Below are 56,998 nucleotides of genomic sequence, written 5' to 3' on the forward strand. Positions count from 1 at the left end.
TCTGTGCGGGCACGCCGCCGCCTGCCGCACCCGCTTTCAGCCGCTCCATCACCAGCCGCTCATGCGCGGCATGCTGGTCGACGAGAACGAGGCCGTCCGCCGCCTCCGCAACGATATAGGTGGCGGCGACCTGGCCGCGGGCGACGCCTAGGGGAAAGTCGACAGGCGGCGGCGGTGCCTCCGCCGGCTCGGCACGGCCGAGCGGCGCGGGGCCGCCGGCAGGTGCGGCAGGCGCGGGCACGAAATCGACCGGGCGATCCCACACGCTGCCCTGCCCGCCGCCGGATGGCAGCGGCGCCCAGGCGGGCACCAGCGGCTCGACCTGCCAGCTACCGAGCGACACGCCGGCCGGGCGATTGGCCGAGCGGTGGCCGGCGGCGTCGAGCGCGGCGCGTAAGCCCCCCACGATCAGCCCTCGAACGAGGCCCGCATCGCGGAAGCGCACCTCCGTCTTGGCGGGGTGGACGTTCACGTCGACCTCCTCGCCCGGCAGGTCGATGAACAGGGCCAGCACGGGGTGGCGATCGCGCGCGAGCAGATCCTGATAGGCGCCGCGCACCGCGCCGACGAGCAGCCGGTCCCGCACCGGGCGGCCGTTGACGAAGAGGAACTGGTGATCGGCGACGCCGCGGCTGAAGGTGGGCAGGCCGGCGACGCCGCCGAGGCGCACCTCGCCCCGGACATGATCCACCGCCACGCTGTTGGCGGCGAGCTCCCGGTCGGTCAGCGCGGCGACGCGCGCGGGGCGGCTGTCCTGCGGGGTGACGTGGAGCGTGCGCCGGCCGTCATGTTCCAGCGTGAAGCCGATGTCCGGCCGCGCCATGGCGAGGCGCTTCACCACATCGACGCAGGCGCCATATTCCGCCCGTGGGCTGCGGAGGAACTTGCGGCGGGCGGGCACCCGCTCGAACAATGCCTCCACGCGGACGCGCGTGCCGGGGGGCAGCGCCGCCGGCCCTTCGGCGACGAGCACGCCATTGTCGATGCAGCGCGACCAGCCGTCCGCGCCCCGCACGCGGCTGTCGATGGTCAGCCGCGCGACGGAGGCGATGGAGGGCAGCGCCTCGCCGCGGAAGCCGAGCGTGGTGACGGATTCGATCGCCTCGTCGGGGAGCTTGGAGGTGGCGTGGCGTTCGCAGGCGAGCGCGATCTCGTCGGGCGCCATGCCGCAGCCGTCGTCCACCACTTCGATCGAGCGCGTTCCGCCCTCGCCCAGTCGCACGGCGATGCGGGTGGCGCCGGCGTCGATCGCGTTCTCAACCAGCTCTTTCACCGCGGCGGCGGGCCGTTCCACCACCTCTCCCGCAGCGATACGGTTGACCAGATGCTCGGGAAGCCGTCGTATTGACATGGGGGCCCCTCTAGCCCAAGCGCCGGCCTTCCGCGACCCGCCGAGACTCATCCAACTCCGTCCGGCGGGAGGGGGCCGCGGCAACGAACAGGTTTCTCCGGGCGGGACTTAAGGACGCATGGTCTTCCAACGCTGGTTCAAGTTCATGTCGCACGACATGGCGATCGACCTCGGCACGGCGAACACGGTCGTCTATGTGCGCGGCCGCGGCATCGTGCTGAACGAGCCGTCGGTCGTGGCCATCGAGACGGTGAGCGGCGTGAAGAAGGTGCGCGCCGTGGGCGACGACGCCAAGCTGATGGTGGGCAAGACGCCCGAGAGCATCCAGGCGATCCGCCCGATGCGCGACGGCGTTATCGCCGACATCGACGTCGCCGAGGACATGATCAAGCACTTCATCATGAAGGTGCACGGCCAGCGCCGCTTCCCACGCTGGCCCGAGATCGTGATCTGCGTGCCGTCGGGCTCGACCAAGGTGGAGCGGCGCGCGATCCGCGATGCCGCGTCCAATGCGGGCGCGAGCCAGGTGTGGCTGATCGAGGAGCCGATGGCCGCCGCGATCGGCGCCGACATGCCGGTGACCGAGCCGATCGGATCGATGGTGGTCGACATTGGCGGCGGCACCACCGAGGTCGCCGTGCTGTCGCTGCGCGGCCTCGCCTACACGACCAGCGTGCGCGTGGGCGGCGACAAGATGGACGAGGCGATCGCCTCCTACGTCCGCCGCAACCACAATCTGCTGATCGGCGAAGCCACGGCGGAGCGGATCAAGAAGGAAGTGGGCATCGCGCACATGCCCGCCGACGGCAAGGGCGTGACCATCCAGATCAAGGGGCGCGACCTCGTCAACGGCGTGCCCAAGGAAATCACGATCACGCAGGCGCAGATCGCCGAGGCGCTGAGCGAGCCCGTCTCCGCCATCGTCGAGGGCGTGCGCATCGCGCTGGAGAATACCGCGCCGGAACTGGCCGCCGACATCGTCGACCAGGGCATCGTGCTGACCGGCGGCGGCGCGCTGCTGCAGGGCATCGACAGCGTGCTGCGGGAAGAAACCGGCCTGCCCGTCACGGTAGCGGAGGATCCGCTGACCTGCGTGGCATTGGGCACCGGGCGCGCGCTGGAAGATCCGATCTTCCGCGGCGTGCTGCAGACCGCCTGATCTCCGGGGCAGCGAGGGAGGAGCGGCGATGCGTCCGCCGCGCCGCACATCGCCGGGCTTTTCGCGGCGGGCGCAATTCGGCCTGTTCGCCGCTTATGTGGCGGCGGTGGCGGGCGTGGTCATCGGCCTTGCGCTGGTGGTCGCCGCGCGCGTCGACCCACGCGGCTTCGCGCTGATCCGCGGCGCCGCGATCGACGCCATCGCTCCGCTCTCCGCCGCCGGCCGCTCCCTGGTGGAGCGCGTCTCCGGCATCGACGACGCGCTGTACGCTTATGTCGCGGCGGGCACGCAGAACCGGGCGCTCCGCGCCGAGAACATGCTGGCGCGCCGCCGCCTGATCGCGGCGCGCGGACTGGAGCGCGAGAATCGCCGCCTGCGCGCGCTGCTGCGGCTGGCCGAGCATACGCCCGACCGGGTGGCGACGGCGCGCATCGTCGGCTCGACCGCGAGCGGCAGCCACCGTCTCGCCACCCTGACCGCGGGCAGCCTCAACGGCGTGCGGCCGGGCCATCCGGTGCGCGCGCCGGAAGGGCTGGTCGGCCGCGTGCTGGAGACGGGCGCGACCGCCGCGCGCGTGCTGCTGCTGGCGGATACGGACAGCAGCGTGCCCGTGCTGATCGTCCGCAACGGCCAGCCGGCGCTCGCCAGCGGCCGCGGCGACGGGCGGCTGACGATCCGCCCGCTGGTGCCCGGCCCCGCCCCCTTCCGCCGCGGCGACGTGGCGCTGACCTCGGGCACTGGCGGCCTTTATCCGCCCGGCATTCCGGTGGCGGTGGTGGACAAGGTGGACCGCGACGGGGCGCTCGCCTGGCCGCTGGCGGACCCGGCACGGCTGGATTTCGTGATGGTCGAGCCGGCCTTCGCGCCGCCGCTGCCGCCCCCTGCCCCGCCGCTTGCGCCGCCAGCGGCTGCACCGCGCTGATGCCGCCCTCCGCCGATCTGCCGCGCGTGCCGCTGCGCACGCGGATGACGCCCGCCGCCAGCGTGCTCGCCGCATCCTTGCTGGCGGCGCTGCCGGTGATCGCGACCGCCGCGGTGCTGCCGCCGTTCGGCCTGCTGGCGCTGCTCGCTTGGCGGCTGCTGCGGCCGGAGCTGTGGCCCGTCTGGGCGGCGCTGCCCTTCGGCCTGTTCGACGATCTCGTCTCCGGCCAGCCGCTGGGCAGCGGCATGGCGAGCTGGACGTGCGTGTTCCTCGCCATCGACCGGCTGGATCGCCGCTTTCCGCAGCGCGGCTGGCGGTTCGACTGGTGGATTGCGGCCGCCGCCTCTATCTTCGTGCTGGTGGCGGGGATGCTCGCCGCTGCCCTGCCGCTGACCATGGTGCCCACCATCCTGCCCCAGATCGCGATCACCATCCTCGCTTTCCCCGCCGTGTCGCGCACGGTGGCGGCGCTGGACCGCTGGCGGCTGAAGCGGTGATCGGCCGGCGGCGGGCGCCGCGGCTGGTGACGGAGCAGGCGCAGGCCTTCACCTTCACCAGGCGGGCGATGGTGCTGGGCGGGACGCAGATCGCCTTTGGCGGGCTGCTGGCGGCGCGGATGGGCTGGCTCTCCATTGCGGAGAATGAGCGCTACAAGCTGCTGGCGGAGAGCAACCGCGTGCAGCTGATGCTGATCCCGCCGCGGCGCGGCTGGATCGTCGACCGGCACGGCAAGCCGATGGCGCTCAACCGGCCGGATTTCCGCGTCGACCTGATCCCCGACCAGCTGCACGACAAGGAGCGCGTGCTGGCCGCGCTGCAACGTCTGCTGGCACTGCCCGACGACGAGATGGACCGCGTGCGCGAGGATCTGGAGCGCGCCGCCGGATACCAGCCGGTGCCCGTCGCCGAGAACCTGCCTTATGAGCGCTATGCCGCGGTCAGCCTGCGCCAGCCGGAGCTGCCGGGCGTGGCACCGGCGCAGGGCTATTCCCGCTTCTATCCGGATGGTGCGGCGGTGGCGCACCTGACCGGCTATGTCGGTGCCGCCTCGGCCAAGGATTATGAGCGCGAGCGCAACCCGCTGCTGATCACCCCCGGCTTCAAGGTGGGCAAGGACGGGCTGGAGAAGGTGCTGGAACGGCCCTTGCGCGGCGCTCCAGGCGCACGGCGGGCGGAGGTGACCGCCCGCGGCAAGCTGGTGCGCGAGCTGGACACGCGGCCCGACACGTCGGGCAAGACGGTGCGGCTGACGGTAGATGCGGGGCTGCAATCCTATCTCGCGCGGCGGATGGGCACGGCCAGCGGATCGGGCACGGTGATCGACTGCGCCACCGGCGACATCCTCGCCATGGTGTCGATGCCCGCCTACGACCCCAACAGCTTCTCCGATGGCATCAGCCATGCCGAGTGGGACATGCTGTCGGCCAGCGACCACCTGCCACTGATGAACAAGACGCTGCAGGGCTTGTATCCGCCGGGCTCGACCGTCAAGCCGATGAACGCGCTGGCGCTGCTGGATGCGGGCGTGCGCGCGGACGAGCGCGTACTGTGCACCGGCCGCTACCGTCTCGGCCGCGGTTATTTCCATTGCCACAAGCGGGGCGGACACGGCGCGCTCGATATGGCGGGCGCGATCATGCAATCGTGCGACATCTATTTCTACACCATGGTGCGTCGCATCGGCATCGACCGGCTGGCGGCGATGATGCGGCGGCTGGGCCTCGGCGCCGAATTCGCGCTGCCCGTCGCCTCGCAGCGTTACGGCACGGTGCCCGACAGCGCGTGGAAGCGGCGCAAATATGATGCCGAGTGGACCATCGCCGACACGGTCAACGCCAGCATCGGCCAAGGCTATATCCTCGCCAATCCGCTGCAGCTGGCGGTGATGGCGGCGCGGCTTGCCTCAGGGCGCGCGCTGGCGCCGCGGCTGCTGGCGCACCGCCCCGTCGAGACGCCGTCGCTAGGCATCGATCCCGAGCATTTCGCCATCGTCCGCGCGGCGATGAGCGGCGTCGTCAATGGCGGCGGCACCGGCGCCTCGGCGCGGATGCAGGTGCCGGGCGTGCTGCTGGCGGGCAAGACGGGCACCGCGCAGGTGCGCCGCATCACGATGGCCGAGCGGCGTCGCGGCGTGCTGAGCGACTATGCGACGCCGTTTCGCCTGCGCGACCATTCGCTGTTCGTCGGCTTCGCGCCGGCACACGCACCGCGCTACGCCTGCTCGGTGGTGCTGGAGCATTCGGGCCACATCGTCACCGCCGCGCCGATCGCGCGCGACGCGCTGACATGGCTGTTCGACGCCAAGCGCGCGGAGACGACCTTGGCCGTGCTGGAAAAGGGCTGGGGCGGCGACATCCCGACCCGCATGCAGGCGGAGGCCGATGCCTGGCGCGCCGCGCGGGACGGCGCCGCCGCAGCGCCGGTGGCCGAGCGGCCGCGGTGATGCGCGACAGCCTCGTCCCCGCGCCGCTGGCGCAGCTGCCCTGGCGGGTGATCCTGCTGGTGCTGGCGATCGGCGGCTTCGGCCTGGTCGTGCTTTATTCGGCGGCGGGCGGGAGTGTCAGGCCGTGGGCGCTCAATCAGGGCATCCGCTTCGGCGTGTTCCTCGGCGGTGCCGTGGTGCTGGCGCGGGTGCCCGTCGCCTGGCTGAAAACGGCGGCCTTTCCCGTCTATCTCGGGCTGGTCGCGCTGCTGTTCGTTGTCGAGCTGTTCGGCTTCGTCGGCGGAGGCAGTCAGCGCTGGCTCGATCTCGGCTTCATCCGGCTGCAGCCGTCGGAGTTGATGAAGCCCGGCATCGTGCTGGTGCTCGCCCGCTTCTACGATCGCCTGCCGGCAGGCGAGATACGCGGCGTCAATGCGCTGTGGCCGGCGGCGGTGCTGATCGGCCTGCCCGCCGCGCTCGTCATGCTCCAGCCGGATCTCGGCACCGCGCTGATGATCTGCTTCGGCGGAGTGACGATCCTGTTCCTTGCCGGCTTGCCGCTCAGATTGTTCATCGGCGCGGCGGCGGCGGTGGCCGCGGCGGCGCCGATCGCGTTCGGCATGATGCACGAATATCAGCGCAACCGCGTGCTGATCTTCCTGTCACCCGAGAGCGACCCGCTCGGGCGCGGCTATCATATCAGCCAGTCCAAGATCGCGATCGGATCGGGCGGGCTGTTCGGCAAGGGCTTTCTCGGCGGCACGCAGAGCCATCTCGACTATCTGCCGGAGGGGCATACCGATTTCGTCTTCGCCACCATGGCCGAGGAATGGGGCCTGGCGGGCGGCATCGCCATCATCGTCGCCTATCTGCTTGTCGTGCTGTGGGGCCTGAACGTCGGCCTTTCCTCCAAGGGCAAGTTCGAGCGGCTGGCGGCGACGGGCCTATCGGCGACGATCTTCTTCTACGTCGCAATCAACCTGTCGATGGTGATGGGGATGGCGCCGGTGGTCGGCATTCCGCTGCCGCTCGTGTCGTTCGGCGGATCGGCGATGATGACGGTGCTGCTGTGTCTCGGCATGCTGATGGCGCTGGATCGCCAGGCGCGCGCCGCGCGATGAAAAAGCGCGAAACAAGGCTTGCGCCCCCCCGCCCCCACTGCTAATCGCGCGCCTCGCTTCCGGGGCAAGCCCCACCACGAAGCATGGACGCATAGCTCAGTTGGTAGAGCAGCTGACTCTTAATCAGCGGGTCCTAGGTTCGAGCCCTAGTGCGTCCACCATGTTTCCCAACGGCTTCGCAGCGATGCGGAGCCGTTGTGGTGTGGGGCTTCGCTGCTGTTCCCCTTCCCAGCGAACTCCCCGACAATCGAGGGTGCTCGCGCGCAAGTGACGCCGGTGGGCCGATACGGGTCTCTGCCGGGCCGGATTTGCAGACCTGAGTTAAGGGGCGTCAGCCGTTCGGCGTCCAGCGACAGCGTCCGGCCCGATCGAAGCCATCACCGAGGCCAGCCATTGGGGGTGCTGAGGCGGACGACGCGGGCGCCGCCGGCGATGGGCCCGCGCAATGCCACGTCCTGCCGCGTGTCGAGGTCGGCCACGCCTTGGCAAACGAGGCGGCCGCCTCGGCCGTCCGCGTCTCGCCGGGAAGGATGCGGATCGTGCCCGAGACAGGCCCGCCGTTGACACTGACGATCGGTCGCGCATCGTCATTGTCCGTCCGCGTATGCGCCAGATCCAAGCCGGTAATGTCGTGCGCCTCCGTAATATCCGCCCGATCGGCGCCGCGCTACGCGGCGAAGCCGGCGCCCGGCATGATCACGGCGTGAGGGCCGTCATTGCAATAGGTGACCCGCAGGTCGATGTGGTTGGCGCCCAGCCGGGTAGTCCACGAGCCGGACACAGTTGCGGCCAGCCCGTTCGCGCTCACCAGCACGCTTGGCCGATCGTAAACGTCCGGCTGGCCGCGGAGCAGGCCCGGCGCCGGTTCGAGCGGCCCGACGCTGCCGGGCTGACAGGCTGCCGTGAACGCGACGATGCCGATGAGGGCCACCCGGCGAGCGGGCTTGCACAGCAGTGTTCGACCGGCTCCTCCGCTCCGCGACTGCAGGGCGACGACGTTGCGCCATGGCGAGCCCGGGCGAACATAGACCGCGGTCAGCTCCGGATGGTCGTGCGCCATGACTGCGGCAGGGTCGCCGCTCAGCGTTTCCAGGCGGCGGGATGCGGCCTGGTGCGCGACGCCGCTCGCCGGCATCGGCGCCACGCTGGCCGTGACCGGCGCCTATGTGCTGGCCGAAGAACTGGCGCGTCACGACAGCATTGCGGCCGCGTTCGAGGCTTATGAACAGCAGATCCGGCCGATGGTCGAAGATGGGCAGGGCGTGCCGAAGCTGGCGCCGCGCCTGATGCATCCCAAGACCCGCCTCGGCATCCGCCTGCTGCACGGCACGCTGGGTCTCGCCAGCCTCGAGCCGGTCCGCAATCTTACCGCGAAGCTGGTGGTAGGGCCGGGCAAGGAGGTCGACCTGTCGCGCTACGATGCGGCCGCGTCGGCTCCGGCTCAGGGGCGCTGACGACAGCAAGGCTCGCTCACTTACGCACCCCGCTGCCGTTCCAGGCCTTAGCTGCGCCCCTACTTCGCCACCCGCCAATACACCTCAGGCGCGGCGGGCTGCACGTTCCGTATACATGTTGCGCAGCGTCGCCAGATCGGCCCGGCTCAGGCCCATCTCGTCCCGCAGCCAGCCGTCAGCGCCGCCCTTGTGCTGATCGAGCACCCGCAACGCCGCCTCGATGTAGGACCGGTCGGCCGACATATAGGCCTTCAACACGCCGGGCGGCATGCTCTTCCAGCCGGACGAGAGCTGGGCGCTCGAACGGACGACCTTGCGCGGATCGAAATAGCGGTTGGTGAGCAGGTAATCCTCGATGACAGCCTCGCGCGGGACACCGAGCGCGGTCAGCAGCAGCGCCGCCGCCACCCCGGTGCGATCCTTGCCCGCCGAGCAATTGAAGGCCAGCGGGGCGCGGCCTGCCAGCAGCTCTCCGAACATGCGGCGGTACTGGCCTTTGAACCGCGAGACGATTTGCGGATAGGTCGCCGCCATCATCGCACGCGCCTGCTCGGGCGTTTGCTGGGGCGAGGGCATGATACCCATCGAGTCCATCGCATAATCGTCGGCAAGGACGTTCGGCCGCTTCGCCGCGGGCCAGTCGGCAGGTTCGGCACTGCGTTCGTCGCTGGAGCGGAAATCGCAGACGGTGCGGATGCCGCGGCTCTGCAGATAGCTATAATCCGCAGGCGTCAGGAAGTGCATCGATCCCGAACGGAACAGCAGGCCCCATTTGGTGGTGCGCCCGTCGGCGGTGCGGTAGCCGCCGAGATCCCGGAAGTTCTGCCCGCCCTGCAGCGGCAGCACGCGCTGGTGCGGCGCGGACACTGCGACCGGCATGTCGCGCGCGATCAGCGGCGCGAAGGGCCCCGCCAGTGCGAGTAGCGAGGCGGCGAACAGTCCGGCCTTGATCTTTGGCGCCATCATCGTCCCTCTCCCCCTCACAACCGGATCCGCGCTTCGACACCGTAGGTCCGCGGCTCGTTATAGATGCCGTATGTGCCGAGCGCACCGCTGGTATTCCGCAGGAACACATAATCGTGGTCGAGCAGGTTGCGCGCCCACAAGGCGACCTCCAGCTGCGCACCCTGATTGCCCAGCTGGATCGCGGTCAGGCCGAGCCGTCCGTTGACCAGCTTCTGCCTGTCGCTCCTGGTCGGATCCGATGAGCTCGTCACCTGCCGGTCGGCGATGTTGGCGTCGAGGTGGATGAAGGCGCTCATGTCGCCCGCGATCGGCAGCGAATAGTCGATCGATCCGCTCGCGGCATTGCGCGGCGTGTAGATGGGGTAGACGGGGACCAGCGGATTGCCCGTGACGAACGGGTTTCGCGCCTCGGGCAGACGGACATAGGTGTAGGCGTAGCTGGCGTTCAGCGTCAGGCCGCGCACCGGCGCGATCGTGATGTCCGCCTCCACGCCCTTGATGCGGCCGTTGCCGTCGGCATTGACCGTCTCGATCGTCGTCCGGTTCACGCCGGCCTGGAGCGTGTTCAGATTGAAATCGATCTGCACATTCTTGTAGCGGCCGGTATAGGCCGCAGCGTTCAGCCGCACGCGCCGGTCGAGAAACTCGGTCTTGGCGCCGACCTCGAACACCGAGAGCGATTCCGGGCCGAACCCACGATAGGTGAGCGACCGGCTGTTAGCGCCGCCCGCCTTGTAGCCGGTGCTCCACTTGCCATAGACATGCACCGTTGGTGCGAGATCGACCGCGATGTTCACCATCGGATCGAAGCGGTCGCTCTTGACTCGGAACGGCACTTCACCGCGCACGCCGTTGACGACGGGCAGGGCGCCGTTGACCTTGGTCAGCTCACCCTTCTTCTTGTCGTGCGTGTAGCGGCCACCGAGCGTCAGGTGCAGGCGCTCTTCCCACACAGATGGCGTCCACGTCGCCTGACCGAAAGCGGCCGCGCTGTCCGTCTCCGCATTGCTCTCGCGATCGGGGAAGGGAGATTGGGCGACGCCGGGCGGCGGCAGCACGGTGTAAGCGGTCCCCGTCGCATTCCACCGCAAGGTGTTGGGCGACCAGGCGTTATCCTCCACCTTCTCGTGATAATAGAACAGACCGCCGACGAAATCGAGGCCGGGCAGATTACCGATCAGCTGCAGCTCCTGGCTCCACTGATGCTGATCGAAGTCCGCAAGGCTGTATCGCGCGAAATTGCCGTTCGGTGCAAAGACGGACAGCGCGACTGCGCCGTTATCATATTGGGACTGGTCGAGTTCGCGGTACGACGTGATCGAGCGGAGCTGGATCCGATCGCTCGCTTTCCATTCAAGATTGAGCAGGTGCCCGCTGGTATGCCCGATGCTTTCCTGTAACGGCACACCGATGTCGGCGGTCTTCACTCGATCCGGCCGGGGCGGCGACAGCGGCGCGGGGGTCAGCGATCCGCGTGCGAGCAACTGGACGAGGTACGGCGTGGTCCCGTCGCGCGAGCGGTCATATTCGTAGAGCGCGGTGAAATCGGGCGAAGGCTTCCACATGACCGCGGCGTGGCCGCCATAGCGCTCGTAATTGTTGAAGTCCTCCTCACCGGCCAGCGGATTGCCCACCGTGCCGCCGCGCTTCTGATACAGGCCGTCCAGCTTGATGCTGATGTTGTTGAACTCGGGCAGATCGAGATGGACGACACCTTCATAGCCATCGAAGTTGCTCAGGCCAGCGCGCGCATCCACCCTGAACTCGCCGCTCGGGCGCTTGGTGACGATGCTGACGGCGCCGCCTTCGGTATTGCGCCCGAACAAGGTGCCCTGCGGCCCCTTCAGCACCTCGATCCGCTCGACATCATAGAGCGCGGCGCCAAGCCCCTGCGCCCGGCCGAGATAGACGCCATCGACGTAGACGCCGGCCCCCTGCTCACGCGCGGGCTGGTTCGCATCGCCAAGCGCGCCGACGCCGCGGATGTTGACGACGAGAGCGGATTTGCGCGCGAAGAAGGGGGCGACGCGAAGCGACGGGATCGATCCGTCACCAAGATCGGTCAGCGTGAGGACGTGCCGGTTGATCAGGTCCTCGCTGCCCAGCACGTTGATCGCGATGGGTGTGCGCTGCAGATTGGTCTCCCGCTTCTGCGCGGTCACGACGATGTCGGTGAGGCCATCCGCCACAGGAGCTTCGGCCGCCTCCACGGCGGCATCCGGCACGGCGGCGCGCACCGGTTGGCTTACGGCCAGCGCAAAACACAGCACGGCCAGGCTCGCGCCCGGCCGACGATCGACCCGCACCATTTGATTCCCCCGATTTCTTGATCTGGTCTTGGGCGCGCTGCTAGAAAGAGCGTGTTGCCGACGCGTGACCGCCGGATGACGGTTCCGCTTCCTCAGCGTTCCCGCTCCTGACTGTCACCCGCATCAGAGCAGTGGCTTGCTGCACGAAGCCCTATTGGGGATTTACTCTCCGCGTCCTACTTCGACGGCCGGAAATCTTGCGTAAGCCCCGTCCCCTCGGGCCCGCCTCAGCTGTTCGCGGTCGAGGTGGGGGTGCCCGAGTGCGGTGCCTCGAACGTTGCCCAGTCGCTGCCGTTCGCCGGGCGCGGGGGCGGGCCGGCGATGCTTGCCGGTTCAGATACCGCACCGGTCCTGAGCCGGTGCATGTGCACCTTGGCGATCATGTTGGCGGAAATCGGGGCAGTGATGAACAGGAACAGCGAGATCAGCAGCTCGTGCGCGGTCCACGTGCCGAGCTTCGCCTGAAAGAAAACGACCGAGGCGACCAGCAGCGCGCCCAGCCCGAGCGTGGTCGCCTTGGTCGGCCCGTGCAGCCGCTCCATAGTCGAGCGCAGGCGGACGAGGCCCCAGCTGCCGATCAGCACGAAACCGCCGCCGAGGAGGAGCAGCGCGGCAATGAGCAGGTCGGCCAGCATGCTCACTCGACGATGTCCCCGCGCAGGATGAATTTGCAGTAGGCGATCGTGCTGACGAATCCGACCATCGCCAGCAGCAGCGCCGCTTCGAAATAGGTATCGTTGCCGCCGGCGATGCCGATCAGGACGATCAGCGCGATCGCGTTGATGACCATCGTGTCCAGCGCCATGATCCGATCACCGAGCGACGGCCCGCGCAGCAGCCGCCAGCCGTTGAACAGCAAGGCCAGGGCGACGCAGCCAAGCGCGAAGTGCAGCGCGACCCCGATCATGCGAAAATCCTCAGCAACCGCGCCTCGTACCGCGCCTTGATCCGCGCGACCTCCGCCGCCTCGTCCGCCACGTCCAGTGCGTGGACGAGGAGGTGGCGACCGTCAGCGGACACGTCGGAGGAGACGGTGCCGGGCGTCAGGCTGATCGTGCCTGCCAGCACCGTCACCGATTCCGGAGTGGTGAGGTCGATCGGCACGATCAGCCAGCGCGCGCGCAGATCGCGATTGCGGCGGAACAGGATCAACCACGCCACTTGAAAATTGGCGACGACGATGTCGTACAGCACGATGGCGCAATAGGCGGCAAACGCCCGGCCGAAGCGGACGCGGGGCCGATCGGGCCAGAAGGGTTGCGTAAATTTCGGGAGGGCCAAAGCGAACAGGCTGCCCAGCAGGATGCCGCCGGGCGTCACCTCGTTGGCCATGAGTACCCACACGACCAGCAGCATGGCGGACAGAGCGGGATGGGGCAGCAGCCGGGTCACCGCGCCGCCTCCGGTCCGAGCACGGCCGCAACGTAGCGCGACGGCGCGAAGACCTGCGCGGCAGCCGCCTGCGCCTGCTCCGTCGCCCAGCCCGCCGCGACGGTGTAGCCGCCGAGGAGGGCGAGCAGCACGGCTGGCGCGGCGAACTCGGCCGGTGAGCGCGCCGGACAGGCGATGGCGCTTGCCTCGGTGTCGGCACGCTTCCAGAAGATGAGACTGCCGCTGCGTGCGAGCCCCACGACGCCGATCAGGGTCGTGCCGAGGATCGTCCACCAGATCGCCGCCTGCCAGGCCGCATCGGCCGTGGCATGCAGGATCATGAGCTTGCCAACGAAGCCCGACAGCGGCGGCAAGCCCACGATCGCGATCGCCACGCCGAGGTACAGCAGCGCGGCAGAATCCTGCCCCGCAAAGCGCGGCGTCGGCATGATCGTATCGCCATATTGTCCCCGCCGTCGCAGCGTCGCATCGGCGATCAGGAACAGCGCGCCGCCAGCCAGCGTGGCGTGCCCGAGATAATAGAGGCCCGCCGCGATCGTTGCGGGAGTCCAGCACGATATCGCAAGCAGCAGCGTGCCGGTGGATCCGATGATCGCGAAGGCCGCCTGCTCACGCAGCGCGCGCGCCGCCAGAACGCCGGCGAAGCCCGCCAGCGTGGTGAGGATCGCGGCCGGCAACAGCCAGGGCGCCGGCACCCACGCTGCCGCGCCTGCGCCATTGCCGAACACCAGCGGCACGACACGGATCATCGCGTAGACGCCGACCTTCGTCATGATCGCGAACAGCGCGGCGACGACCGGCATCGTTGCGGCGTAGGTGCGCGGCAGCCAGAGGTGGAGCGGCACCACCGCCGCCTTCAACGCGAAAACCGTCAGCAGCAGCAGCCCGGCGACCCGGATCAGTGCCTGATCCTCACCACCGAGTGCGGCGACGCGCCGCGCAAGGTCCGCCATGTTCAGCGTGCCGGTGAGCGCGTAAAGCAGCCCCAGCGCCACAAGGAAGATCGCCGAGCCGACGATGTTGACGACGACGTAGGCGACGCCCGCCTTCATCCGCAGCGCCCCCTGCCCGTGCAGCATCAGCCCGTAGGAGGCGATCAGCAGCACCTCGAAGAAGACGAACAGGTTGAACAGGTCGCCCGTCAGGAACGCACCGTTCAGCCCGAGCATCTGGAAATGGAAGAGCGGATGGAAATGCCAGCCGCGCCGGTCCGCGCCGGTGACGATCGCGTGGCCCATGACCGCGCTGGCGAGAATGGCGGCGAGCACCAGCATCCCCGCCGCAAGCCGATCCAGCACGAGAACGATGCCGAACGGCGCGGGCCAGCCGCCGATCGGATAGGCGCGGATCATCTCGTCCTGCGCGACAGCGAAGAGCGCGAGCGCGGCGATCAGCATCGCCGCGCAACCGGCCAGCGAGATCGCCACTCCCGCCCACCGCCGCCGCCGCATTGCGAGCAGCGCCAGCGGAGCCGCGATGACGGGCGTGACGATGGGCGCGATCGCCAGATGGTCGAGCGCAGTCAAAGGATGCGGTCCTCGTCCAGCGCTGCATCGCCATCGACCTGATCGGTGCCGGATTCGAGGAAACTGCGCAGCGACAGGATCACGGTGAGCGCCGTCATGCCGAAGGTGATAACGATAGCCGTCAGCACCAGCGCCTGCGGCAGCGGGTCGGCATAGTCGGCCACGTCCTTGGCATAGAGCGGCGGCCGATCAACGATCAGCCGCCCGCTGGCGAATAGGAACAGGTTGATTGCGTAGGACAGCAGAGTGAGCCCCAGCACCACCTGGAAGGTCCTCGCCCGCAGCGCGAGGTAGACACCGCCTGCGACCAGCACGCCGATGGCGCTGGCGATCAGGAATTCCAGGCTCACGCCCCCTCCCCGTCCGACTGGCGCGCAGCGCGTTGCGCGACGTGGCTCAGCTGCGCCAGCGCCATCATCACCGCCCCCACGACGACAGCGGCGACGCCGAGATCGAACAACATGGCAGTCGCCAGCTCGAACTCGCCGATCAGCGGCAGGTGGAAATAGCCGAAGCTGCTCGACAGGAAGGGTGCGCCGAACAGCAGCGCGCCGAGTCCGGTCGCCGCCGCGATCAACACGCCCCAGGCGATCAGCGGATGCTCACCGATACGCCGCCGCTCGTCCGTCCAGTCGAACCCTGAGGCGAGATATTGCAGCAGGATCGCGATCGAGAAGACCAGCGCCGCGATGAAGCCGCCGCCCGGCTGATTGTGCCCGCGCAGGAAGATGTAGATGCCGACCAGCAGGGCAAGCGGCAGCAGCAGCCGCGTTGCCATGACGAACATCATCGGATGCCGCTCGGGCGAATGCGCCATATCCTCGCGCCATTCGCGCAGCCGGCGCCCGGCCGTGCCGCGGTCGGCAGGCTCGAGCAGCGCGAAGATGGCAAGCCCGGCGATGCCGAGCACGATGATCTCGCCAAGTGTGTCGAAGGCGCGGAAATCGACCAGGGTGACGTTGACGACGTTGGTGCCGCCCCCGCCCTTGTAGCTGTTCGCCCAATGATATGCCGAGATGCTCTCCACCGCCTCGCGCGTCATCATCGCCCAGGCCAGCCAGCCCGCACCGATTCCCGCGACCGCACCAACTGCAATGTCGCGGATGCGGCGCGGCATACTGGACAGCCGCGCCGGAGCATCGGGCAGCAGATGCAGCGCCAGTAGCAACAGGATGATCGTCACCACCTCCACCGCGATCTGGGTGAGCGCGAGGTCCGGCGCGGAGAGATGGACGAAGGCGAGGGCGACGACGAGGCCGATGACGCTGATGAAGACGAGCGCGAGGAAGCGCCGGCGCTGCGCCACGACCACGGCCAGCGTCGCCGCGATCAGCGCCACCCACGTGACCACCGCGGCAAGCGAGGCGGGTAGCGTCGGCCGCGAGCCTGCGTGAATGCCGCTGACGAGGGCGCCGTCGATCCCCAGCACCACCACCACCGCGAACAGCGCGAGCAGGTAGCGCTGCAGCGAAGGCCGGTGCACGATGCCGCTCGCCCGGCGAACGCCGCGCACGATCGCGTCCAGCGCGGCATCGAACAGCCGCTTGGCGTCCGGCGCCCGCCGCCGGGCAGCCCATGTCGCGACAAGCGGAAGCCGCCAGAGAAGGAGCGCACCGCAACCGAGCGCGATCGCGCTGAGGGCGAGCGCAGGATTGAGCCCATGCCACAATGCGAGATGCAGGTGCGGCGCCTGCCCCAGCGTCACCGCGCCCGCCGCCGCGGTCACGATCGGTTCGGCGAGCATCATCGGCAGGACGCCGAAGCCCAGCGCCGCCATGGCGAGCACAGCCGGCGGAAGGAGCATCGCGAGACCCGGATCGTGCGGCGCGGCCACCTCGCCGGTGCGGCGCTCCCCGAAGAACAACGCGACCGCCAGACGAAACGAGTAAGCGGCGGAGAGCAGCGCGCCGAGTGTCGCCAGCGCCGGCAGCAGCCACGACCCCGCGCCGAGCCGCGCGTGCAGGCTCTCCTCCAGCATCATTTCCTTCGAGAGGAAGCCGCCGAGCGGCGGCAGCCCGGCCATTGCCGCTGCGGCGAGCGTGCCCAGCGTGGCAGTGAGCGGCATCAACACCGCCAGACCGCCGAGCCGACGCAGATCGCGCGTGCCGGTCTCGTGATCGACATTCCCCGCGACCATGAACAAGGCGGCCTTGAACGCCGCATGGTTCAGCACGTGCAGCACCGCCGCGGCCGCTGCGCCGGGCGTGCCGAAGCCGAGCAGCATCATTATCATGCCCAGCTGGCTGATCGTCGAATAAGCTAGGATCGCCTTCAGATCGTGCCGGAACAGCGCGACCGCCGCACCGAACACCATCGTGACGAGCCCGGTGATAGCGACGAGCGCCGCCCAAAGCTCACTGCCCGCCAGCACCGGCCAGAGCCGCGCCAGCAGAAACACGCCCGCCTTCACCATCGTCGCCGAATGGAGATAGGCGCTGACCGGCGTCGGCGCGGCCATGGCGTGCGGAAGCCAGAAGTGGAACGGAAACTGCGCCGATTTGGTGAAGGCGCCGAGCAGCACCAGAACGAGGATCGCCGGATAGAGCGGGGAGGCACGCACCACGTCACCACGCGCCAGGATGTCAGCCAGTTCGTAGGAGCCGGCGGCCTGCCCGAGCAGCAGCATCCCCGCGATCAGCGCCAGCCCGCCGCCGCCGGTCACCGCCAAGGCCATGCGCGCGCCCTGGCGTGCATCCGCGCGGTCGCGCCAGAAACCGATCAGCAGGAAGGATGACAGGCTGGTCAGCTCCCAGAACACCAGCATCAGCAGGATATTGGCGGACAATGCGATGCCGACCATCGCGCCCTGAAACAGCATCAGGAACGAGAGAAATCGCCCGGTTCGCTCCGCTGAGGCGAGATACCCGGCCGCGTAAATCACCACCAGCAGACCGATGCCGAGGATCAGACCGGCGAACAGCAGCCCGAGCGGATCGAGCCAGAGACTGAAGTCCAGCCCGAGCGCCGGCACCCACGCGATCCGCACGGCAGGCCGGGCACCTGCGAGCACCGCAGGCGCAAGGGTGAGCAGCAGCGCCAGCCCCGCCGCGCTCGCCCCGCCTGCAATGGCGACGTGCACACGACGCGGTGCCGAGGCGCCTGTCCCCAGCACCAGTGCGGCCACGAACGGCAGACATGTGAGGAGCAGCAGGGCCACCCGATTTCTTCTCCTTGCCCGGCAGATGCCCTTTGCATCTCAAGCCGCATGGGGCAACCAACCGACGACATCGGGCGGTTCCGCAGGCCCGCTCAGCGCACGAGAGAATGGATCGCACTGCAATCCTTCGCCGCGATCGCATCCGCTCCGGACACGTGCAGCCGCCGCCAGCGCCCGTCTTCAGCGCAGCCCGGCGGACGTATCGCGCCAGCGTTCCAATTGTGTCAGCACATCGGTTGCGATCTGGGCCTCCGTCTGCCCGGTCAGATCGCGCGCCCGAGGTTCCGCGTCGCTTCGTGCGACCATCGACCACGTCAGGCTCCGCCGCGCCTCCGGTGCCTCCAGCGCCGTATAAGCGGCGAGTGGCCGGGATCGCGCCATCAGACGGTAGGTGAAGTGCCGCTCGGGCGCGATTTCCACCGTCAGCGCCGCCTCGTCGGCCGTGCCGGTCACTCGGCTGGTCGCGAAGCCCTGGGCTTCGAGCTCCGCCCGTACGGAATGCAGCGCGGGCACGCCGCGATCCGCAATCTGCCGCAGGACGTCGCCCCTTGCGGTCGGCCGGAACAGCCGACGCAGCCGTTCACCGATGGCCGTCTCCGGATCTTCCTCAATGGGGACGCCCGCCAGATCGGCACCCGTCTGCCGGACGAGGCCATATGCCAGAAGCAGCATGATGAAACAGAACGGCAGGGCCGCCAGCAACGTCGCCGCCTGCAACGCGCCGAGGCCGCCGGCAAGCAACAGCAACGCCGCCGTCACGCCGAGCAGGATGCACCAGTACATGCGCTGCCACCTGGGCGTCTCCTCCGCACCACCGGAGGCGAGCGTGTCGATGACGAGCGCGCCCGAATCCGCCGAGGTGATGAAGAACACCGCGACGAGCAGGACCGCCAGCGCCGTGGGTGAAGCCCGCACCGGGCAGGTAGGACAGGAACTTGAACAGCGCGGTCGAAAGGTTCGCCTGCACCGCATCGGCGATGCCGCCCGACGCCGCGCCGAGATCGAGCGCGATGGCGGTGTTGCCGAACACCGTCATCCACAGGAAGGTGAAGGCGGTGGGCACGAACAGCACGCCGATCACGAACTCGCGGATCGTCCGGCCACGCGAGATGCGGGCAATGAACATGCCGACGAAGGGTGACCAGGCGATCCACCACGCCCAGTAGAACAGCGTCCAGTCCGCCATCCACGCCCGTGGCTCGTAGGCGTAGAGCGTGAAGGTGCGCATGACGAAATGGTCGAGGTAGAGCCCGAAGTTCTGAACCAGCGCACGGAGCAGGAAGAGCGTCGGCCCCACCGCCATGACGAACAGCATCAGCAGCACCGCAACGGTCAGGTTCAGCTCGGAGAGCCGCCGGATACCCCGGTCCGCGCCGCTTAGAACGGACAGGGTCGCCGCCCCCATGACCAGCGCGATGACGATGATCTTGGCAATGGTCGTATCGGGCAGACCGTAATTGTAGTTCAGGCCCGCGGTCATCTGCGACACGCCGAAGCCGAGCGAGGTGGCGACGCCGAAGACCGTGCCGCACACCGCGAAGATGTCGATCGCATCGCCCGCGACGCCGTTGATGCGCTTGCCCAGGATCGGCGACAGACCCGAGCGCAGCGTCAGCGGCAGTTCCTTGCGGTAGGTGAAGTAGCCGAGGCTGAGGCCGACCAGCGCGTAGATCGCCCAGGCGTGGACACCGTAGTGATGGAACGTGATCGCCATCGCCTCGCGCGCCGCGGAGATCGTCCCGCTCTCTGCCTCAGGCGGCGAGATGTAGTGCTGGATGGGCTCGGCAACGGCGAAATACATGAGGCCGATGCCCATGCCCGCGGCGAACAGCATCGCCAGCCACGACAGATACGGGAAATCGGGCTCCGCATCGTCGGGCCCGAGCTTCAGCTTGCCCGCCGGTCCGAAGCCCAGCGCCAGCACGACGACGAGGAAAACCGCCACGGACGCGATGTAGAACAAGCCGAACGTTTCGATCGCCCAGGATTGCGCTGCCCGAAAGGCTGCATCGGCGGTGCCGGGCGCCAGCAGCGTACCGAACAGCAATGCCGCGACCACCGCGGATGCACCGAAAAATACGCGCGGGTTCATCCTCGTCTTCAATGCTACTCCCTTCGTGTTTACGCGGCTTTGGCGACAGCCGCCGATCATCTGCCGCCTATCACGAAGGAGCTCTGTGAGCACCCCGCTCCCGAGCAGACGCCTTCAGCAATCCAGTGAGGCGGCAACAGCGTGCGAGAGATCGACGATCTGCCGCGCGTTGGCGCCATCAAGGTGCGCCGCGGCCAGTTCGCGCAGATCGTCGATTTGTCCGCGCAGGCACGCCCGCTGCGCCTCGGTCCGGCACATCGACGCAAGATCGCCCAGCGCCACCAGCATGTGCGCTGCGGCGATGCGGTCCGCACTCCCATATCGAACGAGCGCGCCGAAACCGCGGCGGATCAGCGTCTCGAAAGTCGGCGGCGGCGCGATCAACCGCAGTGCACCGGCATTGTCGAAGCGAAAGGCGCTCGGCCGCTCGCGCCCGGCGAGCTCGACATAGGCCGCGAGCAGCCAATCGAGGCAACTCTTGGCCGTGAACGGATTGCCAACCCCGGAAGCGCCAGCGGCAGCGCGGCCGCGGCCATGAGCGACGGCATAAAGCAGTAGCTCTCGTGAAGAGCCGACATGAGGTTCACCAATCAGGCCTTCAGAAATGCTCCTCTTGTCCCCGGGGGGTTGCCGCGGCGGCGTCCACGCCCACCGTGGCCTGGCTGCTCACAAACTCGTCGGTGCCAGACCAAGCTCCTGCACTCGCCCAAAGCCAGCGCATGCGGCATCATGCCGCTGTGCAAAGTTCGCTGTCCGACCTGCTCCAATCGCTGCGCGTGCAGCAGGTGGATGCTGCGTTCGTGGAATATGGCAGTGGCGCAGGCGCGCGGTTGTCGGCGGAGCGGGGCGCGTTCCTCCACCTGCTGCTGTCGGGCAGCGCCGTGGTGCGCAATCCGGTGACCGGCGAGAGCGCATTGCTGAGCGAACCCGGTGACTATGCGCTGGTCGTCAGCGCGCGATCGCATCTGGTCTGCACGGCCGATTGCGCCGAGCCGCGCGCATCCGACTTCTTCCGCACCCGCCACGAGCATGACAGCCCGCCGACCATCCGCTTCGGCAGCGGGAGACAGGCCGCTCGGACTCTATCCGGCACCTTCAGGTTCGACGCCGCCAATCCGCTGGTCCGCACCCTGCCCCGCATGATCTCGGTGACCAAGGCCGCCGGCGGCACGCTCCAGGCGTATCCCACCGCCGCGGGGCTGGCCGGCAATCTCCACGGGCCGGGGGCAACCGCAATCGCGACCGCGCTGTTCGACGTGCTGGTCCTGAACGCGGTGCGCGGCATCGGCATGCCGATGTTCAGGAGCGGGTGCTTCCGACCCTCGGAAGGCGAATTGCGCGTGCCGATGGTGCTCACGCTGATCGACGCCAACCTGCAGCGGCGCTGGACGGTGGCTGCCCTGGCGGACGAGGTGGGTATGTCGCGCTCCAGCTTCGCGGCGGAGTTCACCGCGCAGGTCGGGCAAGCACCGATGGCCTACGTCACGGAGCGCCGCATGGGCCTGGCGAGCCGATTGCTGCGCAGCAAGGCGCTATCGGTCGCCGAGGTGGCGTGGCAATGCGGCTATGACTCGCCTTCATCGTTCAGCCGCATCTTCCGCCGCCGCTTCGGCATGAGCCCGGCCGCATGGCAAACGCACGCAAATCCGCGCCACGATGGCCGCGACGACATGCACCTGCACTGGGCAGCATTCCTCGGTCAGGACGCCCCCGTTCTAACCTCGGACGATTGAACGCACCTCGTGGACGATCGGACATAGGCGGACATCATCTGCAAGCGCACAATCGGTCGAATGAAGTGGCGCATCGACGCCGCCGGAGAGAGGACCGACGATGGATGCTGTGAACCCGATCCTGGAAGTGATCGAGGCGAGTGCGGGCACCGCTGCCGACAATGCCATTCCCGACAAGCTCATCTCGGCGGACTCGCACGTGACCGAGCCGCCCGGCTGCTATATCGACCGCATCGATCCCGCCTTCCGCGACCGCGCGCCGCGTGTCAGCACCGATCGCGACGGCGGTGACGGATTCGTCATCGACGGGATGCCCGGCTCGATCCCGATGGGCATCGTCGCCGCCGCCGGCAAGGACCCGCGCGACATCAAGAAGGGCGAGACGCTGTTCGCCGACCTGCACCGCGGTGGCTGGAACGGTGCGGATCGCATTGCCGATCAGGATCGCGACGGCATCGCTGCCGAGGTGATCTACCCCTCCGTCGGCATGGTGCTCTGCAATCACCCCGACGTGGATTACAAGCATGCCGCGATGTGGGCCTATAACCGCTGGCTGCACGAGGAATTCTGCGCCGCCGCGCCCGACCGGCTGCTGGGCATGGGGCAGACGGCGGTGCGCTCCGTCGCCGAAGCGGTCGAGGAGTTCCGCCAGTTCAAGGAAATGGGCTTCCGCGGCGTGATGATGCCGGGCAATCCCGGCACCGAAGAGGATTATGATCATCCCTCGTTCGATCCGCTGTGGCGCGCGGCGGTGGAGCTGCAACTGCCGCTCAGCTTCCACATCCTGACCAGTCGGCAGGACGGCCCCAACAGCGTCGGCGGCGCGGGCACGCGCGGCGGCCATCGCGGCCCGCCGCAAAATGCCAGCCAGGCTCTGCTCAAGTCGATCCAGGACATCATCGGCCTGTTCATCTGGGGCCGCGTGTTCGAGCGGCATCCCGAACTGCGCGTCACCTGTGTCGAGGCCGATGCCGGATGGGCGCCGCATTTCGCCTATAGAATGGATCACGGCTATAAGCGCCACCGCTTTTGGATGAAGATGGGCGACATGTCGAAGATGCCCAGCGAATACTTCTTCGACAATGTTTATCTGACATTCCAGGACGACTGGACCGCACTGAAGATGGCGCGCCTGATGAACCCGCGCCGGCTAATGTGGGCGAACGACTTCCCGCACAGCGATTCCACCTGGCCGTGGAGCCGTGCTTTGCTGAAAGGTCAGACCGCGCACCTGACGGATCAGGAGAAGGCCTGGATCCTGCGTGACAATGCGGCCGAGCTCTACAAGGTCGATCTGGCGAGGATTTGAGCGATGGCGGCATATGATCTCGTCCTCCGGCGCGGCACAATCGTCGACGGCAGCGGCGGCGAGCCGTTCAAGGGCGACGTAGCGGTCAAGGACGGGCGCATCGCGGCCGTCGGCATGGTCGATGGTGCGGGCGCCGAGGAGATCGACGCGGCGGGTGCGATCGTCACCCCCGGCTTCGTCGATATCCACACCCACTATGACGGCCAGGTCACGTGGGAGCAGCGGATCGAGCCCTCCTCCTGCCACGGCGTGACTACCGCGGTAATGGGCAATTGCGGCATCGGCTTCGCCCCCTGCCGCCCGCAGGACCGCGACAGCCTGCTGAAACTGATGGAGGGGGTCGAGGATCTGCCGGAGGCGGTGCTGTCCGCAGGGCTGCCCTGGTCGTGGCAGAGCTTCCCCGATTATCTCGACTTTGTCGCCAGCCGCCGCTTCGACCTCGACGTCGCGGCGCAGCTGCCGCACGCCGCCCTCCGCGTCTTCGTCATGGGCGAGCGTGCGGTGGCGCGGGAGGAAGCCACGGAGGAGGATCGCGCGCGCATGGCGGCGGTCGCGTCGGAGGCGATGGCGGCGGGCGCGATCGGCTTCGCCACGTCGCGCACGATCAATCACCGCGCGAGCGACGGCAATCTCGTCTACACGCTGACCGCGGCGGAGGAGGAACTGGTCGCCATCGGCCGCGCGCTGGGCGACGCCGGGCGCGGCGTGCTCCAAATCGTGTCCGACTTCAGCGATCTCGACACGGACCTGCCGATGTTGCGGCGGCTGGCCGAGCAATCGGGGCGCCCGCTGTCGGTTTCTCTGATGCAGCTCCACACCGCGCCGGACCGCTACCGACGCATCCTCGACTGGATCGCCGAGTGCAATGCAGCCGGGCTGGAGGTGCGCGGTCAGGTGAGCGGGCGACCGATCGGCATGATGCTGGGCTTCGAACTCAGCTATCATCCGTTCAGCTACACGCCGACGTGGAAGAGCCTGCTCGGCCTGCCCGTCGCCAAGCGGCTGGAGCGGCTGCGCGATCCCGACGTGCGCGCCGCGATCACCCGCGAGACACCCGATCCCGCCGACTTCATGGGTGCGGACTTCATCCGCAGCTTCGGCCTGATGTATCCGCTCGGCGACCCGGTCGATTATGAGCCCGCGCCCGGCAGCGATGTCGCCGCCCGCGCCGCCGCGCTCGGCAAGACACCGGCGGAACATGCCTATGACCTCATGCTCGAGCAGGACGGGCGGGCAGTGCTGATGCTGCCGAGTGTGAATTTCCACGGCGAGAAGCTGGATGCGGCGGAGGAGATGCTGCGTCACCCCAACACCGTCTATGGCCTCGGCGACGGTGGCGCGCATCTCGGCTTTCTGTGCGATGCCAGCCTGCCGACCTACATGCTCCAGCACTGGACACGCGACCGCAGCCGCGGTGCGCGGCTCCCGCTGGCCGAGGTGGTGCGCGGCCTCACGGCTCGGCCGGCGGAGGCGGTGCAGCTGAACGATCGCGGCCTGATCGCGCCGGGGCGGCGGGCCGACCTCAACGTCATCGATCTGGAGCGACTGCGGCTCCACGCACCGCGTGTTCGCTACGATCTGCCCGCAGGTGGTCGGCGGCTGGTGCAGGAAGCGGACGGCTACCGCGCCACCATCGTGGCAGGCGTCACGGTGCGACGCGACGGGCGCGCGACAGGGGCTCTGCCCGGCCGGCTGGTGCGGGGCCCACAGCCGGAACCCGCACACTGAGAAGGGGGCCGGCGCAGACCGGCAGACGATCGCGCCGGAGCGGCGCTGCACAACGATAAAGAGCAAGAGAGGGGAGAGAATGAGGAACAGGATCTTCGCCGCGTCCGCGGCGATGCCGGCTTTGCTGTGCGCCGCACCCGTCCTCGCGCAGAGCAGCGCACCCGACAATGCCGGGGCCAGCGGAACCATCCCGGGCACGCCGCCCGCGCCTACCAGCGAAGCAGAGCCCGCACCAACCACGGACGGCGTCGGCGACATCGTCGTCACCGCCCGGCGGCGTGAAGAATCGCTGCAGAGCGTGCCCGTGGCGATCACCGCCGTGTCCGGACAGGATCTGGAGACGCGCGGCGTCCGCTCGGTCGACGATCTGCAACGGGCCGTTCCCGGCCTCAACGTGACCGGACAGCGCCGGGATGAGGCGAACTTCTACATTCGTGGGCAGGGCCCGGGCGTGATCAACAGCGGCCAGCGCAATTTCACCAGCGTCGCCACCTATTTCGCTGAAGTGCCGACCACCATCGGCGGGCCCGGCATCTTCTTCGATCTTGCCAGCGTGCAGGTGCTGAAAGGCCCGCAGGGCACGCTGTTCGGCCGCAACACGACAGGTGGCGCCGTCCTGTTCGAGCCGGTGGCGCCGGTCGACAGCTTCGAGGGCTATGTCACCGCCCGCGCCGGCAATTACGACTATCGCGAGGTCGAAGCCGTGCTCAACGTGCCGGTGATCGACGGCAAGGTGGCGCTCCGCCTCGCCGCCACCGCGGCGAAGCGCGACGGCTTTACCCGCAGCGTCCTCAGCGGCCAGAAGCTCGACGGACGCGATTACCAGGGCTATCGCGCCTCCCTGCTGCTGACGCCCACCGACGGGCTGCGCAGCCTCACCATCTACGACCGGCGCGACAAGGACCAGAGCGGCACCTCCGCCGTGCTGCGCCAGCTCAATCCTGCAGTGGCGACATCGGCTGCGCTGCGCACCTTCTTCGCCACCCAGCAGGCGCTGGGCCCCCGCCGCACCCAGATCGCCACCCCGCTCTATGACGAGCAGGTCTCGTGGGGCGTGACCAACAAGACCACATGGGAACTCAGCGACATGCTGACGCTCAAGAACATCGTCGCCTATCGCCGATACAGGGCGAACGTCGGCAATGATTATGATGGCACGCCCTTCGTCACGATTTCGCAGCTGAACGCGCAGGGCGGCCGCAAATGGCAGACGGGCCAGAACCAGTTCACCGAGGAGTTCCAGATCCAGGGACAGGTTTCCGCCGCCTCGCTCAACTACATACTCGGCTATTATCACGAACTGTCAAAGCCCGGCTTCGAGCAGGAGGTGCCGCAGCTGTCGTTCGGCACGCTGGCGCTGCGCCGCAACAGCAATCGCGACGTGAGCGACGCGCTGTTCGCCCATGCCGAGATCGACCTGACGCAGGCGCTGCAACTGAGCGGCGGCTTCCGCTATACGTGGGACAAGCGCGATGCGGGCCTGAGCGTGTTCAACACCGCGGGCGCCTGCACCCAGCGCGTGCCCGCAGGCACCGGGCCTCTCGTCTGCCCCTTCACCGCAACGGGCAAGTTCAAGTCACCGACCTACGACGCCACGCTGCAATACAAGCTCGGCGCCGAGATCCTTGCCTATGTCAGCTATCGGCGCGGCTACAAGAGCGGGGGGTTCAACCTGCCCTCGCCCGTCCAGCAATTCACCGCATACGATCCGGAGAAGGTCGACGATTTCGAGATCGGGCTGAAGGCGGATTGGGACATCGGCGTGCCGCTCCGCACCAACCTGGCCGCGTTCATCGACAAATATAAGGACATCCAGATCTCGCAGCCCATCACCGTTCCGGGCGTCGGGCTGACATCACTTGTCCAGAATGTCGGCAAGGCGACCAACAAGGGCTTCGAATTCGAAGGCACGATCGTGCCGGTCAGGCCCCTGTCGATCAGCGGCTATCTCTCCTATCTCGACGCGCATAGCGACGTGACGGTGCCCGGCACCGCCGCGATCAAGGGCCGGCAGACCGCGTTCCAGCCGCGCTGGAAATGGGGCGTGAGCGGACGGCTGGCGGTGCCGGTGGCCGAGCAACTGGGCCAGGTCGCGCTCGCGGCCGACTTCGCCTACCAGGGCAAGGCGACCACCAACGAGACCAATCCCGCGCTCATCGGCAGCTATCCCGGCTATGGCCTGCTCAACGCGCGGGTCGAGCTGAACGAGATTGGCGGCAGCAGCGTGGATCTGGCGCTGTTCGCGACCAACCTGACCAACAAGACCTACATTCTGGGCGGCTTTCCGCTGGCCAGCGCGCTCGGGTACGAGACCGCCTTTTATGGCGAGCCGCGCATGTACGGTGTGTCGGCGCGCGTCAGGTTCGGCGCGCGATGACCAGCCGTTGATCGCCCTCCGCAGCGTGCGGCCCCACCGGGGCTGGGCGGTGCTTGCCGTCGCCTTTCTCGCGCAGATGAGCACGATCGGCAGCGTCTCCTACGGCTATGGCCTGCTGGTCGCGCCGCTGACGCGTGAGTTCGGCATGTCGCGCGCGGACGCCAATGGCGGGTTGATGCTGTTGCTGGTCGGCATGGGGCTCGCCTCGCCGCTGATCGGGCGGCTGCTCGATCGGGTGCCGGCGCGTCGCGTGATGATGGGGGGCGCGCTGCTTTTCCTGCTGGGTTGCAGTGGCGTCGCCCTGCTGTCGCTGCTGTGGCAGGTTGCCGCGGCGGCGCTGGTGGTTGCGGCAGGGGCTGCGGCATTGGGGCCGCTGACCGCATCGACGCTGGCGGTACGCTGGTTCCCGGCGTCCCCTGGCCGTGCGCTCGGCATCGTCGCGGTGTCCTCGTCGGCTGGCGGGCTGGTGATGCTGCCGATGATGGCGCTGTTGCTGGAGGGAGCGGGATGGCGCGGACTGGTGCTGGCACTTGGCGTGACCATCGGGACCGTGATTACGATCCTCGCGCTCCTGATCGTGCGCGATCCACCGCCGCGCCTCGAGCATAATCTCTTCACTCCCGAACGCCAGGCCGACCGCCCGGCTGTCGCCGCCCTGTTGCGGACGCGGGACTTCTGGCTGCTGGTGGTCACGCTGGGCGTGGTGCTGGGCGTCGATCAGGCGCTGCTCGCCAGCCTGATTCCTTACGGCCTCGATCGCGGCTTCGATCCGCTATCGGCCAGCCTGCTGGTGTCGATCATCTCCGGCTCGGCGATCGGCGGCAAGCTGCTAATCGGCTGGCTTGCCGACATCGTCGATCGGCGGCGGCTCTTCCTTGGCGTCACGTTGCTGACTGCATCGTTCCTGGCCCTGCTCCTGAGCGGCCCGTCCTTTCCGGTACTGAGTGCCGCCTGCTGTGTAGTCGGGGCGGCAATCGGAGGCACAACCCCGTTGTGGGGGGCCTTGATTGTCGACCGCTTCGGCGTGCCTGCATATGGCACCGTCATGGGCCTGCTGATTCCGATGCAGATGCCGATCGCGCTCGCCTGCCTGCGCTTGATCGGCCATGTCTTCGACCGGCATGGCCGCTATGACATGGGCTTCATGGCTTTCGCAATCGCGGTTGCATGCGCGGGCACCGCGATGCTGGCACTTCGGACGCGTGGCGCGACTCCGACGCCGTAGAAGCAATCGCAGTAGCGTCAGGCTGCTCCTGCTCGCTCCGCCTGCTCCCAGGCCAGCCTTGCCAGTTCCGGCAGCGTATCCGCGCGTGCCTTGGCCTGGGCCGAGGCGGCAGTGCCGCGGATTACGCGGCCCTTGATGCCGTGGATGATGGCGGCGAAGCGGAAGAAGTTGAACGCGACGTGATAGTCGTAGCCGGGCAGGTCGGCGATGCCGCGGCGCGCACAATAGGTCGCGCGATATTCGGCCTCGCTTGGGATGTTGAGCGCGGCGAGATCCGCGCCGCGCAGCCCGGCCGCGATGTGCGGCGGCATGCGGTACATCATCGCGTGATAGCCGAAATCGAGCCCGGCATGGCCGAGCGTCGACAATTCCCAATCGAGCACCGCTAGCACGCGCGGCTCGGTTGGGTGAAAGATCATGTTGTCGCAGCGGAAATCGCCATGCACGATCGCCGGATCATCCCCCACGGGCACATGGGCGGGCAGCCATTCGACGAGACGATCCATATAGGGGTCGCAGCCCGCTTCGGTGTCCTCGCGATACTGGCGCGACCAGCGGGCGATCTGCCGCTGCAGATAGCCCTCCGTGCGGCCGTAATCGGCTAGCCCCGCCGTGGCGGGATCTATCGAGTGAAGCTGCGCGATCGTGGCGTTCATCGCGTCGAAATAGGCCGGCCGCTCGGCCGTGGAAACGTCGGGGAAGGTCGCATCCCAGAAGATGCGCCCATCGACCATGTCCATGACGTAGAACCACGTGCCGATCACCGTCTCGTCGGTGCAGAGGCCGTGGACCTGCGGCACCGGAAACCCCGCGCCGGCGAGCGCCGTCAGCACGCGCGCCTCGCGTTCGACGGCGTGCGCACCCTTCAGCAGCTGGCCGGGAGGCTTGCGGCGGAGCACATAGCGCCGCTTGGGCGTGGTCAGCAGGTAGGTCGGATTGGATTGCCCACCCTTGAACTGGTTGACCGCGAGCGGACCAGCATAGCCGACGACGTTCGAGCGCATCCAGCGATCGAGCGCCGCCTCATCGAAGCGCAGGCCCTCGCGGACGGGGGCGACGCCGCTATTCTCCTCGGCGGCGGTGCTCATGCCTTGTCCCGCCAGTCGCGCTTGATCTTCTTGGCAAGGCTCCAGCGATGCACCTCGGTCGGGCCGTCATAGATGCGGAAGGCGCGGATCTCGCGGAACACCGCCTCCACCATCGTGTCGCCGCTGACGCCGGTGCCGCCCATCACCTGCACGCAGCGATCGGCGACGCGCATCAGCGCCTCCGACACCGCGACCTTGGCCATCGAGCTTTCGACCGTGCCGAGCGCGCCCGTATCGAGCACATCGGCGCACCAGTCGGTGATCAGCTCGGCCTGCTTCAGGTCGATCAGATTGTCGGCGAGCATGTAGCCGACGCCCTCATGGTCGATCAGCGGCTTGCCGAAGGCGTGGCGGCGATTGGCATAATCGACCGCAATCTCGTTCGCGCGGATGCACGCGCCCGTCCAGCGCATGCAGTGGGACAGCCGCGCGGGCGACAGGCGGACCTGCGCATAGCGGAAGCCCTCTCCCGGCTCGCCCAGCATCTGGTCGGCAGGCACGCGCAACCCTTCGATCGAGATGACCGAGTGGCCGCCCGGCATCGAGCCGTCGATCGTATCCAGCACGCGTTCGATGCGGATTGCGGGATCGGGCAGGTCGACGAGGAACATGCACGCCCCTGCCCCGTCCGCCTCGGCCGATTTCGCCATGACGATGCCGACCTTGGCGCCCTGCGCGCCGGTGATGAACGCCTTGCGCCCGTCGATCACCCAGTGATTGCCATCGCGCCGGCACGTCGTCTGCATCATCGACGGATCGGACCCGGCGCCGCCTTCTGCGGCCGGCTCGGTCATGAAGAAGGCGGAGCGGCCGCGTCCTTCGACCAAGGGCTTCAGGAAGCGCTCCTTGATCTCCGCGCTGCCAACCTTGCCGAGCAGGTACATGTTGCCCTCGTCCGGCGCGGCGGTGTTGCAGGCGAGCGGGCCGAGCAACGACAGGCCCGTCTTGCGCAGCACCATCGCCGTTTCACGCTGCGTCAGATGGTCGCCATCCGGCAGGATGTGCGGTGACAGCACGCCCGCCTCGCGCGCCCGCTCCTTCAACTCGACGACGAGATCCTCGAGCGGGCCATGTGCGTCGCGGCGGGGATCACGCTCATACGGAATCACCACGTCGCGGACGAAGCGCTCGACCCGCGCGGCGATTTCGGCGCCGCGGCCCGTGGCGGCAGGGTTGGGCGATGGGGCGGTCGTCACGGTCTGGCTCCTGTCATGTGCAGCGCCGGTCAGGCGGCAAGGTCGCGCACCGGCTCGCGGCCGTCATAGTCTTCGGCTGCGCGTGCGACGAAATCGTAGAAGCCTGTCAGCGTGGCCGTGCCCTCGTAGAGTTCGACGAAGTGGCCGTAGCGCGCCACGCCATCCATCATCAAGAAAGGGAAGCCGTCCATCATCTCGGCGTGCAGCGCGCAGGGCATCCCCGCCGCCTCGAAGCGGGCGGCGGCAGCGGCGAGATCGTCGACGATCAGCGCGATGTGGTGCAGCCCTTCGCCGCCCGACGGATAGAGATCGCGGAAGACGGACGCACCGGCATCGTTCTGCTGGACGAACTCGACCATCAGCGCGCCCCACTGGCCATAAGCCGAGCTATGGTCGAGCGTGCCGGGGCGACCGCGGTAATCCGCGCGCCTGAGCGGGATATGCTCGCTGACGAAGAAGGGGCCAGAGCCGTAGAGCGCCGCATGCCGCGCGGCGGCGGCACGCACGTCATTGGTGAAGTAGGCGATCTGCCGCACCGGAAAGTGCGCGAGCGGGTCGCTCACAAGGTGAGCCCGCCGTCGACGACGAACGACGCGCCCGTGGCGAACGCCGCCTCGTCGGAAACGAGGAAGGCGACCATCGCGGCAATGTCCGCCGGCTCGCCGAGATGACCGATCGGGTGCGTCTTGACGAGGCCCGCGCGGAAGGCGGCGACGTCGCCCGTCTGCGCGCCCGCCTTCTCGATCATCGGCCCCTCGATCACGCCGGGGTGCACCGCGTTGCAGCGGATGGCATAGCCCTTCTCGCCGCAGTGGAGCGCGATCGACTTGGTCATCAGCGTGACGCCCGCCTTGGCGGCATTGTAGGCGACGAGCCAGCTGCTCGCCTTCAGGCCCGAGGCGGAGGAGATGTTGACAATCGCGCCGCCATCCTCCCGCATGGCGCGCACCGCCGCCTGACAGCCGAGAAAGGTGCCGCACAGATCGATGTCGAGCTCGTGACGGAAGGCGGCGTAGCTTACGTCTTCGATCGAGCCGACGGTGGTGATGCCGGCATTGTTGACGAGGATGCCGAGCGGGCCGAAGCGCGCCTTCGTTTCCGCCACCACGCGGCTCCAGTCGTCCTCGCTGGCCACGTCGTGGCGCATGAACGCACCGCGCGCGAGCCGGCCGGCCGCGACGATCCCGCCCGCTTCGTCGATGTCGGTCGAGACCACGGTGGCGCCCGCCGCATCCAGCCGCGCGGCGATCGCCAGCCCAAGCCCGGAGGCCGCGCCGGTGACGATCGCGACCTTGCCCTCGATCCCCTTCACGGCACCCGCCTCAATGCGCGGTGAAGCCGCCATCCACCACCATCGCCGATCCGGTCATGAAGCTGGATGCGGGCGAGCAGAGGTGGACGATGCCGGCGGCAATCTCCTCCGGGCGGCCGAGCCGGCCGATCGGATGATCGCGGACGACGCCCTTGCCGGCCTCATCCTTGTCGGTGACGACGCCGAGACGCACATAAGCGTCGAAGATCTCGTCCAGCATGCCCGTGCCGATGCCGCCGGGATGCATGGAATTGACGCGGATATTGTAGCCGAGCACGCCGAACTCGATCGCCGCGCACTTGCTGAACAGCGTCACCGCGCCCTTGCTGGTGCAGTAAGCGGACATGAACGCCGCCCCCGTCAGCCCGCCGGTGGAGGACAGGTTGACGACGGAGGCGCCACCCTCACGCGTCTTGCCCGCTTCCTTCAGGAGCGGCAGCGTCGCCTTTAGGCTGAGCAGCATGGAATCGACGTTGACGCTCATCTGCCGGCGCCAGTCGTCCAGGCTGTTCTCCTCGATGGCGCTGATCGTGGCGATGCCGGCATTGTTGACGAGGCAGTCGAGCTTGCCCCAGCGCTCCTGAATCTCGGCTGCGATGCGCGCCCAGTCCGCCTCGCTCGACACGTCGTGCGCGAGGCGGAGCGTCCCGGCCGAAGGCTCCCGCAGATCGGTCGCGACCACTTCGGCGCCCTGTGCCAGCAGCGCCTCCACGGTAGCAGAGCCGATGCCGCCGCCCGCGCCCGTCACCAGCGCCACGGCGCCGTCGAACATGCCCATGATCAGATCCTCACTGTGCGGTATAGCCACCATCAACGACCAGTTCCGAGCCGGTCATGTAACTCGCATCGTCCGACGCGAGGAACGCGACCACCGAGGCGATCTCGTCCGGCTTGGCGAGGCGGCCGACGGGGGTGGAGGCGATGTAGAAGTCGGTCGCCTCCTTGGTCGACGTCTCGATCAGCAGCGGCGTCTCGACGAAGCCGGGATGGACCGAGTTTACCCGGATCGGCAGCTTGGCCGCCGCGAACTCGAGCGCGGTGGATTTGGTGAACAGCCGCACGCCGCCCTTGCTGGCATTGTAGGCGCCCACCTGCGCTAGGCCGACCAGCCCCATGATCGACGAGATGTTGACGATCGAGGCGCCGCCCTTCCAGTCCGCCCCGCTTTTGGCCAGCAGATCGCAGCAATGCTTGGTGGCGAGGAACACGCCGTCCAGGTTGACGCGCAGCGTGCGGTGCCATTCGGCCAGCGCCATGTCGCGCACGCCGCCCGTGCCGCCGATGCCGGCATTGGCGACGAGGATGTCCAGCCGCCCGAAGCGCGCCTCAATGGCGGCGACCGCGGCGATCCACCCCGCCTCGTCCCCGACGTCGAGGCGGACATAGCCTGCCTTGTCGCCCAGGATCGCGAGGTCCTCGTTTGCGGTATCGGGCAGATCGGCGATCATCACCGCTGCGCCGTCAGCCAGCAGCCGTTCCACCACCGCACGGCCGATGCCCTTCAGCCCGCCGGTGACCAGCGCGACGCGCCCGTCCAGCCGGCTCATACGCCCATCATCCCGGCGGTCGAGGCACCGTCGATGGCATATTCGGAGCCGGAGATGAACGCGGCCTCATCGGACGCCAGGAAGGCGACCAGTGCGGCCACCTCCTCCACCTGCGCCATGCGGCCGAGCGGCGCCATGCCGTTATAGGCGGCACGCGCGGCGGCGGGATCCTCCTGCTTGGCGATGATGTTCTTGATCATGTCCGTCTCCACGACACCGGGGTGGATCGAATTGGCGCGGATGGGCGTGCCCTGGTTGGCGCAGTGGATCGCGACCGACTTGGTGAGCGCGATCAGCGCGCCCTTAGTGGTCGAGTAGGCGATGAAATTGCCCATCGGCTTGTAGGCCGACATGGACGAGTTGACGATGATCGAGCCGCCCGGCCCGCCCGGATTGGCGCGCATCGCGGTGACCGCCGCCTTGCAGGTGAGCATCACGCCGGTGAGGTTCACCGCCACGATCTGCTCCCACCCTTCGATCGAGATCGATTCCACGCTGCCGTCACCCGCCTCGACGCCGGCGTTGGCGAAGGCGATGTCCAGCCGGCCATGGCGGGCAAGGATGCGCTCCATCAGGGCAGGCCAGCCCGCCGCATCCTCGACCCTGGCGCGCTCGAACTCGGCGCCCGTGTCGGCGCAGACGCGGGCGGCGGCATCGGCGTTGGAGCCGGTGAAGACGACGCGCGCGCCCTCCGACGCGAGCCTGGCCACCGTCGCGGCACCGATCCCGCCCGTCCCTCCGGTGACGAGCGCCACCTTGCCTTCCAGCCTGCGCATTCCGCTTCCATCCTCCCTCGACGATCAAACCGTCGCCGCCCTGCCCGGCAGTGTAAACCTATGCTTTCGGTAAGGTGCCACCCCTCGCCCGCCACGGCATTGTGCCGAGAAAAGCTGGGACGGGATGGCCAGGCGCATGTCGATTGAAACGTTCATGGGTCGCAAGCGCGACGAATATGATCCCCCGGTGCGGGGCGACCGCATCACGGGCGAGCGCTATTATTCGCGCGAATGGATGAAGGCCGAGTGGGATCACCTGTGGCAGAAGGTGTGGCACGTCGGCGGCATGCTGAACGACCTGCTCGAGCCGGGCGACTATGTCGTCCACAACTTCATGCGCGAATCCGTCGTCATGATCCGGCAGGACGATGGCAGCATCCGGGCCTTCTTCAACTCCTGCCTGCACCGCGGCAACCGCCTCGTCTGGTCCGAGATCGGCGGCGCGGACCTCATCACCTGCTCCTACCATGGCTGGAAGTGGGGCAAGGACGGCGTGCTGGTCCACGCGCAGGATGCGGACGACTTTCCGGGCGGCAATCCGTGCGGCAAGGCCAGGCTGGTCGAGATCGCCTGCGACACGTGGGGCGGCTTCGTCTGGTACAACATGGACCGCGACGCCAAGCCGCTGGCCGAATGGCTGGCGCCGCTGCCCGAGCAGCTTGCCGGATACCAGATGGAGTCGATGCGCCGCGTGCTGCACGTCAGCTGCGAGGTGCCGTGCAACTGGAAGATCATCCGCGACAATTTCAACGAGAGCTATCACCTGCCGACGCTCCACCCGGAACTGGCGGACATCATCGACGACGACCATCTCGACACCAGTTTCGAAATGTATCCGAGCGGGCATAACCGCATGGTGCAGAAGGGCTGCCAGCCGTCAGGCCGGCTCGATTTGCCCGATGCGGTTGAGCCGGCGCTGGCCGAGGTGCTGGCCGCGTGGGAGCTGGATGCCGAGCAGTTTGCCGGCCGCGCGCGCGAGGCACGCAAGGCGCTCCAGCAGGCCAAGCGGGAGCTGGGCAAGGTCCGCGGCTACAAGCATCACGATACGATGACGGACAGCCAGCTGACCGATTACTACCACTACACGCTGTGGCCGAACCTGACCGTCACGATGAGCCCCGACGGCTTCCAGATCCTCCGCTCCGAGCCGCATCCGACCGATCCGGAAAAGTGCATCTTCGACCATTGGTACATCATGCCGGAGGTGCCGGGCCGCACCGAGGTGGTGACGCCGGTCGGCACCGTGCCCTACGACCATGCCGAGAAGGAAGTCGTGGTCTATGGCACCAAGACGCTCGGCTATGTCGCCGATCAGGACATGTCGATCGCGGTCGGGCAGCAGCAGGGGCTTCACTCGCGCGGTTATGCAGGCGGGCTGCTGACCAACCAGGAGAAGCGCATCCAGCGGTTCCACGAGCTGCTGAACGACGCGCTGGGCGTGCCGCGTGGCTGAGGGCGAGGCACGCCCGGGCGGCGACCGGATCGATTGCGTCCTGATCGCCGGCGGCAAATATCACGACATCGACTTCGCCCGGCTGGAGCTCCTGAAGCTGCTGGCGGAGGATCAGCGCGTGCGCGTGCGCGTGTTCGAGGATTATGAGAATATCGCGGCCATCGCTGCGGCGGACATGATCGTCAGCTATACGTGCGATGTCGTGCCCTCCCTGCCCGCGCAGGAAGCGCTGCGTCACTGGCTGCGCCGCGGCGGGCGCTGGTATGCGCTGCACGGCACCAGCTCGATCCTGCGCCTGCTCGACAGCGGCGTATGGGATACGCCGCGCTGGGCGCCCTTGTTCATGGACCTGCTCGGCAACCAGTTCGTCAGCCATCCGCCGATCGAGCCCTACCGCGTGCGGATCGCCAATCCGTCGCACCCGCTGGTCGAAGGGATCGAGACCTTCGACACGACGGACGAGCTCTACCATCTCGAGACGCATGGCGACCTGCACGTCCTGCTCGACGCGGAGTGCACCGGGCCGGGCACCGGCTTTGCGGAGGCGGCGGACGCGCCGGGCGTCCACCCTGTGCTCTACGTCAAGCGTCATGGCGACGGCGCGGTGCTATACCTGACGCTCGGCCATTGTCGCGGCCATTACGATCTCCAGCCCTTGATGGACTGGTGGCCCTCGGTCGATCGCTGCGCCTGGGATCTGCCCGTCTTCTACACGCTGCTTCGCCGCGGACTGGACTGGGCGAAACCCTGACACGCCCCACCGCCGATCGCACTTGCCATTTCCAAACAAAAGGATAGGTTTTCCGTCCGAGAGGAAGCTCGACAGCTGATCCAGAAGAGGACGGGGCGGGTGCTGACAGTAGAGAATATCGATCGCGTGCGCATCACCGATGCAGCCAGCGTGCGACGCGCGGCGGAAGCTTTTCGCGAAATCGTTGAACAACTTGGCGATTTCAGGATCGCCGCGTCCCGGAACATCGCGGTCAAGGAGCCGATGGTCGATGCGTCCGGCGCTATCCTTGCCTGCGACGTGTTCGGCTGGACCGACGACGAGAATGATCGCTGGTGGCACACGGCCCGCCTCGCGCTCGATTCGCCGCTGACGGGCGCCTGCCGCTATACCAGCGAGCCATTCTGGGCGAACGCGACGGGCGTCTTTTCGAAGCAGACGAACGCCTTCCTGCACAAGATAGACCTGACCAATTTCGAGGCGCGCGCGCTGGCGCGGGCGGCAATCGTGGTGCCCGTGCACCTGCCCTTCGGTCAGGTCGGCGCGGTCAGCTTCACCTCGCGCGATCGCAGCCGTGACGATCTGTCGGCGGAGTTCGCGGCGCTGGGCGACGAACTCGGCGTGTACGCGCGGACCTTCGTGTCCACCTACGTGCCGGTGATGTGCAAGGCGGAGCGGCTGCCCGCCGGATCGCGCCTGTCCAAGCGGGAAGTGGAGTGTCTGCGGTGGGCGGCGATCGGCAAGACCGATCACGAGATCAGCACCATCATCGAGCGCAGCCGCGCGACGGTGCGCTTCCACATCCACAATGCCTCGATCAAGCTGGACGCGGTGAACCGCAGCCAGACCGTCTTCAAGGCAGCCCAGCTGGGCTATATCGGCCTGAACAGCTGAGCTGCCGACGCGGCGCTCCTAGCCAATTGTAGAGTCACGCCGGTCCGCGATTTGCGGCTTAGGTAGGCTCAACAAGAGGGAGGGAGCGCCACGTGAACACACGGCCGATTGCCGCTGGCATCCTGACCGACGAACAGCCGCCGCACCTGATCGGCGGTCGCGACCGCGAGACGGGACGGATCGTCTTTCCGATGCCCGTCGGCACGGAGGGCGAAGCGTTCGAGCCGGTGCCCCTGGCGCGGAGCGGGACGATCTGGTCCTGGACGGTGCAGCGCTTTCCGCCGAAATCACCGCCTTATGCCGGGCCCGAGCCGTTCGAGCCCTATGCCGTCGGCTATGTCGAGCTTCCCGGCGAGGTGATCGTCGAGAGCCGGCTGACCGGCTTCACCTTCGATCAGCTGGATTGCGGCCTGCCCGTGCAGCTCACCACCGTGCCGTTCGGCACCGCGGCCGATGGGGCCGCACTCCACACCTACGCTTTCGGACCCGCGGCATGAGCAAGGCCTGCATCGTCGGCATCGGCATCCACCCGTTCGGCCGCACTGACGGCATGACCGGGCTCGACATGGGCGCGGCGGCCGTCCGCTCGGCGCTGGCCGATGCGGGCGTCCGCTGGGGCGACGTGCAGTTCGCCTATGGCGGATCGGATTCCGCCGGCAATGCCGACACGATGGTGTCGCGCCTCGGCCTGACCGGCGTGCAGTTCATCAACGTCAAAAACGGCTGCGCCACCGGCGGCTCCGCGCTGTTCGGCGCGGCGAGCATGATCGGTGCTGGTGAATATGACCTCGGCATCGCGGTCGGCTTCGACAAGCATCCGCGCGGCGCCTTCGATCCAAAGCCGGCCGAGTGGGGCCTGCCCGACTGGTATGGCGAAACCGGGCTGATGCTGACGACGCAATTCTTCGCGATGAAGATCCAGCGCTATATGCGCCAGTTCGGCATCTCGCCCGAAACGCTCGGGCGCGTGGCGGAGAAGAGCTTCCGCAACGGCGCGCGCGCGGACCATGCCTGGCGGCGCACGCCGGTCGACCTCGAGACCATCATGCATTCGCAGATGGTGAGCGATCCCCTGACCAAATACATGTTCTGCTCGCCCGCTGAGGGAGCGGTGGCGCTCGTCCTCGCATCCGAGAAGCGGGCGACGGCGATGGGCGGGCCGATCATCCGGCTGGAGGCGGCGGCGATGCGCACGCGCCCACCGGCTTCGTTCGAGGTGTTCGCGCCTTCGGTCGATATCGGCGGCGGCACGGCGACGGCGACGCGGCTGGCCAGCGCGGCGGCGTTCGAGGCGGCGGGGATCGACCCCGGCGACGTCGATGTCGCGCAACTGCAGGATACCGAAGCCGGTGCCGAGATCATGCACATGGCCGAGAACGGCTTCTGCGCGGACGGCGAGCAGGAGCAGTGGCTGGCCGAAGGCCGCACGGAGCTGAACGGCGCGCTGCCGGTCAACACGGATGGCGGCTGCATCGCCTGCGGCGAGCCGATCGGCGCGTCGGGCCTGCGCCAGGTCTATGAGAATGTGGTGCAGCTCCGCGGGGCGGGCGGGGCCCGCCAGGTGCCGGGCGATCCCAAGGTCGGCTACACCCATGTCTACGGCGCGCCGGGCATCTCCGCCGTCACCATCCTGTCACGCTGAGGATCGACCATGCAGTTGAGCCGAGACGAATTGCTGGGCGCCTATCGCCGCATGGCGACGATCCGCGCTTTCGAGGAGCGCCTGCACGACGAGATCGCCAAGGGCGAGATTGCCGGCTTCACCCACCTCTATGCCGGACAGGAGGCCGCGGCGGTGGGCGTGTGCGACCATCTGTCCGACGATGACTTCATCGTCTCCACCCATCGTGGCCATGGCCATTGTCTCGCCAAGGGCGTCGACGTGAAGGGGATGATGGCGGAGATCTACGGCCGCGCGACCGGCACCTGCAAGGGCAAGGGCGGATCGATGCACATCGCCGACGTGCACAAGGGCATGCTCGGCGCGAACGGTATCGTCGGCGCGGGCGCGCCGCAGGCGCTGGGTGCGGCACTGGCGGCCAAGGCGAACGGCCGCGGCCAGGTCGGCCTGTCCTTCTCCGGCGACGGCGCGTGCAACCAGGGCACGACGTTCGAAGCGATGAACATGGCGGTGGTGACCAAGGCACCCGTCATCTTCGTCTTCGAGAACAATCATTATTCCGAGCATACCGGCCCCGCCTATGCCACCGCCACGGTGACCGACATCGCCGGCCGCGCCGAGGCGTTCGGGATCAAGGCGTGGCGCGCGAACGGCTGCGATTACTTCGACACGTTCGAGACGATGCGCGAGGTGCTCGATTACGTGCGCGCCGGCAACGGCCCGGCTGCGGTGGAGCTGGATACCGAGCGCTTCTTCGGCCATTTCGAGGGCGATCCGCAGCGCTATCGCGGCCCCGGCGAGGTCGACCGCATCCGCGCCGAGCGGGATTGCCTGCAAGCCTTCCGCCAGCGCGTGACCGAGGCGAGCCTGCTCGACCATGGCGATCTCGATGCCGTCGACGCGGAGGTGCTCCGCTTGATCGACGAGGCGGTCGACGAGGCGCGCGCCGCTCCCGTGCCGACGCCCGAGATGGTGCTCGAAGACGTCTACATCTCCTACTGATCGGAACCGTTAGCCCATGGCCCAGATGATGATCCGCGAAGTGATCGTGGACACGATCCGCTCCGAGATGCGCCGTGACCCGGACGTGATGATGCTGGGCGAGGATATCGTCGGCGGCATGGGCACGGCAGGCGGTCCCGAGGCGATCGGGGGCATCTGGAGCACCTCCACCGGCCTGTGGGAAGAGTTCGGATCGAACCGCATCATCGACACGCCCATTTCGGAGAGCGCAATCATCGGATCGGCGGCGGGCGCGGCACTGGCGGGCAAGCGGCCGATCGCAGAGCTGATGTTCGCCGATTTCGTCGGCGTCTGCATGGACCAGATCTGGAACCAGATCGCCAAGTTCCGCTACATGTTCGGCGGCAAATCACGCTGTCCGGTGGTGATCCGACTGATCTACGGCGCGGGCTTCAACGCGGCGCCGCAGCACAGCCAGGCGGTCTATTCGATGATGACCTCGATGCCCGGCGTGAAGGTGGTGATGCCGACCACGCCGGCCGACACCAAGGGCCTGCTAACCCAGGCGATCCGCGACGATGATCCCGTGCTCTTCTTCGAGCACAAGGCGCTCTACGGCGTGAAGGGCGAAGTGCCCGACGGGGATTATACCATTCCCTTCGGCCATGCCCGGCAGGTGCGCGCAGGCGAGCATGTCACCATCGTCGCGATGGGCATGATGGTCGGCCTGGCCGAGCGCGCCGCCGACCTGCTGGCCAAGGACGGCATCGGCTGCGACGTGATAGACATCCGCACGACGAGCCCGCTCGATGAGGAGGCGATCCTCGATTCGGTGGAGCTGACCGGGCGGCTGGTGGTGGTGGACGAAAGCCCGCCCCGCTGCTCGGTCGCCGCGGACATCTGCGCGATGGTCGCACGCCGCGCCTTCGCGGCGCTGAAGGCACCGCCGGAGATGGTGACGCCGCCGCACACGCCCGTGCCCTTCGCGCGCGAGCTGGAGAGCGCCTATCTGCCCTCCCCCCCCAAGATCATGGACGCGGTGCGCACCGTGCTGGCGTACCGCTGATGGCCGCGCTGAAGCCATTCGCGATGCCAAAATGGGGCATCGAGATGACCGAGGGCACCATCGCCGAATGGCTGGTGGCGGAAGGCGAGCCGTTCGAGCGTGGCAAGGTGCTGACCGCGATCGAGACGGACAAGATCACCAACGAGGTGGAGGCCGAGGCGCCCGGCCAGTTCGCCCGCATCGTCGCGACGCCGGGGCAGACCTACCCGGTTGGCGCGCTGCTGGCGGTGCTGGCGGACGGACCTGCAACGGATGCCGAGATCGAGGCCTTCCTGTCGACCTTCAAGGCGGCCGACGCGCTCGGCTCCGCCGGACGCGACACGGCGCCGCCAGTGCCGCCGGAGCCGGCCCCTGCGGCAGCTCCGGCCGCGACGACCATCCCGGACGACGTGAAGATCAGCCCGGCCGCGCGACGACTGGCGGAGGATCGCGGGATCGATGTTGGCGCGATCGCCGGCAGCGGCAAGGGTGGGCGGATCAGCCTGCAGGATGTCGACCAGGCGGGCCGCCCGCCGGCGGCCGGCTATGGCGGCGCGCCCGTCTCGATCGCGGTCGAGGACGGGGATATCGAGACCGTCTATGCCTCCCCGCTCGCCAAGCGGCTGGCGCGGCAGCACGGCATCAACCTGTCCGGCATGCCCGGCAGCGGCCCGCGTGGGCGCATCTGCAAGGCGGACGTGCTGGCAAAGCTGCCGCCCGCCGCGGCACCGGCGCCCGCGCCCACCATGTCTCAGGCGCCTGCGGCCATGCGGCCGGCGGCCGAGATCGTGCCGATGGACAAGATCCGCCGCATCGTCGCCCGCCGGCTGACCGAAGCCAAGCAGGCCATCCCGCATTTCTACGTGCGGATGGAGGCACGCGCCGATGCGCTGGTGGCGCTGCGTGCGCAGGCCAACCTGTTCCTCGGCGCCAGGATCTCGATCAACGACTTCATCGTCCGGGCAGCCGCCCTGGCGCTGGTCGAGGAGCCGGAGTGCAATGTGCAGGTGCACGGCGACACAATCCACCGCTTCGCCTATGCGGACGTGGCGGTCGCCATCGCCAGCGACAAGGGGCTTGTCACGCCCATCGTGCGCAATGCCGAGGCGCTGCTGCCGCAGGAGATTGGCGAGCGCACCAAGGTGCTGATCGCCCGTGCGGCGGCGGGGCGGCTGAGCCATGAGGACATGGACGGCGGCAGCTTCACCGTATCGAACCTCGGCATGTTCGGGGTCGACGGGTTCGATGCGATCATCAATCCGCCGCAGGGCGCCATTCTGGCGGTGGGCGGCAGCCGCCGCGTCTTTGCCGAGCAGGCGGACGGATCGGGTGCGTTCGAGAGCCGTATCGCCTTCACCCTGTCGTGCGATCACCGCGCGATCGATGGCGCGGCGGGTGCGCGGTATCTGGCGGCGCTCAAGCGGTTGATCGAGGCGCCCGAGGCGCTGTTCCGTCGGTGACGAGCGCGGCGGGGCTCAGCCCCGCCCCGCCGCCACGGCGCGGTGGACCAGCGCCGGATCGAAATAATAGGGCTTGATCTCGGCCACCTTGCCGTCACGGAAACGGGTCGCCTCCGCCAGCGGGATGCGGAACTCGCCCGCCTCGTCGCGCGCCAGCATCTCGACCAGCACGATCACCCAGTCGCCGCCCGCAGTCATCTGCACGTGGTCGAGCCCGGCGACGGGCATCATGCCCATAACCTTCTCGAACAGCTGCCGAAGTCCGTTACGACCGGCATAGACCCCCTCGAACGGCAGACCGGGCGCCTCGGTGGCGAAGAAGTCGTCGCACAGCATGTCGCGCACTGCCGGCCAGTCGCCCGCGGCGCACAGTGCATAGAGCTTGCGCGTTTCCTCGAGATTGCGCTCTTCGATGCTCATCAGCGTTCTCTCAACCCTGACGGTGGATGTTGCGGAAGCTGCGGCTCTTGAACAGCCAGCGACCGTCGATTTTGATGCAGACATCCTCGTAGACGCCCCGGTCGCGCTTGGTCGCGCCGCCCTGATCATAGACCTCCGAGGTGTAGGAGCGCACCCGCGCCGTATCGCCGTCCACCTCGATCGAGCCGGGATTGGCGACGAACACGATGCCGGGATAATGCGACATCGCATCCTTCCACGTCGCGACGATCGCGTCGCGGCCCTGCTTCTCGCCCCACTCCGGATAGTCGGGCAACGCCCAGCTGGCATCCTCCGCCCATGTCGCGCCCCACGCATCCGCATCGTTGCGGACGACGGCATCGGCATAGGCATCGATCAGTTCGCGGATCGCGAGGCGATCTTCGACAGGCCCGGTGAACGGCATTTCCCTCTCCTTTTCGGCTGGCCTCAGGCCTAGACGCATCCGGCGCCCGGCGAAGCTGGCCAAAAGGCGGGCGGGCTCAGGTCCGTGGGCGGACGGGCAGATGCTCCGGCCCCGGTGCTTCGTCCGGCACGGCGACCTCGATCCCGCCTGCCCCGTCTTCCCGCACCTCGAACACCATCAGCGACGGGTACGAGCCGCCCAGACACCGCCCGCTCGCCAGCTCGAAGCGGGCGCCGTGCAACGGGCACATCACGGCACCGCGCCGGATGCGGCCGGTCGACAGTTCCGAAGCTGCGTGCGTGCAGCGATCGATCGTCGCGTGCAGCCGGCCCTCGACCCGCGCGAGCAGCACGGGCCAGCCCGCCACCACGACGCCGAGCGAGCCGCCCTCTGCCACTTGGTCCGCGCCAGCCGCACGGTGAAACGTCGATGCCATCATATCTGCCTCTCGAGGGCGGGTGCTTGTGCGCCCGCCGAAACCGCTGCAATCCCCCAAAATGACTAGGTGCGGCAAGCCGTCGATCGGCAGAACGCCTGCGGCGCCAGAGACTGGACGAGGAGCTTCAGCCATGTCGACCATCGTTATCACGGGTGCCAATCGCGGCGTCGGGCTCGCGCTGACGCGCGCATATGCCGAAGCGGGGGATCAGGTGCACGCGCTCTGCCGGGATCCGGACGGTGCGGCCGCGTTGCATGAGCTTGGCCGGGCGACCGGGCGGGTGACGGTCGGCCGGATCGACATCGCCGACAAGGCCTCGATCGATGCAGCGGCGGCGGCGGTCAGCGGACCGGTGGACATTCTCATCAACAATGCCGGCATCCTGGCAGGCGAGGACCAGTCGCTGGACGGCGTCGACCTCGATGTCTGGATGGAGGCGTTCCGCGTCATGGCGATCGGCCCCTTCCTCGTCAGCCGCGCCTTTCTGCCGCAGCTGGAGCAGGCAGGCGGACGGATCGCCTTCCTGTCGAGCCAGCTCGCCGCGTCGACCTGGCCCTATGGCGGCCATTATGCCTATTCCAGCGCGAAGGCGGCAGGCAATCGCGTCGCGCAGATCCTTGCCATCGACCTGAAGGACAAGGGCATTAGCACCGTCGTGCTGCATCCCGGCTATGTCCAGACGGACATGGGCGGGCCGACCGCGGACATCACCGCGGAGGAGAGCGCCGCGGGGATCGTCCAGGTCATCGCCAACGTCACGCCGCAGACGAGCGGCCGATTCATGAAGTGGACTGGCGAGCCCCACCCGCTCTAGCAGGCGGGGCCGCGCGGACAGCCCGGCTACGCCACCAGCTGGCTATAACCTGAAAGCTCGCTCTGCGGATCGCCGAACAGGTTGGCGAGCAGCAGGATGCGCTTGTGGCCGTGGCCGATGGCCAGTTCATCGCTCACGCCCATGCCGCCATGGAACTGGATGCATTCCTCGCCGAGCTTCAGCGCATTCTCGCTGATGAAGGCCTTGGCGCCCGCCACCGCGGCGCGGCGCATCGGATCGGCGGGAGCCAGCATGGCGCGGTAGAGGTGCGAGCGTGACTGCTCCATGCGCACGTAGAGCTGCGCCATGCGGTGCTGGATCGCCTGGAACCCGCCGATCGGCTGGCCGAATTGCCGGCGCGTGCGCACATGATCGAGCGTGGTCGCCAGCAGCAGCTCCATGATGCCGACCATCTCGGCGCAGCTCGCGATCCGCGCCTCGTCGAACACCGTCTCCAAAGCGGCCAATGCATCGCCGGGAAGCCGCTCGGCCTCCGCACCGTGCATGTACAGCTCGCAGGCGACGCTGCCGTCCGTCAGGCGATAGTCGCGGCGCTCAAGCCCTGCGGCATCCGCCCGGACAAGCCAGAGCACGATCTCGCCGGCGCTGCCGCCCTCGCGCGCACTGACGAGGTAGGCGTCGACACTCGCCCCGGCGAGCACGAACGTCTTGGTGCCATGCAGCAGTCCAACACGCGTCTCGCAGGCGACCGACGCGGGATTGTAGCGGCTGCGCGGCTCCGCATGAGCCAGCGCCAGCCGCGCCTCGCCCGCAATGATGCGGCCGATCCACGCATCCCGCTGCGCATCGCTGCCGGCCTGCTCCAGCAACCGGCCAGCAAGCATGAGGTCGCTCAGCCAGGGCTCGATGCAGAGGCCGCGACCGAGCTGCTCCGCCACCGTCGCGATCTCGACCGCGCCCCCGCCAAGGCCGTCATTCTCCTCCGCGAAGGGCAAAGCCAGAAGGCCGAGTTCGGCGAGCATCGTCCAGTTGTCCCGCGCGAAGCCGGCGGGATCCCGCCGGTCAGCCGTCCGCCGTTCGGCGCCGGATCGGTCGCTGGCGAAACGGGCCACGAGATCGCGCAGCATCGTCTGCTGCTCGTCCAGATCGAAATTCACGTTGCGCCTCGTGTCGCCAAGCCAGTGCGCCCCCGCCCCCTGCCGGAGCGACGACCCGAGCGACCATAAGAAGCCGTGCGCTGCCACCTACTCGGCTTTCGGCTAGGTGCGCGCTCAGCCTATCGTTTCTGGCAGCGACCTTCGCAGGGTCGCCGGTGTTACACGATCGTCATGGATTTTCAGCTCTCTCCTGCAGAACTCGCCTTCAGGGACGAGGTGCGGGCGTTCCTCGACGAGCGCCTGCCCGATCACCTGCGCGCAGGCGCCACCGCCACGCCGACCGTCTTCGCCGAGCCCGACCTCGGGCGCGAATGGCAGCGCATTCTGCACGAGCAGGGCTGGCTCGGTTATCATTGGCCTGTCGAGCATGGCGGCACCGGCTGGAGCCCGGTGCAGCGCTACATCTTCGAGAAGGAATGCGCGCTCGCCTCCGCGCCGGGCCTGCCGGTGCTCGGCCTCAAGCTGCTGGCGCCTGTGCTGTGGACGTTCGGCACGCCCGAGCAGAAGGCGCATTACCTGCCTCGCATCCTGACGGCGGAGGATTATTGGTGCCAGGGCTTCTCCGAGCCCGGGGCGGGATCGGATCTCGCCAGCCTGAAGACGAGCGCGCGGCGCGAGGGTGACCGCTACATCGTCAACGGCAGCAAGATCTGGACGACGCACGCCCACTTTGCGGACCATCTGTTCTGCCTGGTGCGCACGGACGCAGCGGTGAAGCCGCAGGCGGGCATCAGCTTCCTGCTGATCGACATGAACCAGCCCGGCATCACCGTCCGGCCGATCATCGGCCTGGCCGGCGATCATGAGGTGAACGAGGTGTTCCTCGACGAGGTGGAGGTGCCTGTCTCCGATCTCGTCGGCCGGGAAGGCGACGGCTGGACGATTGCCAAGTTCCTGCTGGAGAATGAGCGCGGCGGATCCTGCTTCGCACCCGAGCTGCTCGCCGTGCTGAGCCGGCTGCGCCAGGACGCGGCGCAGGAGCCGGACGGCTATGGCGATGCGCTGATCCAAGATGCGTCGTTCGCGCAGGATCTGGCACGGCTGGAGCTGTCGGCGCAGGCGCTGGAGATGACCGAGCTGCGCATCCTCGCCGAAGTGGCGCAGGGGCGGAAGCCGGGGCCGCAGACGTCGCTGATCAAGCTTGTCGCCTCGTCGCTGCGGCAGGACGTGGATGCGCTGGCGATGCGGACCTACGGCCACGCCGGGCTTCAGCTCTCCACCCGCCGCCCGCTCTACGGCAACGACAGTGACGAGCCGATCGGCAGCAAGGCCGCGCAGATCGCCGCGCCCGCTTACCTCAACAGCCGCGCCTGGACGATTTTCGGCGGCAGCAACGAGGTACAGATGAACATCATCGCCAAGACGGTGCTGGGCCTCTAGCCCGCACCGCCTCTGGCGCTGGGCCGCGGATCAGATCCGCGGTGCCGGGCCCTGCTTGCCGTTCATGTACCATTGCAGGGTTTCGTGGAAGAACTGGTTGCCGCGCTCGTTCCGGCCCAGCACGATGCTGTCATGCGCCTGCGCCTTGAGGCCCTTCTGCAGCTCGAGGCCGATCAGATAGTCCTCCTTGTAGGTCACGTCGCGCAGGAACTCGATCATGGCCTCCAGCTGCGCGCGATCCTCGTCGTCGCGCGGCGCCTCGCGGCGAATGTAGGTCAGCACCGTGCGGTTCTCCTCGGGCGTCGGCCCGGGGAAGAGCTGCGCAATCTGCGCAATTTCAGGCGCGAGAAAGGCGGAAACGTTGGGGAACAGGATGCGGACGAAGTCGAACCCCTTGTTTTCCCGTGCCGACCACTCGCCGCGCGGCACATCCTTCAGGTCACCGATCGACACCTGCGGAAAGCCGATGCGGATGTGCGGGCCGAAGCTCTCATAATGGGTGACGTTGGACGGCGTCCGCGGATGGATCGTCGTCGGGTGCAGCGAGGCGAAGTGATAGCCTTCGAGATAGCCGTCGAACGCGATCTTCCAGTTGGCCCCTTGGATCTCGCGGCTGCCGAGATAGGTCCAGTTCTTCAGGTCCGCCGCCTCGAAATCGTCGAGCATGCCCTGAAAATAGCCGTCAACGTCGATCGGCGCGCCGGGCGTCAGCACGACGAAGATCATGCCCGCACGCTCCTCGCACGGCAGCGCGCGGAGCGGGCGCGTGCTCTTGTCGAGGTCGCCAAACTTGGCGCGATCGGACACCGCCAGCAGCTTGCCGTCGAGCCCGAACGTCCAGCTATGATATTTGCAGGTGAAGCGCGCACAATTGCCGTGGCCGTCATTCGCTACCGGCGCGCCGCGGTGCGAACAGACGTTGAGAAAGGCGTGCGCCACGCCGGCCTTGTCGCGCGTGATGAGGATCGGCAGGCCGAGTGCGTCCATCACCTTGTAGTCGCCGGGCTTCGGCAGCTCGCAGGTCAGCGCCAGCATCAGCGGCACCTGCTTGAAGACGGTGTCGATCTCGCGCTGCCAGATGGCGCGGTCGAAATAGGCGTCGGTCGGCACCGTGGTGATGCGGTCCGACTGGAAGGTTCGGTCATTCTCGACATAGTCGAGCAGGATCTCGGCAACGTCGCCGATGTCGTGGCGGTCCATGATCGTCCTCGTGCGCGCAAGGGAGCGGTGGATAGCACCAGAGCGGCCGGGCGCCCGCAAGCTGTCGCGAATGACAGGTGGTCGGCGGCGCCTGCCATCCTATGCACATGAGGATGGGGAGAGATGCTGAGCCGCCGCGACCGGCGCCGTGGACCTGGCTGGTTCCGCCCGCGGCGCATCACCGCCGCTATGCCGATGGCGACGCCTGGCTCGGCCGTACGGTCGGCATGCTGGCGCGCGACTGGGCCGAGCGGCTGCCCGATGCGGACATCTTCCTCGGCGATCCCGCGGGCACGACCTATGCCAGCCTCGCCGCCGATGCGGAGGCCCTCGCCGCCGGGCTGCACGCCATCGGCCTGCGCGCGGGCGACGTGGTCGCGTTCCAGATGCCGAACTGGATCGAGGCGGCGATCGTCAACGTGGCGGCGGCACTGGGCGGCTTCGTCGTCAACCCGATCGTCAGCATCTACCGCGACGCCGAGGTGCGGCAGATGCTGGCCGATTGCGGCGCGCGCATCTTCTTCCACGCCGAGCAGTATCGCGGATACGACTTTGCCGCGATGGTGGAGCGGATCCGGCCGGATCTGCCGGCGCTCGATCACGCGATCCCCGTTCGCGCAGGCAGCGCCTTCGCCGATCTGATCGCCGCGGGGCGCGGTCAGGCACATCGATTACCCTCAGTCGATCCGCGCAGCGTCAAGATGGTGCTCTACACATCGGGCACGACCGGGCGCCCCAAGGGCGTGCTGCACAGCCACGACACGCTCGCCCGCGCGGTGCTGGCCTGCGCACGGCATTGGCGGATCGAGGCCGGTGACGCCATCCTGATGCCCTCCCCCGTCACGCACGTATCGGGCTATTCGAACGGGCTGGAGCTGCCGTTCCTGGTCGGCACGCGCACCGTGCTCATGGAGAGCTGGGACGCGACCGCCGCGCTTGCCCTGATCGAGCAGCATGAGGTGCGCGGCACGGTGGCGGCGACGCCGTTCCTGACCGAGCTTGCCACCCGCGTGGCGGAGGCGGGCACCGCGCTGCCGTCGCTCCGCTTCTTCGCCTGCGGCGGCGCGGCGGTGCCGCCCGAAGTGGTACAGCGCGCCAACGCGCAATTCGGCCGCACCGTGGCGTTCCGCGTCTTCGGCTCGTCGGAGGTGCCGCTCGTTACGCTCGGCTTCCCGCACGATGCCGCGCGCGCCGCACAGACTGACGGCGCGGTGATCGACTATGACGTGCGCGTGCTGGACGACCAGGGCGTGCCGCTGCCGCCCGGTGCGGAGGGCGAGATCGTGGCACGTGGCGCCGCCATGTTCATGGGCTATGCCGACGAGGCGCAGACGGCCGAGGCGGTCGATGCGGACGGCTTCTTCCACACGGGCGACATCGGCACGGTCGCGGCGGATGGCACGCTCTGCATCACCGGCCGCAAGAAGGACCTGATCATCCGCGGCGGCGAGAACATTTCCGCCAAGGAGATCGAGGACGTCCTCCATCGCCATCCCGCCGTCGCCGACATCGCCGTCGTCGCCATGCCGCATCCGCGGCTGGGCGAGGGCGTGTGCGCCTTCGTCGTCCCGCGTGGCGAGGCGCCGACCTTCGCGGAGGTTGCCGCCTTCGTCGCGCAGAGCGGGCTTGCCCCGCAGAAGCGACCCGAGCGCATCGAGATCGTCGACGATCTGCCGCGCACCGCATCGGGCAAGGTCCGCAAGGACGTGCTCCGCCGAACCATTGCAGAACTCGTGAACGGCCAGGGATAGAAAGACATGGATCTTGGACTAAAGGGCTTGAAGGTCATCCTGACGGGCGGCAGCCGCGGCATCGGACGGCGGGCGCTGGAGCTTTTCGCGGAAGAGGGCTGCGACGTCGCCTTCTTCTCCCGCAATGCCGATCAGGTGGCGGAGACGAAGGCCGCCCTGGAAAAGTTCGGCGGCAAGGTCGTCGGCTCGACGTTCGACCTGAACGATGCCGACAACTATCAGGCCTGGCTGACCGACGCCGCCGAGCAGCTGGGCGGCTGCGACATCTTCGTGCCGGGTGCCAGCGCCAGCGGCAGCCAGGCGACCGGCGACTGGGATACGTGCTTCAAGTTCGACATGCTGGGCACGGTGCGGGGCTGCGAGGCGCTGGAGCCCTATCTCGAGAAGTCGGCGCACGGGTCGGTGATCGTGATGAGCTCCACCGCCGGCGTGGAGACGTTCCTCGTGCCGCAGGCGTTCAACGCGGTGAAGGGCGCGCTGCTCGTCTATGCCGGCCAGCTGAGCCAGGCGTGGGGGCCGAAGGGCATCCGCGTCAACGCCGTCTCGCCGGGGCCTGTGAGCTTTCCAGGCGGCAATTGGGAGGCGATCAAGGCCGGCGCGCCCGAGCTGTACGACGCGCAGCAGCCGCTATTCGCGCTCGGCCGCATCGGTCAGGTGGACGATGTCGCCAAGACGATCGTGTTCCTCGCGAGCCCTGCATCCGGTTACACCACGGGCACCAACGTGGTGATCGACGGCGGCTATACCAAGCGCATCCAGTTCTGATCGGCGGCGGGGGGCGGACTGCCCCCCGCTTGCCCTCACTCCGCGATTTTCAGGATCATCTTGCCCTGGTTCGTGCCCTCGAACAGGCGCAGGAAGGCGGGCAGCGCATTCTCGATCCCCTCGTCGATATGCTCGTCCATGCGGAGCTTGCCCGCGCGCACCCACTCGGCCAGCTGCGGCACAGCCTCGCCGAAACGGTGGACATAGTGGGTAAGGATGAAGCCCTCCATCCGCGCGCCCTGCACGATCAGCTGCCAGACGTTGTAGGTGGGCTTGGGCGCCGTGTTATACTGGCTGATCAGGCCGCACAGCACGACACGGCCCCGCGGGTTGAGGGCCAGCAGCGCCGCATCGAGGATCTCGCCGCCGACATTCTCGAAGTGGACGTCGACGCCGTTCGGCGCCGCTTCACGGATCGCCTGAGCCAGATCGTCACCGGATTTGCCGCGATAGTCGATCGCCGCGTCATAGCCATAGTCGGAGATCAGGCGCGCGCACTTCTCCGCCCCGCCGGCGATGCCGATCGTGCGGCAGCCCTTCAGCTTGGCGATCTGCCCGACCAGCGAGCCGACTGCGCCAGCCGCACCGGAAACTAGCACCGTCTCGCCCGCCTTGGGCTGGCCGACCTCGAGCAGCGCGAAATAAGCGGTGAGGCCGATCGCACCGATGGACGACAGGTAGTTGGTGATCTTCGGGACCGCCGTCTCGTCCACCAGCCGGGTGAAGCCGCCTCCCTGGCCGAGCGAATATTCCTCGATGCCGTTCAGGCCCGAGGCCCACGCCCCCACCGGAAAGTCGGGGTTACGCGATTCAGCGATGCGGCCGATGGTCGATGCGCGCACCGGATCGCCGAGCGAGATCGGCGGCAGGTAGGACGGCCGGTCGTCCATCCAGCCGCGCATCGCCGGATCGAGCGAGACATAATGGTTGCGCAGCAGGAACTGGCCCTCCTCCAGCGCGGGCGTCTCGCTCGTCTCCAGCTGAAAATCTTCCGGGACAGGCGTGCCGTGGGGGCGGCGGATGAGCAGGAAGCGGCGGTTCGTCGGCATGATGTCTCCGATGCAAGCGAGCCGATCAGCCCAGTTCGATATGCAGCCGGCTGAGGCGCGAGGTGAGGATGCGCCAGCCGTCGGGATCGCGGCGGTAGGTTTCATGATAGTGGCCGCAGCCGTGCAGGAAAAGCGCGTCGTCCTGCCAGATCTGATCCTCCATCGCGATCACGCCGCGCGCCATGTCAGGCGAGAGCAGCTCGACCTCGTGGCCATGACCGTGATGGACGGTGCGGCGCGTGCCGATCGCCGCCTGCACGAAATCGACGATCGTGTCGCCGCCGCGATAAACCCAGTCGTTACTCTCGGCCGCCGCCTCCTCCCCGGCACCATCAAGGCTGAGCGAGGCGCGCGCATCGAACTCGCCATCCGCGCAAAAGATGGAGCGCAGGCCCGTCCAGTCCTTCATGTCCATGCACCGGAAGTAACGCATCTTGAGCTGGCGGATCTCCTCGATCGCAAGCAGGCGCTCCAGCGGATCGATCATGCCGTCACCGCCAGCGGGCTGTCCTGCTTTACGCGAGCCGCGGCGCCCTTGCCGGCGAGATAGCCGAACACCATCGCAGGCCCCAGCGTGCCGCCCGCGCCGCCATAGGTCATGCCCATGGGCGAGGCCATGGCATTGCCGGCGCAGTAAAGGCCCGGGATGATGCGCCCGTCCACGTCGAGCACGCGTGCCTGCCGATCCGTCTGCGGCCCGCCCTTGGTGCCGAGCGCGCCCGATTTGACCTCGATCGCATAATAGGGCCCCTCGCCGAGCGGCCCGAGCGTCGCGCGCGGGCTGCCGCGCCAGCGTGGATCGCCCCACCACAGATCGTTCGCCGCCTCCCCGCGCTGGAAATCGGGATCGCGGCCCTCCGCCGCATTGGCGTTGAACCGCGCCACGGACTGCTCGAGCCCATCGGGGTCGATCCCCACGCGCTCCGCCAAAGCACGCAGCGTGGGCGCGGACGGCACCCACTGCGGCGGGGTCGCACCCGCCTCGAACGTGTCGGTCAGGCCGCCGGTCAGGAACGGATACTCGCCGTAGAAACCGGCGTTGAAGATGAACCAGCAGGGCAGATTGGCATATTGGAACGCGCTGACATCCTGCTCGTGAAACGCTGCGCCGAACGCATTGTAGTTCGACGCCTCGTTGGTGAAGCGGCGCCCCTTGCGGTTGACCATCAGCCCGCCGGGCATCGTCCGCTCATAGGTGAAGAGCTGCTGGCCCATCGCGTTCAGATCGGTCGGCACCTCGATCACCGGCATCCACCACGCCTCGCGCATGTTGCCCAGCATCGCGCCCGCGCGCATCGCCATCTTCAGCCCGTCGCCGGTGTTGGTCCTGACGGATACCGGATGCGTCATCGGCCCGCGCGTGAAGGCGCGGACCAGCGCCTTGTCCCATTCGAACCCGCCCGTGGCGATCACGACGTTGGGTGCGCGTACCTCCTCGCCGTCCTCGAATCGCACGCCTGAAACTGATCCTCCATCCAGGATCAGCTCGGTCGCGCGGCGGCCAGTCTGCGGCTCGATGCCGCGGTCCAGACAGGCTTTCAGCAGGCGGCCGATCAGCGCCGCACCCATGCCCCGCGCATCCACCGCCCGCCGCGCAGCCTTGACCTCGGGGCTGGCCGGCTGGGGCACCGGCTGACCCAGCGTCGTCTCGCCGACGGTCATGGTGTGATCGGGATAGTAGGGCGAGGCCTCGACGCGGGAGGCCCAGTCGCCAAGCTCCTGATAAGGGAAAGGCGGACATTCCAGCGTGCGCCCGCCCTCACGCTTCGCCCCGGGGAACTCCGAGTGATAATCGGGAAAATCGGGGATCGAGTAGAATTGGACGGGCGTACGCTCTTCCAGGAAGCGCATCATCTCCGGCCCCGTATCGACATAGGTTTCTGCCAGCGCACGATCGATCATGCCGTGCGACAGCGCATCGAGATAGGTCAGCGCCGCCTCGCGGCTGTCAGTGCGGCCCTTGACCATCTTGTCGTGATTGGGGATCCAGATCTGCCCGCCGGACCAGGCGCTGGTGCCGCCGACCTTGTCCGATTTCTCGAACAGGCCGACGCGGGCGCCGCCCTCATGCGCGCTGACCGCCGCGGTCAGCGCCGCGGCACCAGTTCCCAGTACGATTACGTCATAGTCCGTCATCGTCTCTCTCCCGTCAGCGCACGCGCACCACCGTCTTGCCGATGTTCGTGCCCTCGAAGAGGCCGGCATAGGCGGTGAGCAGATTGTCCAGGCCGTCGGTGACGGCGAACGGCATGGTCAGCTGCCCCTTGTCCACCCACGTGCGCAGCCGGGCGGTCAGCTCCGGCCCACGATGCGCGAAGTCGGGCGAGAAGAAGCCGGTGATCTGGAGGCGGCGGGCCAGCACCTGATCGAACCGCGCCGGCCCCGGCTGCACCTCGGCATAATTGGCGACCAGCCCGCACAGGGCGATGCGGCCGTAATGCGCCATGTTGGGCAGCACCGCGTCGAGCAGCGCGCCGCCGACATTCTCGAAATAGACGTTCACGCCCCCGGGCGCAGCCGCTGCGACGGCAGCGGCAACGTCGGGCGTGCGGTGGTCGATCGCTGCGTCCAGCCCCAGGTCTTCGGTCAGGAAGACACACTTGCGCGCACCCCCGGCGATGCCGATAGCGCGGGCGCCGAGGATGCGCGCAATCTGCGCGGCAAGCATCCCTGTCGCGCCAGCGGCGGCGGAAACCAGCACCGTGTCGCCCGGCTGCGTGCGGCCGACCTCCTCGATGCCGACCAAGGCCGTCCAGCCGTTCATGCCGAGGGGCCCAAGGTGCAACAGCGGATCGGCGACGCTCTCATCCAGCTTCACCAGCCCGCTTGTCGCCGCGTCGACGCAGGAGATGTCCGCCCATTGACCGAAGGCACGGACGAGGTCGCCAGGCGCGAAACCGTCCGCCTGCGATGCGATCACGCGGCCCAGCACCTGCCCGGGCACGATGCTGCCGAGCGGAATCGGCGGCTGATAGCTGTCGGTGCGCGGTGTCATCCACATCCGCGTGCCGGCATCGAGCGACAGATAGTCAGCTGTGATGGTGACCTGGCCGGGGGCAGGCACCGGTTCGGGCAGATCGATCAGCGTCAGCGCGGAGGCGAAATCCTCACCCCTCGGATGGGCATCCAGACGCCATGCGCGGTTGCCGGTCATGCGGCACATATCCTCTCCGACAAGTAGCAGGCTGGATCGCCGCTGCGCGCCCGCCGGGCAACCTGCCAGCTTGGCTAGGTGACTGGCAGGCGCTTGCGCCGCATCTGGTCAAACGCTCGCAGGATGCGGGCTTGTACGCCGAAAAGCGGCGGCAGCGACCAACATGTTCTGGGGGAGACCTTTCGCGATGCTGTCTAACCGTCGTCTTCGCGTCGCGCACCTGCTGACCGGCGGAGCGCTTCTGGTGACTGCCGGCGTCGCCCAGGCGCAGAGCACGGATGCCGCCACGCCGCCCGCCGCACAGGCCGCGCCGCCCGCTCCCGAAACCGCTGCTGTCGCCGCCGAACAGGATGGCGGCGGCCTGCAGGACATCATCGTCACCGCGCGCAAGCGGCTGGAGAGCGTGCAGGACGTGCCCGTCTCCGTCACCGCAATCTCGGCCGCGACCGTGCGCCAGCAGGATCTTACCAGCCTGGAGAAGATCGCGGCGCGCACGCCCAATTTCTCGGTCGGCCGCGCTTCGAACGGATCGGGCGCGCAGCTGACGATGCGCGGAATCGGCTCCTCCTCCACCTCGATCGGCATCGAACAGTCGGTCGCGACCGTCGTGGACGGCGTCTATTACGGCCAGGGGCGGATCATCAACGAAGGCTTCTTCGATCTTGCCCGCATCGAGATCCTGAAAGGTCCGCAGGCGCTGTTCTTCGGCAAGAATGCGACGGCCGGAGTCATCTCGCTGACGACGGCCGATCCGACCGACCAGTTCGAGGTGCTGGCGACGGGACGCTACGAGATCAAGTCCGAGCAGGTGCAGGCCGAGTTGATCGGCTCCGGCCCGCTCACCGACACGCTGGGCGTGCGCGTCGCGGTGCGCGGCTCCAAGATGTTCGGCGGCTATTACCGCAACGAAGCGGTGCCGTTCAACTTCGTGACCACCGACATCGCCACCGGCCGCCAGACGACGCACGTCGCCGAACCCTCCCCGCGCGAGGCGCCGGGCGAGAAGGAGCTGCTCGGCCGCATCACGCTGAAGTGGGAGCCGACGAGCGACATCACCAACACGCTGAAGGCCTCCGGCTCGTACAACAAGGTCAACAATAACAGCTGGAATTACGTGGCGTTCAACTGCCCGACCGGCAGGAGCCAGCTGACCGGATATCAGTGCGGTGACGAGTTCGTCACGCACCAGAACAAGATCCCGGCCAGCATCGCGGCAAGCTTCCCCTTCGCCAAGGAGGATGGCTCCCTCTACAACCGCTACAAGTCTTGGGCTGTAACCAACAATCTGGTCTGGCAGCTGGAAGGCGTCACGCTGACCAACGTGACCAATTACAACTGGAACAACAATCGCTGGGCCTGCGCCTGCGACTTCCAGTCGGGCCCGGCCAGCAACTGGGCGACGGAGAACTCGACCTTCCACGCCTTCTCGAACGAGCTGCGCGCGCAGACCAACTTCGACGGCCCGATCAATCTCCTGGCCGGCGCGCTCTACCAGAAGACCAAGCGCAAGTTCAGCCAGTTCATCATCCTCGGCAACGTCGAGGACAGCCGCCAGAGCGCGGCCAACCGCTATGTCGGCACCAGCAAGACCTCGTTCACCGATGGCGAGACGATCGCCGGCTTCGGCCAGGTCGTGTGGAAGGTGGTGCCGACGATGGAGGTCGCCGGTGGCGTCCGCTACACGCACGAGACGAAGGACAGCTTCTTCACGCAGCCGTATAACAATGCCGCGCTGACGGCGATCTTCCGCCCGTCTAACTCGGCCGATGGCCTCGGCATCATCAATGCCGACCAGACGTTCGACGACTGGTCGCCCGAGGCGACGATCAGCTGGAAGCCGAACGGCGACATCCTGGTCTATGGCGCGTACAAGACCAACTACAAGTCGGGCGGCTTCTCCAACGGCGGCATCAACAGCGCCTTCTCGCCAAACCCGTTCGACGATCTGACCTTCGGACCGGAAAAGGCGCGAGGGTTCGAGGCCGGGATCAAGACGACCTTGCTGGACAACCAGCTGCGCTTCAACGTCGGCGCCTACACCTACAAATATTCCAACCTGCAGGTCGATTTCTTCAACTCGCCCATCTTCGCCTTCCAGACTCTGACGGCGGATGCACGGACCAAGGGCGTCGAGGTGGATTTCGAATATGCGCCGC

Annotated in this window: 52 protein-coding genes, 1 tRNA gene and 1 pseudogene (2 of these 54 only partly in view); 25 read left to right on the forward strand and 29 right to left on the reverse strand. The window is 68.0% G+C overall.

What is annotated here, in order from left to right:
* A protein-coding gene (gene mutL / locus BM360_RS15965; protein WP_093316135.1) for a DNA mismatch repair endonuclease MutL crosses the window boundary here: on the reverse strand, positions 1-1,351 show its 5' portion. 422 nt of this gene lie to the left of the window's left edge; the window shows 1,351 of its 1,773 coding nt (coding positions 1-1,351); its start codon is at positions 1,349-1,351; the stop codon falls past the left edge of the window.
* 118 nt (positions 1,352-1,469) lie between these two features.
* On the opposite strand from mutL, the gene BM360_RS15970 reads away from it, so the two are divergent.
* The 6 genes from BM360_RS15970 to BM360_RS15995 all read left to right on the forward strand — a co-directional run bounded on the left by BM360_RS15970 (position 1,470) and on the right by BM360_RS15995 (position 7,136).
* On the forward strand, positions 1,470-2,510 hold the full coding sequence (locus BM360_RS15970; RefSeq protein ID WP_093316136.1) for a rod shape-determining protein: 1,041 nt from the start codon (positions 1,470-1,472) through the stop codon (positions 2,508-2,510).
* Positions 2,511-2,538: 28 nt separating this feature from the next.
* Positions 2,539-3,432: a rod shape-determining protein MreC gene (locus tag BM360_RS15975; protein WP_093316137.1), complete on the forward strand. Its 894-nt coding sequence runs from the start codon at positions 2,539-2,541 to the stop codon at positions 3,430-3,432.
* The gene (mreD, locus tag BM360_RS15980; RefSeq protein ID WP_093316138.1) at positions 3,432-3,929 is read left to right on the forward strand and encodes a rod shape-determining protein MreD; all 498 of its coding nucleotides are present in this window, start codon (positions 3,432-3,434) and stop codon (positions 3,927-3,929) included. Before BM360_RS15975 ends, mreD begins: the two co-directional genes overlap by 1 nt.
* A gap of 68 nt (positions 3,930-3,997) precedes the next feature.
* Positions 3,998-5,875: a penicillin-binding protein 2 gene (gene mrdA, locus BM360_RS15985; RefSeq protein ID WP_093317345.1), complete on the forward strand. Its 1,878-nt coding sequence runs from the start codon at positions 3,998-4,000 to the stop codon at positions 5,873-5,875.
* The gene (rodA, locus tag BM360_RS15990) at positions 5,875-6,975 is read left to right on the forward strand and encodes a rod shape-determining protein RodA (protein WP_093316139.1); all 1,101 of its coding nucleotides are present in this window, start codon (positions 5,875-5,877) and stop codon (positions 6,973-6,975) included. Before mrdA ends, rodA begins: the two co-directional genes overlap by 1 nt.
* Positions 6,976-7,060: 85 nt before the next feature.
* A tRNA-Lys gene (locus BM360_RS15995) sits at positions 7,061-7,136 on the forward strand.
* A 506-nt stretch (positions 7,137-7,642) separates the two neighbouring features.
* Here BM360_RS15995 and BM360_RS16005 read toward each other — a convergent pair.
* Positions 7,643-8,035, reverse strand: coding sequence for a hypothetical protein (locus tag BM360_RS16005; RefSeq protein WP_093316141.1), 393 nt, complete (start codon positions 8,033-8,035; stop codon positions 7,643-7,645).
* Here BM360_RS16005 and BM360_RS16010 point away from each other — a divergent pair.
* On the forward strand, positions 8,034-8,429 hold the full coding sequence (locus BM360_RS16010) for a Rossmann-fold NAD(P)-binding domain-containing protein (protein ID WP_242653529.1): 396 nt from the start codon (positions 8,034-8,036) through the stop codon (positions 8,427-8,429). The two genes, BM360_RS16005 and BM360_RS16010, sit on opposite strands and share 2 nt — an antisense overlap.
* 84 nt (positions 8,430-8,513) lie before the next feature.
* On the opposite strand, the gene BM360_RS16015 is transcribed toward BM360_RS16010, so the two are convergent.
* The 11 genes and pseudogenes from BM360_RS16015 to BM360_RS20140 all read right to left on the reverse strand — a co-directional run bounded on the left by BM360_RS16015 (position 8,514) and on the right by BM360_RS20140 (position 20,477).
* Positions 8,514-9,395, reverse strand: coding sequence for a tyrosine-protein phosphatase (locus tag BM360_RS16015; protein WP_093316142.1), 882 nt, complete (start codon positions 9,393-9,395; stop codon positions 8,514-8,516).
* A 14-nt stretch (positions 9,396-9,409) separates the two neighbouring features.
* Positions 9,410-11,620, reverse strand: a complete 2,211-nt coding sequence (locus tag BM360_RS16020) for a TonB-dependent receptor (RefSeq protein WP_242653530.1) — start codon at positions 11,618-11,620, stop codon at positions 9,410-9,412.
* A 311-nt stretch (positions 11,621-11,931) separates the two neighbouring features.
* On the reverse strand, positions 11,932-12,339 hold the full coding sequence (locus tag BM360_RS16025; protein WP_242653577.1) for a Na+/H+ antiporter subunit G: 408 nt from the start codon (positions 12,337-12,339) through the stop codon (positions 11,932-11,934).
* Between the two features lie 2 nt (positions 12,340-12,341).
* On the reverse strand, positions 12,342-12,611 hold the full coding sequence (locus BM360_RS16030; RefSeq protein ID WP_093316145.1) for a K+/H+ antiporter subunit F: 270 nt from the start codon (positions 12,609-12,611) through the stop codon (positions 12,342-12,344).
* The gene (locus tag BM360_RS16035; protein WP_093316146.1) at positions 12,608-13,096 is read right to left on the reverse strand and encodes a Na+/H+ antiporter subunit E; all 489 of its coding nucleotides are present in this window, start codon (positions 13,094-13,096) and stop codon (positions 12,608-12,610) included. Before BM360_RS16035 ends, BM360_RS16030 begins: the two co-directional genes overlap by 4 nt.
* Positions 13,093-14,622: a monovalent cation/H+ antiporter subunit D gene (locus BM360_RS16040; RefSeq protein WP_093316147.1), complete on the reverse strand. Its 1,530-nt coding sequence runs from the start codon at positions 14,620-14,622 to the stop codon at positions 13,093-13,095. Before BM360_RS16040 ends, BM360_RS16035 begins: the two co-directional genes overlap by 4 nt.
* Positions 14,619-14,972, reverse strand: a complete 354-nt coding sequence (locus BM360_RS16045; protein WP_278247457.1) for a Na+/H+ antiporter subunit C — start codon at positions 14,970-14,972, stop codon at positions 14,619-14,621. Before BM360_RS16045 ends, BM360_RS16040 begins: the two co-directional genes overlap by 4 nt.
* Entirely contained in the window at positions 14,969-17,779 is a 2,811-nt protein-coding gene (locus tag BM360_RS16050) for a monovalent cation/H+ antiporter subunit A (RefSeq protein WP_093316148.1), read from the reverse strand. The genes BM360_RS16045 and BM360_RS16050 overlap by 4 nt, the downstream gene beginning before the upstream one ends.
* A gap of 180 nt (positions 17,780-17,959) precedes the next feature.
* The gene (locus BM360_RS19955; RefSeq protein WP_242653531.1) at positions 17,960-18,751 is read right to left on the reverse strand and encodes a BCCT family transporter; all 792 of its coding nucleotides are present in this window, start codon (positions 18,749-18,751) and stop codon (positions 17,960-17,962) included.
* Positions 18,741-19,931 (reverse strand): annotated as a pseudogene (locus BM360_RS19960) (BCCT family transporter); the annotation flags it as partial. The gene BM360_RS19955 and the pseudogene BM360_RS19960, both read right to left, overlap by 11 nt.
* Positions 19,932-19,985: 54 nt before the next feature.
* Positions 19,986-20,477 (reverse strand): DUF2254 family protein, encoded by a 492-nt coding sequence (locus BM360_RS20140; RefSeq protein WP_093316149.1) that lies wholly within the window; start codon positions 20,475-20,477, stop codon positions 19,986-19,988.
* 113 nt (positions 20,478-20,590) lie between these two features.
* Here BM360_RS20140 and BM360_RS16065 point away from each other — a divergent pair, with 113 nt between their 5' ends.
* The 5 genes from BM360_RS16065 (at position 20,591) to BM360_RS16085 (ending at position 28,243) form a co-directional block, all read left to right on the forward strand.
* Positions 20,591-21,604: an AraC family transcriptional regulator gene (locus BM360_RS16065; protein ID WP_093316150.1), complete on the forward strand. Its 1,014-nt coding sequence runs from the start codon at positions 20,591-20,593 to the stop codon at positions 21,602-21,604.
* Between the two features lie 100 nt (positions 21,605-21,704).
* Positions 21,705-22,913, forward strand: a complete 1,209-nt coding sequence (locus BM360_RS16070) for an amidohydrolase family protein (protein WP_093316151.1) — start codon at positions 21,705-21,707, stop codon at positions 22,911-22,913.
* 3 nt (positions 22,914-22,916) lie between these two features.
* A complete protein-coding gene (locus tag BM360_RS16075; RefSeq protein WP_093316152.1) occupies positions 22,917-24,641 on the forward strand; it encodes an N-acyl-D-amino-acid deacylase family protein in 1,725 nt (574 codons plus the stop codon).
* A gap of 79 nt (positions 24,642-24,720) precedes the next feature.
* Positions 24,721-27,018 carry a TonB-dependent receptor gene (locus BM360_RS16080; RefSeq protein WP_242653533.1) on the forward strand — a complete coding sequence of 766 codons (2,298 nt, stop codon included), beginning with the start codon at positions 24,721-24,723 and terminating at the stop codon, positions 27,016-27,018.
* A 7-nt stretch (positions 27,019-27,025) separates the two neighbouring features.
* Positions 27,026-28,243 carry an MFS transporter gene (locus tag BM360_RS16085; RefSeq protein ID WP_207544630.1) on the forward strand — a complete coding sequence of 406 codons (1,218 nt, stop codon included), beginning with the start codon at positions 27,026-27,028 and terminating at the stop codon, positions 28,241-28,243.
* 17 nt (positions 28,244-28,260) lie between these two features.
* Here the strand turns inward: BM360_RS16085 and BM360_RS16090 are convergent, their stop codons facing one another.
* From BM360_RS16090 to BM360_RS16120, 7 genes are read right to left on the reverse strand one after another with little or no spacing between them, the layout of a single operon-like run.
* Complete coding sequence (locus BM360_RS16090) at positions 28,261-29,331, reverse strand: phosphotransferase family protein (RefSeq protein ID WP_093316154.1); 1,071 nt, start codon at positions 29,329-29,331, stop codon at positions 28,261-28,263.
* Entirely contained in the window at positions 29,328-30,527 is a 1,200-nt protein-coding gene (locus BM360_RS16095; RefSeq protein WP_242653534.1) for an acyl-CoA dehydrogenase family protein, read from the reverse strand. The genes BM360_RS16090 and BM360_RS16095 overlap by 4 nt, the downstream gene beginning before the upstream one ends.
* 29 nt (positions 30,528-30,556) lie before the next feature.
* A complete protein-coding gene (locus BM360_RS16100; protein WP_093316155.1) occupies positions 30,557-31,090 on the reverse strand; it encodes a VOC family protein in 534 nt (177 codons plus the stop codon).
* Positions 31,087-31,839: an SDR family oxidoreductase gene (locus tag BM360_RS16105; RefSeq protein ID WP_242653535.1), complete on the reverse strand. Its 753-nt coding sequence runs from the start codon at positions 31,837-31,839 to the stop codon at positions 31,087-31,089. Before BM360_RS16105 ends, BM360_RS16100 begins: the two co-directional genes overlap by 4 nt.
* 10 nt (positions 31,840-31,849) lie before the next feature.
* Positions 31,850-32,617, reverse strand: a complete 768-nt coding sequence (locus BM360_RS16110) for an SDR family NAD(P)-dependent oxidoreductase (RefSeq protein WP_093316157.1) — start codon at positions 32,615-32,617, stop codon at positions 31,850-31,852.
* Between the two features lie 10 nt (positions 32,618-32,627).
* The gene (locus tag BM360_RS16115; RefSeq protein ID WP_093316158.1) at positions 32,628-33,386 is read right to left on the reverse strand and encodes an SDR family NAD(P)-dependent oxidoreductase; all 759 of its coding nucleotides are present in this window, start codon (positions 33,384-33,386) and stop codon (positions 32,628-32,630) included.
* Positions 33,383-34,162 (reverse strand): SDR family NAD(P)-dependent oxidoreductase, encoded by a 780-nt coding sequence (locus BM360_RS16120; RefSeq protein WP_093316159.1) that lies wholly within the window; start codon positions 34,160-34,162, stop codon positions 33,383-33,385. The genes BM360_RS16115 and BM360_RS16120 overlap by 4 nt, the downstream gene beginning before the upstream one ends.
* A gap of 136 nt (positions 34,163-34,298) precedes the next feature.
* Here BM360_RS16120 and BM360_RS16125 point away from each other — a divergent pair, with 136 nt between their 5' ends.
* The 8 genes from BM360_RS16125 to BM360_RS16160 all read left to right on the forward strand — a co-directional run bounded on the left by BM360_RS16125 (position 34,299) and on the right by BM360_RS16160 (position 42,328).
* The gene (locus BM360_RS16125) at positions 34,299-35,615 is read left to right on the forward strand and encodes an aromatic ring-hydroxylating oxygenase subunit alpha (protein ID WP_093316160.1); all 1,317 of its coding nucleotides are present in this window, start codon (positions 34,299-34,301) and stop codon (positions 35,613-35,615) included.
* Positions 35,608-36,366, forward strand: a complete 759-nt coding sequence (locus tag BM360_RS16130; protein WP_093316161.1) for a ThuA domain-containing protein — start codon at positions 35,608-35,610, stop codon at positions 36,364-36,366. The genes BM360_RS16125 and BM360_RS16130 overlap by 8 nt, the downstream gene beginning before the upstream one ends.
* A 99-nt stretch (positions 36,367-36,465) precedes the next feature.
* Positions 36,466-37,239: a helix-turn-helix transcriptional regulator gene (locus BM360_RS16135; RefSeq protein ID WP_242653536.1), complete on the forward strand. Its 774-nt coding sequence runs from the start codon at positions 36,466-36,468 to the stop codon at positions 37,237-37,239.
* A gap of 92 nt (positions 37,240-37,331) precedes the next feature.
* Positions 37,332-37,736: a Zn-ribbon domain-containing OB-fold protein gene (locus BM360_RS16140; protein ID WP_242653537.1), complete on the forward strand. Its 405-nt coding sequence runs from the start codon at positions 37,332-37,334 to the stop codon at positions 37,734-37,736.
* Positions 37,733-38,881 (forward strand): thiolase family protein, encoded by a 1,149-nt coding sequence (locus BM360_RS16145; protein WP_093316163.1) that lies wholly within the window; start codon positions 37,733-37,735, stop codon positions 38,879-38,881. The genes BM360_RS16140 and BM360_RS16145 overlap by 4 nt, the downstream gene beginning before the upstream one ends.
* Before the next feature lie 9 nt (positions 38,882-38,890).
* On the forward strand, positions 38,891-39,862 hold the full coding sequence (locus BM360_RS16150; protein ID WP_093316164.1) for a thiamine pyrophosphate-dependent dehydrogenase E1 component subunit alpha: 972 nt from the start codon (positions 38,891-38,893) through the stop codon (positions 39,860-39,862).
* A 16-nt stretch (positions 39,863-39,878) separates the two neighbouring features.
* Positions 39,879-40,889 carry an alpha-ketoacid dehydrogenase subunit beta gene (locus BM360_RS16155; RefSeq protein ID WP_093316165.1) on the forward strand — a complete coding sequence of 337 codons (1,011 nt, stop codon included), beginning with the start codon at positions 39,879-39,881 and terminating at the stop codon, positions 40,887-40,889.
* Positions 40,889-42,328 carry a dihydrolipoamide acetyltransferase family protein gene (locus BM360_RS16160; RefSeq protein WP_093316166.1) on the forward strand — a complete coding sequence of 480 codons (1,440 nt, stop codon included), beginning with the start codon at positions 40,889-40,891 and terminating at the stop codon, positions 42,326-42,328. The genes BM360_RS16155 and BM360_RS16160 overlap by 1 nt, the downstream gene beginning before the upstream one ends.
* Positions 42,329-42,343: 15 nt before the next feature.
* Here the strand turns inward: BM360_RS16160 and BM360_RS16165 are convergent, their stop codons facing one another.
* The 3 genes from BM360_RS16165 to BM360_RS16175 all read right to left on the reverse strand — a co-directional run bounded on the left by BM360_RS16165 (position 42,344) and on the right by BM360_RS16175 (position 43,611).
* Positions 42,344-42,748, reverse strand: coding sequence for a nuclear transport factor 2 family protein (locus BM360_RS16165; RefSeq protein WP_093316167.1), 405 nt, complete (start codon positions 42,746-42,748; stop codon positions 42,344-42,346).
* Between the two features lie 10 nt (positions 42,749-42,758).
* The gene (locus BM360_RS16170) at positions 42,759-43,172 is read right to left on the reverse strand and encodes a nuclear transport factor 2 family protein (protein ID WP_093316168.1); all 414 of its coding nucleotides are present in this window, start codon (positions 43,170-43,172) and stop codon (positions 42,759-42,761) included.
* Between the two features lie 76 nt (positions 43,173-43,248).
* Complete coding sequence (locus BM360_RS16175; protein WP_242653538.1) at positions 43,249-43,611, reverse strand: Rieske (2Fe-2S) protein; 363 nt, start codon at positions 43,609-43,611, stop codon at positions 43,249-43,251.
* 130 nt (positions 43,612-43,741) lie between these two features.
* On the opposite strand from BM360_RS16175, the gene BM360_RS16180 reads away from it, so the two are divergent.
* Positions 43,742-44,425, forward strand: coding sequence for an SDR family oxidoreductase (locus tag BM360_RS16180; RefSeq protein ID WP_093316169.1), 684 nt, complete (start codon positions 43,742-43,744; stop codon positions 44,423-44,425).
* Positions 44,426-44,451: 26 nt separating this feature from the next.
* On the opposite strand, the gene BM360_RS16185 is transcribed toward BM360_RS16180, so the two are convergent.
* A complete protein-coding gene (locus tag BM360_RS16185) occupies positions 44,452-45,543 on the reverse strand; it encodes an acyl-CoA dehydrogenase family protein (RefSeq protein ID WP_093316170.1) in 1,092 nt (363 codons plus the stop codon).
* A 171-nt stretch (positions 45,544-45,714) separates the two neighbouring features.
* Here BM360_RS16185 and BM360_RS16190 point away from each other — a divergent pair, with 171 nt between their 5' ends.
* Complete coding sequence (locus tag BM360_RS16190) at positions 45,715-46,923, forward strand: acyl-CoA dehydrogenase family protein (RefSeq protein WP_093316171.1); 1,209 nt, start codon at positions 45,715-45,717, stop codon at positions 46,921-46,923.
* Between the two features lie 30 nt (positions 46,924-46,953).
* Here the strand turns inward: BM360_RS16190 and BM360_RS16195 are convergent, their stop codons facing one another.
* Positions 46,954-48,123 carry an aromatic ring-hydroxylating oxygenase subunit alpha gene (locus tag BM360_RS16195; protein WP_093316172.1) on the reverse strand — a complete coding sequence of 390 codons (1,170 nt, stop codon included), beginning with the start codon at positions 48,121-48,123 and terminating at the stop codon, positions 46,954-46,956.
* A gap of 113 nt (positions 48,124-48,236) precedes the next feature.
* On the opposite strand from BM360_RS16195, the gene BM360_RS16200 reads away from it, so the two are divergent.
* Both BM360_RS16200 and BM360_RS16205 read left to right on the forward strand, forming a co-directional pair.
* A complete protein-coding gene (locus BM360_RS16200; protein ID WP_093316173.1) occupies positions 48,237-49,874 on the forward strand; it encodes an AMP-binding protein in 1,638 nt (545 codons plus the stop codon).
* A 6-nt stretch (positions 49,875-49,880) separates the two neighbouring features.
* Positions 49,881-50,639, forward strand: coding sequence for an SDR family NAD(P)-dependent oxidoreductase (locus tag BM360_RS16205; protein ID WP_093316174.1), 759 nt, complete (start codon positions 49,881-49,883; stop codon positions 50,637-50,639).
* Positions 50,640-50,674: 35 nt separating this feature from the next.
* Here BM360_RS16205 and BM360_RS16210 read toward each other — a convergent pair whose 3' ends face one another.
* Genes BM360_RS16210 through BM360_RS16225 form a run of 4 tightly spaced genes read right to left on the reverse strand, consistent with a single transcriptional unit; the run spans position 50,675 to position 54,842 of the window.
* Positions 50,675-51,688, reverse strand: coding sequence for an NADP-dependent oxidoreductase (locus BM360_RS16210; protein ID WP_093316175.1), 1,014 nt, complete (start codon positions 51,686-51,688; stop codon positions 50,675-50,677).
* Between the two features lie 25 nt (positions 51,689-51,713).
* Positions 51,714-52,175 (reverse strand): nuclear transport factor 2 family protein, encoded by a 462-nt coding sequence (locus tag BM360_RS16215; RefSeq protein WP_242653539.1) that lies wholly within the window; start codon positions 52,173-52,175, stop codon positions 51,714-51,716.
* Positions 52,172-53,824 (reverse strand): FAD-dependent oxidoreductase, encoded by a 1,653-nt coding sequence (locus BM360_RS16220; RefSeq protein ID WP_093316176.1) that lies wholly within the window; start codon positions 53,822-53,824, stop codon positions 52,172-52,174. Before BM360_RS16220 ends, BM360_RS16215 begins: the two co-directional genes overlap by 4 nt.
* A 13-nt stretch (positions 53,825-53,837) precedes the next feature.
* Complete coding sequence (locus BM360_RS16225; RefSeq protein WP_093316177.1) at positions 53,838-54,842, reverse strand: NADP-dependent oxidoreductase; 1,005 nt, start codon at positions 54,840-54,842, stop codon at positions 53,838-53,840.
* A gap of 187 nt (positions 54,843-55,029) precedes the next feature.
* On the opposite strand from BM360_RS16225, the gene BM360_RS16230 reads away from it, so the two are divergent.
* Positions 55,030-56,998, forward strand: the 5' portion of a protein-coding gene (locus BM360_RS16230; protein ID WP_093316178.1) for a TonB-dependent receptor. It continues 542 nt past the right edge of the window; the window shows 1,969 of its 2,511 coding nt (coding positions 1-1,969); the start codon lies at positions 55,030-55,032; its stop codon lies beyond the right edge, outside the window.

It is taken from the genome of Sphingomonas jatrophae (genome assembly GCF_900113315.1).
GTDB lineage: Bacteria > Pseudomonadota > Alphaproteobacteria > Sphingomonadales > Sphingomonadaceae > Sphingomonas_P > Sphingomonas_P jatrophae.

Excerpts from the sequence above, each read along its gene's own strand:
- BM360_RS16200 (WP_093316173.1), top strand. The coding sequence starts at position 48,237 with ATGGGGAGAGATGCTGAGCCGCCGCGACCGGCGCCGTGGACCTGGCTG.
- BM360_RS16125 (WP_093316160.1), top strand. The coding sequence starts at position 34,299 with ATGTCGATTGAAACGTTCATGGGTCGCAAGCGCGACGAATATGATCCC.
- BM360_RS16080 (WP_242653533.1), top strand. The coding sequence starts at position 24,721 with ATGAGGAACAGGATCTTCGCCGCGTCCGCGGCGATGCCGGCTTTGCTG.
- BM360_RS16190 (WP_093316171.1), top strand. The coding sequence starts at position 45,715 with ATGGATTTTCAGCTCTCTCCTGCAGAACTCGCCTTCAGGGACGAGGTG.
- BM360_RS16210 (WP_093316175.1), bottom strand. The coding sequence starts at position 51,688 with ATGCCGACGAACCGCCGCTTCCTGCTCATCCGCCGCCCCCACGGCACG.
- BM360_RS19955 (WP_242653531.1), bottom strand. The coding sequence starts at position 18,751 with ATGCGGTGCAGGCGAACCTTTCGACCGCGCTGTTCAAGTTCCTGTCCT.
- BM360_RS16215 (WP_242653539.1), bottom strand. The coding sequence starts at position 52,175 with ATGATCGATCCGCTGGAGCGCCTGCTTGCGATCGAGGAGATCCGCCAG.
- BM360_RS16150 (WP_093316164.1), top strand. The coding sequence starts at position 38,891 with ATGCAGTTGAGCCGAGACGAATTGCTGGGCGCCTATCGCCGCATGGCG.
- rodA (WP_093316139.1), top strand. The coding sequence starts at position 5,875 with ATGCGCGACAGCCTCGTCCCCGCGCCGCTGGCGCAGCTGCCCTGGCGG.
- mreD (WP_093316138.1), top strand. The coding sequence starts at position 3,432 with ATGCCGCCCTCCGCCGATCTGCCGCGCGTGCCGCTGCGCACGCGGATG.
- BM360_RS16010 (WP_242653529.1), top strand. The coding sequence starts at position 8,034 with ATGACTGCGGCAGGGTCGCCGCTCAGCGTTTCCAGGCGGCGGGATGCG.
- BM360_RS16220 (WP_093316176.1), bottom strand. The coding sequence starts at position 53,824 with ATGACGGACTATGACGTAATCGTACTGGGAACTGGTGCCGCGGCGCTG.
- mrdA (WP_093317345.1), top strand. The coding sequence starts at position 3,998 with ATGGTGCTGGGCGGGACGCAGATCGCCTTTGGCGGGCTGCTGGCGGCG.
- BM360_RS16225 (WP_093316177.1), bottom strand. The coding sequence starts at position 54,842 with ATGACCGGCAACCGCGCATGGCGTCTGGATGCCCATCCGAGGGGTGAG.
- BM360_RS16115 (WP_093316158.1), bottom strand. The coding sequence starts at position 33,386 with ATGAGCCGGCTGGACGGGCGCGTCGCGCTGGTCACCGGCGGGCTGAAG.
- BM360_RS16180 (WP_093316169.1), top strand. The coding sequence starts at position 43,742 with ATGTCGACCATCGTTATCACGGGTGCCAATCGCGGCGTCGGGCTCGCG.
- BM360_RS16110 (WP_093316157.1), bottom strand. The coding sequence starts at position 32,617 with ATGGGCATGTTCGACGGCGCCGTGGCGCTGGTGACGGGCGCGGGCGGC.
- BM360_RS16160 (WP_093316166.1), top strand. The coding sequence starts at position 40,889 with ATGGCCGCGCTGAAGCCATTCGCGATGCCAAAATGGGGCATCGAGATG.
- BM360_RS16015 (WP_093316142.1), bottom strand. The coding sequence starts at position 9,395 with ATGATGGCGCCAAAGATCAAGGCCGGACTGTTCGCCGCCTCGCTACTC.
- BM360_RS16195 (WP_093316172.1), bottom strand. The coding sequence starts at position 48,123 with ATGGACCGCCACGACATCGGCGACGTTGCCGAGATCCTGCTCGACTAT.
- BM360_RS16120 (WP_093316159.1), bottom strand. The coding sequence starts at position 34,162 with ATGCGCAGGCTGGAAGGCAAGGTGGCGCTCGTCACCGGAGGGACGGGC.
- BM360_RS16005 (WP_093316141.1), bottom strand. The coding sequence starts at position 8,035 with ATGGCGCACGACCATCCGGAGCTGACCGCGGTCTATGTTCGCCCGGGC.
- BM360_RS16090 (WP_093316154.1), bottom strand. The coding sequence starts at position 29,331 with ATGAGCACCGCCGCCGAGGAGAATAGCGGCGTCGCCCCCGTCCGCGAG.
- BM360_RS16030 (WP_093316145.1), bottom strand. The coding sequence starts at position 12,611 with ATGATCGGGGTCGCGCTGCACTTCGCGCTTGGCTGCGTCGCCCTGGCC.
- BM360_RS16170 (WP_093316168.1), bottom strand. The coding sequence starts at position 43,172 with ATGCCGTTCACCGGGCCTGTCGAAGATCGCCTCGCGATCCGCGAACTG.
- BM360_RS16065 (WP_093316150.1), top strand. The coding sequence starts at position 20,591 with ATGCGGCATCATGCCGCTGTGCAAAGTTCGCTGTCCGACCTGCTCCAA.
- BM360_RS15970 (WP_093316136.1), top strand. The coding sequence starts at position 1,470 with ATGGTCTTCCAACGCTGGTTCAAGTTCATGTCGCACGACATGGCGATC.
- BM360_RS16070 (WP_093316151.1), top strand. The coding sequence starts at position 21,705 with ATGGATGCTGTGAACCCGATCCTGGAAGTGATCGAGGCGAGTGCGGGC.
- BM360_RS16165 (WP_093316167.1), bottom strand. The coding sequence starts at position 42,748 with ATGAGCATCGAAGAGCGCAATCTCGAGGAAACGCGCAAGCTCTATGCA.
- BM360_RS16075 (WP_093316152.1), top strand. The coding sequence starts at position 22,917 with ATGGCGGCATATGATCTCGTCCTCCGGCGCGGCACAATCGTCGACGGC.
- BM360_RS16155 (WP_093316165.1), top strand. The coding sequence starts at position 39,879 with ATGGCCCAGATGATGATCCGCGAAGTGATCGTGGACACGATCCGCTCC.
- BM360_RS16145 (WP_093316163.1), top strand. The coding sequence starts at position 37,733 with ATGAGCAAGGCCTGCATCGTCGGCATCGGCATCCACCCGTTCGGCCGC.
- BM360_RS16205 (WP_093316174.1), top strand. The coding sequence starts at position 49,881 with ATGGATCTTGGACTAAAGGGCTTGAAGGTCATCCTGACGGGCGGCAGC.
- BM360_RS16025 (WP_242653577.1), bottom strand. The coding sequence starts at position 12,339 with ATGCTGGCCGACCTGCTCATTGCCGCGCTGCTCCTCCTCGGCGGCGGT.
- BM360_RS16175 (WP_242653538.1), bottom strand. The coding sequence starts at position 43,611 with ATGATGGCATCGACGTTTCACCGTGCGGCTGGCGCGGACCAAGTGGCA.
- BM360_RS15975 (WP_093316137.1), top strand. The coding sequence starts at position 2,539 with ATGCGTCCGCCGCGCCGCACATCGCCGGGCTTTTCGCGGCGGGCGCAA.